At 42.2% G+C, this 57671-nt stretch carries 48 protein-coding genes and 2 tRNA genes (2 of these 50 cut by a window edge); 21 read left to right on the forward strand and 29 right to left on the reverse strand.

From position 1 onward, the window contains the following. A protein-coding gene (locus AC59IL_RS09300) for a hypothetical protein (RefSeq protein ID WP_496551839.1) crosses the window boundary here: on the forward strand, positions 1-787 show its 3' portion. The gene continues 341 nt to the left of window position 1, outside the view; only the last 787 of its 1128 coding nucleotides appear in the window; its start codon lies off the left edge, out of view; its stop codon occupies positions 785-787. A gap of 204 nt (positions 788-991) precedes the next feature. Here AC59IL_RS09300 and AC59IL_RS09305 read toward each other — a convergent pair whose 3' ends face one another. Beyond that, the gene (locus AC59IL_RS09305; protein WP_496551840.1) at positions 992-1915 is read right to left on the reverse strand and encodes a PfkB family carbohydrate kinase; all 924 of its coding nucleotides are present in this window, start codon (positions 1913-1915) and stop codon (positions 992-994) included. A 480-nt stretch (positions 1916-2395) separates the two neighbouring features. On the opposite strand from AC59IL_RS09305, the gene AC59IL_RS09310 reads away from it, so the two are divergent. The 3 genes from AC59IL_RS09310 to AC59IL_RS09320 all read left to right on the forward strand — a co-directional run bounded on the left by AC59IL_RS09310 (position 2396) and on the right by AC59IL_RS09320 (position 5284). Next, entirely contained in the window at positions 2396-2995 is a 600-nt protein-coding gene (locus AC59IL_RS09310) for a TetR/AcrR family transcriptional regulator (protein WP_496551841.1), read from the forward strand. Positions 2996-3021: 26 nt separating this feature from the next. Beyond that, on the forward strand, positions 3022-4122 hold the full coding sequence (gene paaE, locus AC59IL_RS09315; RefSeq protein ID WP_496551842.1) for a 1,2-phenylacetyl-CoA epoxidase subunit PaaE: 1101 nt from the start codon (positions 3022-3024) through the stop codon (positions 4120-4122). 115 nt (positions 4123-4237) lie between these two features. After that, positions 4238-5284, forward strand: coding sequence for a nucleoid-associated protein (locus tag AC59IL_RS09320; RefSeq protein ID WP_496551843.1), 1047 nt, complete (start codon positions 4238-4240; stop codon positions 5282-5284). A 44-nt stretch (positions 5285-5328) separates the two neighbouring features. Here AC59IL_RS09320 and AC59IL_RS09325 read toward each other — a convergent pair whose 3' ends face one another. Further along, positions 5329-5754: a hypothetical protein gene (locus AC59IL_RS09325; protein WP_496551844.1), complete on the reverse strand. Its 426-nt coding sequence runs from the start codon at positions 5752-5754 to the stop codon at positions 5329-5331. Between the two features lie 170 nt (positions 5755-5924). On the opposite strand from AC59IL_RS09325, the gene AC59IL_RS09330 reads away from it, so the two are divergent. Together AC59IL_RS09330 and AC59IL_RS09335 are read left to right on the forward strand one after the other, a co-directional pair. Next, the gene (locus tag AC59IL_RS09330; RefSeq protein ID WP_496551845.1) at positions 5925-8594 is read left to right on the forward strand and encodes a family 10 glycosylhydrolase; all 2670 of its coding nucleotides are present in this window, start codon (positions 5925-5927) and stop codon (positions 8592-8594) included. 209 nt (positions 8595-8803) lie between these two features. Beyond that, complete coding sequence (locus tag AC59IL_RS09335) at positions 8804-10141, forward strand: hypothetical protein (protein WP_496551846.1); 1338 nt, start codon at positions 8804-8806, stop codon at positions 10139-10141. 85 nt (positions 10142-10226) lie between these two features. On the opposite strand, the gene AC59IL_RS09340 is transcribed toward AC59IL_RS09335, so the two are convergent. The 4 genes from AC59IL_RS09340 to AC59IL_RS09355 all read right to left on the reverse strand — a co-directional run bounded on the left by AC59IL_RS09340 (position 10227) and on the right by AC59IL_RS09355 (position 16614). Then, positions 10227-10730, reverse strand: a complete 504-nt coding sequence (locus AC59IL_RS09340; RefSeq protein WP_496551847.1) for a hypothetical protein — start codon at positions 10728-10730, stop codon at positions 10227-10229. 251 nt (positions 10731-10981) lie between these two features. Next, a complete protein-coding gene (locus tag AC59IL_RS09345) occupies positions 10982-14392 on the reverse strand; it encodes an ATP-binding protein (RefSeq protein ID WP_496551848.1) in 3411 nt (1136 codons plus the stop codon). Positions 14393-14545: 153 nt separating this feature from the next. Further along, positions 14546-15145, reverse strand: coding sequence for a DUF4194 domain-containing protein (locus tag AC59IL_RS09350; RefSeq protein WP_496551849.1), 600 nt, complete (start codon positions 15143-15145; stop codon positions 14546-14548). Positions 15146-15150: 5 nt separating this feature from the next. Beyond that, on the reverse strand, positions 15151-16614 hold the full coding sequence (locus tag AC59IL_RS09355) for a DUF3375 domain-containing protein (protein ID WP_496551850.1): 1464 nt from the start codon (positions 16612-16614) through the stop codon (positions 15151-15153). Between the two features lie 213 nt (positions 16615-16827). Between AC59IL_RS09355 and AC59IL_RS09360 the strand changes: the two genes are divergently transcribed. The 3 genes from AC59IL_RS09360 to AC59IL_RS09370 all read left to right on the forward strand — a co-directional run bounded on the left by AC59IL_RS09360 (position 16828) and on the right by AC59IL_RS09370 (position 23790). Next, complete coding sequence (locus AC59IL_RS09360; RefSeq protein ID WP_496551851.1) at positions 16828-20145, forward strand: hypothetical protein; 3318 nt, start codon at positions 16828-16830, stop codon at positions 20143-20145. Positions 20146-20252: 107 nt separating this feature from the next. Beyond that, positions 20253-21923, forward strand: a complete 1671-nt coding sequence (locus AC59IL_RS09365) for an SWIM zinc finger family protein (protein ID WP_496551852.1) — start codon at positions 20253-20255, stop codon at positions 21921-21923. Positions 21924-22278: 355 nt separating this feature from the next. Then, positions 22279-23790 (forward strand): reverse transcriptase family protein, encoded by a 1512-nt coding sequence (locus AC59IL_RS09370; RefSeq protein WP_496551853.1) that lies wholly within the window; start codon positions 22279-22281, stop codon positions 23788-23790. Between the two features lie 41 nt (positions 23791-23831). On the opposite strand, the gene AC59IL_RS09375 is transcribed toward AC59IL_RS09370, so the two are convergent. The 4 genes from AC59IL_RS09375 to AC59IL_RS09390 all read right to left on the reverse strand — a co-directional run bounded on the left by AC59IL_RS09375 (position 23832) and on the right by AC59IL_RS09390 (position 26037). Then, on the reverse strand, positions 23832-24188 hold the full coding sequence (locus AC59IL_RS09375) for a DUF6717 family protein (RefSeq protein ID WP_496551854.1): 357 nt from the start codon (positions 24186-24188) through the stop codon (positions 23832-23834). A gap of 239 nt (positions 24189-24427) precedes the next feature. After that, a tRNA-Leu gene (locus AC59IL_RS09380) sits at positions 24428-24501 on the reverse strand. Between the two features lie 213 nt (positions 24502-24714). Beyond that, positions 24715-25350 (reverse strand): outer membrane beta-barrel protein, encoded by a 636-nt coding sequence (locus AC59IL_RS09385; protein WP_496551855.1) that lies wholly within the window; start codon positions 25348-25350, stop codon positions 24715-24717. A gap of 75 nt (positions 25351-25425) precedes the next feature. Then, positions 25426-26037, reverse strand: coding sequence for a DNA-3-methyladenine glycosylase family protein (locus AC59IL_RS09390; RefSeq protein WP_496551856.1), 612 nt, complete (start codon positions 26035-26037; stop codon positions 25426-25428). A gap of 26 nt (positions 26038-26063) precedes the next feature. Here AC59IL_RS09390 and mnmC2 point away from each other — a divergent pair, with 26 nt between their 5' ends. After that, the gene (mnmC2, locus tag AC59IL_RS09395) at positions 26064-26744 is read left to right on the forward strand and encodes a tRNA (5-methylaminomethyl-2-thiouridine)(34)-methyltransferase MnmC2 (protein ID WP_496551857.1); all 681 of its coding nucleotides are present in this window, start codon (positions 26064-26066) and stop codon (positions 26742-26744) included. A gap of 160 nt (positions 26745-26904) precedes the next feature. Here the strand turns inward: mnmC2 and cysS are convergent, their stop codons facing one another. The 6 genes from cysS to msrB all read right to left on the reverse strand — a co-directional run bounded on the left by cysS (position 26905) and on the right by msrB (position 34609). After that, positions 26905-28410: a cysteine--tRNA ligase gene (gene cysS / locus AC59IL_RS09400; RefSeq protein WP_496551858.1), complete on the reverse strand. Its 1506-nt coding sequence runs from the start codon at positions 28408-28410 to the stop codon at positions 26905-26907. Positions 28411-28637: 227 nt separating this feature from the next. After that, on the reverse strand, positions 28638-29768 hold the full coding sequence (locus AC59IL_RS09405) for an endonuclease/exonuclease/phosphatase family protein (RefSeq protein ID WP_496551859.1): 1131 nt from the start codon (positions 29766-29768) through the stop codon (positions 28638-28640). A 9-nt stretch (positions 29769-29777) separates the two neighbouring features. Beyond that, positions 29778-30704: a rhomboid family intramembrane serine protease gene (locus AC59IL_RS09410; protein WP_496551860.1), complete on the reverse strand. Its 927-nt coding sequence runs from the start codon at positions 30702-30704 to the stop codon at positions 29778-29780. A gap of 117 nt (positions 30705-30821) precedes the next feature. Beyond that, the gene (locus tag AC59IL_RS09415) at positions 30822-31520 is read right to left on the reverse strand and encodes a rhomboid family intramembrane serine protease (RefSeq protein WP_496551861.1); all 699 of its coding nucleotides are present in this window, start codon (positions 31518-31520) and stop codon (positions 30822-30824) included. Between the two features lie 82 nt (positions 31521-31602). Then, on the reverse strand, positions 31603-33012 hold the full coding sequence (gene rlmD, locus AC59IL_RS09420; protein WP_496551862.1) for a 23S rRNA (uracil(1939)-C(5))-methyltransferase RlmD: 1410 nt from the start codon (positions 33010-33012) through the stop codon (positions 31603-31605). Positions 33013-34024: 1012 nt separating this feature from the next. After that, on the reverse strand, positions 34025-34609 hold the full coding sequence (gene msrB, locus AC59IL_RS09425) for a peptide-methionine (R)-S-oxide reductase MsrB (protein WP_496551863.1): 585 nt from the start codon (positions 34607-34609) through the stop codon (positions 34025-34027). Positions 34610-34972: 363 nt separating this feature from the next. Between msrB and AC59IL_RS09430 the strand changes: the two genes are divergently transcribed. Beyond that, entirely contained in the window at positions 34973-35548 is a 576-nt protein-coding gene (locus AC59IL_RS09430; protein WP_496551864.1) for an adenylate kinase, read from the forward strand. A gap of 590 nt (positions 35549-36138) precedes the next feature. Here AC59IL_RS09430 and AC59IL_RS09435 read toward each other — a convergent pair. Next, entirely contained in the window at positions 36139-37134 is a 996-nt protein-coding gene (locus AC59IL_RS09435) for a S1C family serine protease (protein WP_496551865.1), read from the reverse strand. A 142-nt stretch (positions 37135-37276) separates the two neighbouring features. Next, a complete protein-coding gene (locus AC59IL_RS09440; RefSeq protein ID WP_496551866.1) occupies positions 37277-37753 on the reverse strand; it encodes a hypothetical protein in 477 nt (158 codons plus the stop codon). Between the two features lie 121 nt (positions 37754-37874). On the opposite strand from AC59IL_RS09440, the gene AC59IL_RS09445 reads away from it, so the two are divergent. From AC59IL_RS09445 to AC59IL_RS09465, 5 genes are all read left to right on the forward strand, one after another. Further along, entirely contained in the window at positions 37875-38396 is a 522-nt protein-coding gene (locus AC59IL_RS09445; RefSeq protein WP_496551867.1) for a hypothetical protein, read from the forward strand. 213 nt (positions 38397-38609) lie between these two features. Then, positions 38610-40655 (forward strand): phenylacetic acid degradation bifunctional protein PaaZ, encoded by a 2046-nt coding sequence (paaZ, locus tag AC59IL_RS09450; RefSeq protein ID WP_496551868.1) that lies wholly within the window; start codon positions 38610-38612, stop codon positions 40653-40655. 282 nt (positions 40656-40937) lie between these two features. Continuing rightward, positions 40938-41339 (forward strand): GxxExxY protein, encoded by a 402-nt coding sequence (locus AC59IL_RS09455; RefSeq protein ID WP_496551869.1) that lies wholly within the window; start codon positions 40938-40940, stop codon positions 41337-41339. A gap of 240 nt (positions 41340-41579) precedes the next feature. After that, positions 41580-42347: an enoyl-CoA hydratase/isomerase family protein gene (locus AC59IL_RS09460; RefSeq protein WP_496551870.1), complete on the forward strand. Its 768-nt coding sequence runs from the start codon at positions 41580-41582 to the stop codon at positions 42345-42347. Positions 42348-42400: 53 nt separating this feature from the next. Continuing rightward, a complete protein-coding gene (locus AC59IL_RS09465; protein ID WP_496551871.1) occupies positions 42401-43033 on the forward strand; it encodes a DNA-3-methyladenine glycosylase family protein in 633 nt (210 codons plus the stop codon). An 84-nt stretch (positions 43034-43117) separates the two neighbouring features. Here AC59IL_RS09465 and nhaD read toward each other — a convergent pair whose 3' ends face one another. The 6 genes from nhaD to lptB form a co-directional block, all read right to left on the reverse strand. Beyond that, positions 43118-44398 (reverse strand): sodium:proton antiporter NhaD, encoded by a 1281-nt coding sequence (gene nhaD / locus AC59IL_RS09470; protein WP_496551872.1) that lies wholly within the window; start codon positions 44396-44398, stop codon positions 43118-43120. 90 nt (positions 44399-44488) lie between these two features. Beyond that, positions 44489-45244: a 3-oxoacyl-[acyl-carrier-protein] reductase gene (gene fabG, locus AC59IL_RS09475; protein ID WP_496551873.1), complete on the reverse strand. Its 756-nt coding sequence runs from the start codon at positions 45242-45244 to the stop codon at positions 44489-44491. A 77-nt stretch (positions 45245-45321) separates the two neighbouring features. Continuing rightward, positions 45322-46824, reverse strand: a complete 1503-nt coding sequence (locus tag AC59IL_RS09480) for a GH3 auxin-responsive promoter family protein (RefSeq protein ID WP_496551874.1) — start codon at positions 46822-46824, stop codon at positions 45322-45324. A gap of 52 nt (positions 46825-46876) precedes the next feature. Beyond that, the gene (locus AC59IL_RS09485; RefSeq protein ID WP_496551875.1) at positions 46877-47152 is read right to left on the reverse strand and encodes a type II toxin-antitoxin system RelE/ParE family toxin; all 276 of its coding nucleotides are present in this window, start codon (positions 47150-47152) and stop codon (positions 46877-46879) included. Between the two features lie 31 nt (positions 47153-47183). After that, complete coding sequence (locus AC59IL_RS09490; protein WP_496551876.1) at positions 47184-47411, reverse strand: addiction module protein; 228 nt, start codon at positions 47409-47411, stop codon at positions 47184-47186. Between the two features lie 47 nt (positions 47412-47458). Next, on the reverse strand, positions 47459-48244 hold the full coding sequence (gene lptB / locus AC59IL_RS09495; RefSeq protein WP_496551877.1) for an LPS export ABC transporter ATP-binding protein: 786 nt from the start codon (positions 48242-48244) through the stop codon (positions 47459-47461). 280 nt (positions 48245-48524) lie between these two features. Between lptB and AC59IL_RS09500 the strand changes: the two genes are divergently transcribed. Continuing rightward, a complete protein-coding gene (locus AC59IL_RS09500; RefSeq protein WP_496551878.1) occupies positions 48525-49478 on the forward strand; it encodes a methylenetetrahydrofolate reductase in 954 nt (317 codons plus the stop codon). Between the two features lie 96 nt (positions 49479-49574). After that, the gene (locus tag AC59IL_RS09505; RefSeq protein WP_496551879.1) at positions 49575-51119 is read left to right on the forward strand and encodes a hypothetical protein; all 1545 of its coding nucleotides are present in this window, start codon (positions 49575-49577) and stop codon (positions 51117-51119) included. Positions 51120-51141: 22 nt separating this feature from the next. Here AC59IL_RS09505 and AC59IL_RS09510 read toward each other — a convergent pair whose 3' ends face one another. The 3 genes from AC59IL_RS09510 to AC59IL_RS09520 all read right to left on the reverse strand — a co-directional run bounded on the left by AC59IL_RS09510 (position 51142) and on the right by AC59IL_RS09520 (position 55301). Beyond that, entirely contained in the window at positions 51142-51840 is a 699-nt protein-coding gene (locus AC59IL_RS09510) for an outer membrane beta-barrel protein (protein WP_496551880.1), read from the reverse strand. 69 nt (positions 51841-51909) lie between these two features. Further along, positions 51910-53856, reverse strand: coding sequence for a peptidylprolyl isomerase (locus tag AC59IL_RS09515; RefSeq protein ID WP_496551881.1), 1947 nt, complete (start codon positions 53854-53856; stop codon positions 51910-51912). Positions 53857-53861: 5 nt separating this feature from the next. Then, positions 53862-55301 carry a DUF5106 domain-containing protein gene (locus AC59IL_RS09520; RefSeq protein WP_496551882.1) on the reverse strand — a complete coding sequence of 480 codons (1440 nt, stop codon included), beginning with the start codon at positions 55299-55301 and terminating at the stop codon, positions 53862-53864. Between the two features lie 255 nt (positions 55302-55556). Between AC59IL_RS09520 and AC59IL_RS09525 the strand changes: the two genes are divergently transcribed. Next, positions 55557-55630 (forward strand) — tRNA-Thr (locus AC59IL_RS09525). 90 nt (positions 55631-55720) lie between these two features. Next, on the forward strand, positions 55721-56977 hold the full coding sequence (locus AC59IL_RS09530) for a pyridoxal phosphate-dependent aminotransferase (RefSeq protein WP_496551883.1): 1257 nt from the start codon (positions 55721-55723) through the stop codon (positions 56975-56977). A 119-nt stretch (positions 56978-57096) separates the two neighbouring features. Here the strand turns inward: AC59IL_RS09530 and AC59IL_RS09535 are convergent, their stop codons facing one another. Both AC59IL_RS09535 and AC59IL_RS09540 read right to left on the reverse strand, forming a co-directional pair. Next, positions 57097-57345, reverse strand: a complete 249-nt coding sequence (locus AC59IL_RS09535; protein WP_496551884.1) for a hypothetical protein — start codon at positions 57343-57345, stop codon at positions 57097-57099. A gap of 12 nt (positions 57346-57357) precedes the next feature. Then, positions 57358-57504 (reverse strand): hypothetical protein, encoded by a 147-nt coding sequence (locus AC59IL_RS09540; RefSeq protein WP_496551885.1) that lies wholly within the window; start codon positions 57502-57504, stop codon positions 57358-57360. A gap of 53 nt (positions 57505-57557) precedes the next feature. On the opposite strand from AC59IL_RS09540, the gene AC59IL_RS09545 reads away from it, so the two are divergent. Continuing rightward, positions 57558-57671: the beginning of a glycosyltransferase gene (locus tag AC59IL_RS09545; RefSeq protein ID WP_496551886.1), read on the forward strand. Its footprint extends 1029 nt past the window's final position; 114 of the gene's 1143 nt are visible here — the first part of the coding sequence; its start codon is at positions 57558-57560; its stop codon lies off the right edge, out of view.

Below are 57671 nucleotides of genomic sequence, written 5' to 3' on the forward strand. Positions count from 1 at the left end.
TTTCCCTGAGGATCCCAAATTGCACAATACATTTCGCATGGATCCGGGTTCTCAGTACGACAACGCCTTTACAATATCATCCGCCTTACGCAATGCTGAGAATACTGTAGACAGTACAAAGTCGTCGCTTAACATATCGCCACAACATGCATATTTGCAGGTCAGCAATAATGAAACCAATCTTATAGCCGGCCCGGGAATAAATTCAATAGACTTCGGAGCTTACCGACCTGGAGAAGATTTTCCCCATAATTCTGAGTTATACATACGTCCCGAGGCCATTATATGGAAAAATTCATATAGCAATTTTATCATTGACCATTTGTCATATACCAACGACACAGAAAATTACAAGCCTGTTGCCTATGATCTATCTACCGGCAGATTAGCTTCACTGCATAACTGGCCGGCCCCTGCAAACGTTCTCGATATAACCTACCTGCCCGTGTACACCGGTCTTGTAAATGTACAAAGTGTAACGCCCAAAACTGTTTCAGCTATGCGCATAGGCAACACTGTACATGTATCAGGTTTGGTTACTATTGATCCTATAAGCGCGTCAGGCACCAATACTTTTTTAAACATATCCTTACCCTGGGAAAGTAGCTTTACACAATATTTCGATTGTACAGGTACCGGCTTCAATTTCGATTATCAGATGGGAGCCCAGATTGTGGGAAATGTTGCAGATGGTGTAGCCACATTTAAATTCGCGAGCCTCACCACCAACCCGGTCGACTTTTCTTTCACATTTCAATATAGAATTATTGAAAGATCAGGAGAATAAGCATATACCCCAGTCGTTTCTCTATGCAGTTGGTTTTGATTATGCCCTTCCATTACGGAGGGGCATTTTTTATACGTTTCGTTTTTCTTTTTTATACGGCTCGTTTTACCCTCCTTAAACAATATCGAATATTAAATGACGAATGACGAATATCGAAGTACAGATACTTCAACATTCGTCATTCATAATTCGACATTCAATATTTTATACGAGTTCTATATCAAAATTCACCAGGTCAACAAATTGCTGAATGCGGGTATCGATATCGGCGCGGGTAATTTCTTTCAGTCGCTGCGGACCAAACTTCTCAACGCAAAAAGATGCCATGGCCGATCCTACAATGATGGCCGTTTTCATATTATCGAACGATACATCTTTTGTTCGGGCAATATGACCAATAAAGCCGCCTGCAAAAGTATCGCCGGCGCCTGTTGGGTCAAATACATCTTCGAGCGGCAAGGCAGGTGCAAAAAACACCTGGTCGTTATGGAACAATAAAGCCCCGTGTTCGCCTTTTTTAATGATCAGGTATTTGGGACCCATTTTCATAATCTCTTTGGCGGCTTTTACCAGCGAAAACTGAGCGCTTAACTGGCGGGCTTCGCTATCATTCAGCATCAACACATCTACCATTTTCAATACCTGCTCCAGTTCGGGCATGCTGCTTTCCATCCAGAAGTTCATTGTATCCATTACTATCAGCCGGGGGCGTTGTTTCATCTGGTTGATAACACTGATCTGAATTTTCGGATCAAGATTACCCAACATCAGAAACTCGGCATTCTGATACGATGGCGGCACCACGGGATCAAAATCAAGCAATACGTTCAGATCGGTTATCAACGTATCGCGGGTATTCATATCAAGATGATACCGGCCGCTCCAGAAAAATGATTTCTTGTCAGGAACCACTTTAACCCCGTCAAACTGCACGCCTCTTTTGCCCAGCTCGTCTAATTCCTCCTTTGGAAAATCGAACCCAATAATAGATATCTGCTGAACCGGCTGAATAAAATTACTGGCAGCATAAGCAACATAAGTGGCTGATCCGCCTACAATACGGTCGATTTTGGCGAAAGGCGTTTCGATAGCATCAAAGGCCATAGTGCCCACAACGATCAAAGACATAAGCAAAATTTTATCCCTTTTTGCCCAACCACAAGTGGGAGAACATAGGGCGACTTAGAATTTATTGGTGAAAGAATCTGGTAATTGCCTCTTTTAAAGTCCTGTTCCTGAACCGAAACCGGAATAAAGCGGCGTGCAAACGTACGCGAAATTTTGGATGTGTTGAAACAACTATGCGGTTTTGACAGCTATTTATTAACTTGCCGGTTGCTGTTTTTTTCGATTGCTGGCTAAACAAAAACTACCTGGTTCGTTACTCTTAATGCACACCTGGGCAAATCAGGTGGCAGTTTGGCAATTCAACAGCCTGGCTATAACGGCCCAACTGCTCCCGGCAAAACCGGGATAAACTTTTCAAAATACTGCCCGCTTAGTGTTATTGCCACTTAATCGTTAGTAAACTAATTTTACTTTTTTAACCGTAATTAACAAATTCACGCTAACAAATGTTAGCATTTTATTATCTTTGATTCCCGGAATATGGCTAAAATTAAAAGGAACAGAAACGGAACCAGAAAAGACGTAATTATTGCGAAAGCCGCCAAGCTGTTTCGCGAAAAGGGCTTCAGTGCTACTTCTATGCGCGACCTGGCCGAACATGTAGGCGTAGAAGCAGCGAGTCTTTACAACCACATCAGCTCAAAGGCCGAAATACTGCAGGAAATTTGTTTTAAAGTAGCCAACAACTTTATGTCGCAAATCGAAGAAGTTGATGCTACCCCTAACAAAACGGCTATTGAAAAAATACAGGCAATTCTTCGTTTCCATATCAGGCAAATGGTAGATAATTATGAAGAGGTATATGTAAGCGACCGCGAATGGAAACACCTTACCGATCCCTATTTATCAAACATACAAAGCCAGCGCAGGGCCTATCGCCAGCGTATTGCCCTGGTTATTGAAGAAGGAATTCGCAAAGGAGAAATAAAACCCATCGATGCCCCCACAGCGGTATTAATTATGTTACATGCCGTTAGCGGTATTGAATCGTGGCATCGCAGTAAAAAGAAAATTCCCGGCGAATTACTCGAAGATAACATGGTGCAGATACTGGTAGACGGTTTGCGCAAACAGGCATAGTTTTTCACGAAAAAAAATTTGTTCATTTGGCTACGCATTTTCATCGTTTAACGATTGCAGACATAAGAAAAGAAACTCCCGAGTGTGTATCTATCGCCTTTAAGGTGCCTGATGATTTAAAAACCACTTATCTTTTTAAACAGGGACAAAACCTTACACTGCGAACCATCATGAATGGCGAAGAAGTTCGCCGATCTTACTCAATCTGCAGCAGTCCCGCCGAAAATGAATTGCGTGTTGCTATCAAAAAGGCTCCCTACGGAAAATTTTCGGTATGGGCCAATAACCTGTTAAAGCCGGGCGATACCATGGAAGTGATGCCGCCTACCGGCACGTTTTATACCGAGCTACACCCATCACATAAAAAAAAGTACCTCGCATTTGCAGCAGGCAGTGGCATTACACCGGTGATATCTATCATTAAAACAACGCTTGGCACAGAACCCGATAGTTCATTTACGCTGGTATACGGCAATCAAAACCGTAACAGTATTATTTTTAAAGAACAACTCGAAGCGCTTAAAAATAAATACATCAACCGGCTTGCCATTCACTTTGTTTTAAGCCGCGAACAAACCGAAGCAGCCATTTATTCGGGCCGTATCGATGACGATAAATTAAACGAGCTGAGCAAAAAGCTGATCAATGTGCATGCCATGGACCATACCTTTATTTGTGGTCCTGAGCAAATGATCTTTACTGTTATGAACTGGCTGCAGCAACAGGGTGTTGATAAAAAAAAGATCCATTTTGAGCTGTTTACTACACCGGGAGCGAAGTCGGAAGCAGTCCCGATAGGTATCGGGAAAAAGCCGGAAGTAAGAGAAGAGAAACTGGCCACTCAAAGCAGTAAGGTAACAGTAAAATTAGATGGCATTTCATTTGACTTTGATCTGCCATTTGATGGCGAAACGATACTCGAAACCGCATTAAAACAGGGCGCCGATTTACCTTTCTCCTGCAAAGGCGGTGTTTGCAGCACCTGCAAAGCGAAATTAGTACAGGGCAAGGTTGATATGGATACCAACTACGCCCTTGAACAGGAAGAGGTGGAAGCGGGTTATATTCTTACCTGCCAAAGCCATCCCCGCACTGAAAAAGTGGTTATTGATTTTGATGTGAAGTAGAATTTCCGGTAAAAACACTGTATTTGTTATATCGAAACAAATTTTAGGCGAAGAATTTGTTTGCACCTTTGCGCCTTTACGCGAAGTATTATCTTCGCAGGCTCAAAAACAGGTTATGACCGGAATAGACAGCGTACAGCTACAACAGGTTATTGTTCATAAAGTAGGCAATCCTTCACGCGGAGAAGATCTTAAGCTTTCAATAAACCCGCTTACCCTGAACGATGACATTGTAAAAGGATTACTTACCCGGTATTTTCTCAGTGCCTTTAATGAAAACGAATCATACCGTTTTACCCACCTCAGCGATGTACAAATGAATGAGGTATACGCCTTTGTAAGAAAAATTTTTGAAGATAGAGAAACCTTTGTGCAGCAGTCGGTTTTGCTGGCCCAATTCCTGTACAGCAAATCGACCCATGTAAAAGTAAAGGAAGGCGAATTATATGTGGTGCTTTTTGATGAAGTGCCTTTTGAAAATGATTTTATAAGGGCGGTAGGCATATTTAAGTCAGAATCAAAAGAAACATTCTTAAAGGTGTTTCAGCATGGCCAAAGCTGGGAAGTTATTCATGAAGAAGGCGTAAACATCAATAAACTCGATAAAGGTTGCCTGATATTTAACACCAATACGGCAGAAGGTTATAAAGTTTGCGTGGTAGATGCTACCAATAAACAAAACGACGCCCAATATTGGGTCACCGATTTTTTACAGGTAGAACCCTATGCCGATAGTTACCATCATACCGACAAATACCTGAGCCTTTGCAAAAATTTTATCACCAACGAATACGCCGAAAAATTTGAAGTATCAAAAAGCGATCAGATCGATATGCTGAACCGCTCCATGGAATACTTCAAAACCAAAGAGCAGTTTAACTTACAGGAATTTACCAATGAGGTTATCCATCACCAGGAAATAGTGGATACGTTTATGGATTATAAAAAGAATTTTGAATCGTCGAGGAACTTTGAAATTGAAGATGAGTTTGCCATTCACGTATCTGCCGTAAAAAAACAACAACGGGTTTTTAAAACGGTTTTAAAGCTTGATAAAAATTTTCATATCTACATTCACGGCCGCCGCGACCTGATCGAAAAAGGAGTTGATGAAATGAGCGGCAAAAAGTTTTACAAGCTCTACTTCGATGAAGAGAGTTAACTCGTGAATAGTGAATGGTCAATGGTGAATTATAAATTCCACTCCTATTTTAATAGTTTACTGAACCGCTCTAATTCCAGCACCTCGGCAGGGGATAATGTTTCGTTGTTGTCGAACTTCGATTTCAGAAACACCACCCTTTTATGTTGGGGATATTTTGCCAGAATAGCCTCCATCATTTGCCCCAGGCGTTCGTCTTTTTCATACAGTGGTTTGGGTGGGGGCGGGGCCGATTTATAACGGGTAGGCCTTTTCAATATTACTGCTTCCAGCGTAGCGAGTTTATTAACCGGAAAAGTTTTAATTTTCTGTGCTTTTTTATATAAACCCTCCAGTTGTTTTTTGCTTAATCCGCCGCGCTCCTGATATTGGAGATTCAAACTTTGCACAAAAGTCGATTGTGGCTGCGCTTCGAGCAGCAATTGCAGCACATCATTAATAACATCTACATCAACTTTTTTTCGAAACATAGTGTTGGGTTTACTCCGCCATCGGCGGGGCCGTTCTTAACAAAAATACGCAACAGTAAACTATTTAATATAAAAAGCCTGTTTGAATATGCAGGTTTTTGCGGCTACAAATGTTGCAGCCTTTAAAAACATTGTCTGTAAATTCGGCAGTACCAGCAAATTTAACTAACATGCTTAAACATTTACTTATCCTTTCTGTAACCTGTATTCTATTTATTTCAGCTATTGCACAAAATGCGCCCAAGCGTGAGTTCAGAGGAGCATGGATAGCAACTTATACTAATATCGACTGGCCTAACCGCACACAAACACCGGCCCAGCAACGTGCGGCATTTATTTCAATTGTTGACCACCACAAAACCACCGGATTAACCGCTTTGTTCATTCAGGTGCGCAGCCAGTGCGATGCCATGTATGCCAGCTCCATTGAACCCTGGTCGGCCGATTTAACCGGTACGCAGGGCAAAGCGCCTGATCCTTACTGGGACCCCATGCAATTCATGATCGATGAATGCCATAAACGAGGCATTGAGTTTCATGCCTGGCTCAATCCGTACCGTGCTGCAGGCAACTCAAACAGTTTGTCGTCCTTTGCCGAAAACCATGTTGCCAAACAACATCCTGAATGGTTGTTAAGCCAGGGAACGTTGCGCATTCTCGACCCCGGCATACCTGCTGTACGCGATTATGTTTCTTCTGTTATTGCAGATATTGTACACCGTTACGATGTAGATGGCATTCATTTCGACGATTATTTTTATCCTTCCCCGCCCGGTTCGGGTACAACGCCTTTTAACGACGATTCATCGTATGCCGCCGATCCGCGTGGCTTTACGGTTCGCGCCGACTGGCGTCGCGACAATGTGAATTTGCTTATCAAAAGAGTGTACGACAGTGTAAAAAGCATTAAGCCCTGGGTGAAATTTGGCGTATCGCCATCTGGTATTTATCGCAATAGCACCAACCCCGATATTGGTTCGGCTACCAGCGGACTTGAACATTATACTTCGCTGTATGCCGATACCCGTAAATGGCTGCAACAGGGATGGATCGATTATTTATGTCCGCAGGTATATTGGTATATCGGCCAGGCCGGCGCCAATTACGGCGTGGTAGTTCCCTGGTGGAATAATAATACCTACGGCCGGCACATGTATATCGGCCTTGCAGGTTATAAAGTAAATGATCCGGCGCAGGGCACCAACTGGGCCAACCCTTCCATGATACCTAATGAAGTTCGGTTGAACCGCTCACTCAGTCATATATCGGGTCAGGCGGTTTATAATACCAATAGTTTACGCAGCACTTCCAAATTAGGTTTTCGCGATTCGTTGCGCCTGTACTTTTACAACAAACCTGCGTTGTTGCCTAATATGCCCTGGCGCGATAGCTTAGCGCCTGCGTCGCCTTCGTCGTTAACCGCCGTTAAATACGGAAATGATTCAGTGGTATTAAACTGGACGAAACCATCCGCCACCGATGAGCTCAACAAAGCATGGCAATTCGTGATTTACCGTTCGCAAAACCCGCTGATAGATACCAGCGATGTAAACAATATATTGGCCATTACGGTCAACGACACAACTACGTTTTCCGATAAAACCATTGCAGCAGATAGTATATATTATTACGCCGTTACTACCACCGACCGTTTTCACAACGAAAGCGGCGCCTCTAACACAGTATCAAATCTGCCGCCCGATATCGAATGCCTGCCCGATACCATGCTGGTGTTGAATGCATCCTGCTCTGCAACCTTACCCAACTTTGCACAGCTGGTCACGGTTAAAGCATCATCTGCTGTAATCGTTACGCAGCTGCCTGCCGCAGGCACTATTATAAACGGGCAACACGATACAACCATCACCTTAATTGCAACCGATGCAGGCGGTAATGCCGATACCTGCAATTTTGTGGTAAGAACGGTTGACCACGAAACGCCGCTTATCACTGCGCTTGATTCCACCATAACCAACGGCAGCGTACTTACCTTCGCAGTTGATTCAGGCACCTGCTCGTTTAAGGCAGGCAATCAATTGGATATTATTGCCACCGATAATTGCGACGATAGTTTGTTATTCTCCTACACACTTATCTACAACGGAATTACAACCGGCCCCGTAGTAGCAAACTCATTACAAGGTGTTGTTTTCGCAAAGGGATCTACCGTGGTTACCTGGACAGTTGCAGACCATGCAGGTAATACAGCTAACTGGACCAATACAATAATTGTAGAAGACAAAGAAAGTCCTGTTATCACCAATGTATCGGCCGATCCTTCGCAATTATGGCCGCCCGATCACAAGTTGCACGATATAACGGTGAACTATACTGCTTTGGATAACTGCGGCGCAGTAAACAGTTCTTTATCGGTAACCAGCAACGAACCTGTTACAGGTAATGGCTCTGGTAACACCTCGCCCGACTGGATAATCATTGATGAACACCATGTGCAACTGAGGGCCGAACGTTCGGGGTTTGGCAATGGCAGAGTTTATACAATTGCTATTACAGCGCCCGATAGCAGCGGCAATACCGCCGGCAAACAAACTACCGTTACCGTACCCTGCTTTCCCGGTGATGAAGATGGTATTTTAACCGTAAAAGCGTTCCCGAACCCTGCTCCGCATCAGTTCATTATTATGACGCTTAGCACATCGCCCAAATCGCTAAGCATTACGGTAACCGATAATGCAGGAAAGATCATCGAATCCCGGAACGGCCTGCCGGCCACCGGTCTGTTCTTCCTGGGCAGCAATTACCTGCCGGGTGTTTATTATCTTGAAGTAAAACAGGGAAATAAGAAAGAAACAATTAAACTTATCAAGCAAGGGCATTGATCTTTTTTTCTTTAACAACTAAAAAAGGTAACCGGGCAACTGGTTACCTTTTTTAGTTGTAAGAGCGCTTACCAAAGCCTATTACGGCAATCGACAAATATTTTTAAGTATAACGAATTGATTATTAAAAGCCGGTTATTTTTTTATTAACCCTTTACTATCACAAACTGTTAACATTAGTATTATTTAGTTTTGTTGAAACTTTAGCTATGAGAAATAAATGGCCCCTCATTTTAATAATCACCCTTGCATATGCCTGTACCAAACCATCAGAGGCTCCGCAGCAGCAACACAACGCAATTATAATGCAGGTAAGTGATCCCTTGCTGTTTAAAGTGATTCCACTATCGCAAAACAAACTGAAAGTTTCATTTCGCTATAATCAAAACAGAGCCCTCACAAAATTATTTCTGAAAAAAGATACTGCTACTATAGGTACTTATGCTATCAACAATGACAACAATTCTTACTATTCAACCGAAATAAACTATAATTTCAGCAGCGGCGATAAGTACAATTTTATTGTTCAATCAGCCTCATTAAACGATACCATTTATCAATACTCCATTTCAGGCTATACACATAACTATGTAAGCGCTTATGATTATCAAAAAGTTTTAAGTATCAATCAATTTGTAGGCTACAACGCTTATGACATTTCTCCATCACACAAAACAATTTTTATAAACGATTATTCGAGTTCCAATTTTACTTTTACACTGAAAAGATTATCTCTTACCGATCTGAAAACAGATACCATTGCGGGCGATGTAAGCGGTATGATGGTCAGAGCCATATCGGATGATGAAATATTAATTGAAACCGGAAGATATAATAACCGCATTCTGGGCAGCGACTCAAATGCATTGGTGCGTTATAATATCAATACCAAACAATCGGTTTTTATTGATTGGGTATCCCAGAGTTATGGAAGAACTTCGCGAATAATCAACAATCACGTTCTGGTTACCAACCCGGAATTTACCGCCGGCACAACAACGCTGATCAATTTAAATGATAATTCAAAAAGGGTGTACCCTTTAAGTTCAATTAATTTTACAACTGTTCGCACAAACAATTTTGATAAAATTTACAGCTATAATACAGTTGTTGACGCCAATACCGGCAATCTGGTGAACGTTCTTGATGTGGCAGACACAGCAACCATCGAGTATATTGATGACGCTAATCAGTATATTATTGTTTCGCAGTATAAAATATTACCCTCTCCCTCACAATCATATGATAGCCGGTTTGCATTATATAAACAAAATAATAAGATTTACGAAAGCGAATACAGCACAGGAAGAAGTGTGCAATTTGGTAAAATAAATGCCATTAAAAATAACAGCATCCTGTTTCATCAGCATTTCGACTACGCAACATTCTTTAGGATCGACGGGTACTATGTATTGAATACCGATACAAAGGAAACCACCCTTGTTCAATGCGAAAGCTTCGATTATGTAACAAATGATTTTCCGTTAGACGACCACACCATTATATCGGTAAGACCAGATGGTATTTATAAGTTAACATCGAGGTAAAGTGAAGAGGCTGCATCATACTTTGAAGTGCCCCCAATAAGTCAGACACTTATGGGGGCCTTTTTTATGGATAAAAGAATCAGTGTCAATTTTTGTGTGCAAGGGCGCCATCCGCAGTCTTTTGTCTGATATCAGCGTTTTTATCAGCTATGCCGGAAGTTGATGGGTTAGCTGGTGAAATATCGCCAAATTCAATTGAATCGTGCTTTTTCGCCGAGGCATTCACAGCAATTTTTCTAACAGAATTCTTGTTTTTGATTTTTGAATTATCCGACTTCGGCTTTTGATCCGAGAGGGAGGGCAAAGATGAAGAAGATGAATCTGAAGACAACCCCTTGTCATTTTCGGCCACTTTGTTAACTGTATTTAATGTATCAACCTGCAATTTATTTCTTTCTATTGAATCATTTATGTGACTCGTTATATTCGAATCACTTTGAGCAATTAACGCTTGTGAAATTGGCTTGTTAGTTTCCGTTTGTTTGTTATAATCAACCGGTCGTTTATCAACAACAGAGAATTTTGTAATAGCAAATACAATGATCATTGCTGCCAGGCAAACTGGTAAAGTGATAAAAAAGGCTTTCATATGGACATTTTTTTAATAGGGTGACGTTAGATATTAAAAGTACATTTAAAATTATTTAAATGCTATAGCATGCCGGCCACCGGTATGCCGGCAAACAGCAAATAATGCGGGGAACCAATTTGGTACTTAATTTTTTAGAACAGGGAATTGAGTATGATCAAGAAAAGAAATTTAATAGTAAGCACTTATGTGATGTAATATGGTTTCATCACACATAAACATAGTTATTGTATATTGATAAGTATTGTTGATCATTGCACCAGTTCGCCATTTACTTCTTCAATGCGTTCTTTCAGTTCTTTAACGGTCATGTTATATAACACGCTGTGCCGGTTATTTACACGCTGCACCAGATGCACATGCGCGATAAAGTTTTGAACAATGGCAATTTTATCGCTTGGCGTTACTACTAATAGCTGTAGGTGCAACTGTTTACATAACTCCATCAAATAGGTTGCCTTTTCTTCGTCCTGATTGCTGAAGCTTTCATCCACCGCAATAAATCGCAGGCTCCGGCTGTTTTTGCCTTCGCGGGTAATACCAAACTGATAAGCGATGGCGCTACATAAAATGGTATAGGTTAACTGGGCTTTTTCGCCTCCCGATAATTGTCCCATCTGGCGATAGGTTTTCTTCAACTCATCGGTATTTCGAAATTTTTCATCGGCCCAAAATTCAAACCAGTTGCGCACATCCATTACCCGGTTGCGGAAACTTTCATTTTTATCAAGGTCGTCGATCAGCGGTTGTACCTTTTGGGTAAAGTGCCGCGATTTTTCTTCAAAGCTACTTTGCTGCCAGTTGGCTACCTGAGGCAGTGCATTAAGCAACCGGGCCCTGAATTCTTTGATATCTGATCCGGTAGGCACAGGCCTTTTGCCCAGCTGAATATACGTATCGGGCAGGCGGTTAAAATTAATACCGCTTAACGATTGGTTCAATCGCTGCACGCTGTTACTGATATCGCGCTCCCACTTTTCCATTTCCTCATTAAGCCCGCCGATTTTGTAAGTGATGGTATCGTTGATGTAATTTTCAAAATCGCGTTTGAAGCGGGGCAGGTTTTCATGCACCAATTTATTCAGCCATTCAATATATTCATTGGCATAAGTAGCTTCTTCGGGTAAATGCTGCACATCGCCTTCCCACTCGGGCGAAAACCTGCTTTTTAATTCAGACGAAGGATTTTTAATACGATTGATGCATCTGTCTAACTGTGTTTCTTCGCGGTGCAGTTCGTCTTTCTGTTTATCATGCAACCGCGTTTTTTCATTTTTTATATTTTCATATATTTCATCAATGTTCTGCAAACTGATCGATGATAATAAAGCGGCCTGTTGCTGTTGAAACTGTAACAGGGCATCTTTATCGTGTTCATTTATATGTTGCAGCAGCGGTTGCAATACTTCCTGCTGCGCCTGGTATTGCTGTATACGATCTTCGAGGCGCGTTTCATCCCGCACCAGCTGACCACGCTGGTTTTCGGCTTCATCTTTTTTCTGCTGAATATCCAATAACTGCGCTTTTAAATTATCCAGCTCCTTATTGGCCTTTCGCAGTCCTTTTATTTGTTCCTGTATTTTATGAATATTCCGTTGTATACCGGCGATGTCTAAGAGGGCAAACCCTTTATGTTCGTGTAACCGCGAAATGGCATAGAACTGCTTTTGCAGCCTGGCGGTTTTGCTTTTACATTTTTCAAGGGTTTCACTGGCTTTTACAATGTCATCTGCCAGCTGATTCCTTTTCTTTATCAGGAATTCTTTTTTCTTATCGTTGTTCCAGCCCATTACATAATTACCGGCATCATTTTTTTCGGGGCGGTCGTCTTTTTCATGGCGCGACCTGTTTTTGGTCAGTCCGTTTAATGTAATGGCTTTATCGTACCGGTCGAGCGTTTTTTCATCGTCGATACATACATAATCAAACTGCCTGATGATCTGTTGCTGTACCCAATTGCTCAATTTGTTATCGGGATGAAATTCCAGCTTTTCATATACCGTATCGTCTTCGGGATTTTGCACCAGCGGATTATCGGTAATGTGTTCATACACCAGCCTTGCACGCAGATTATTATTATTTACAAACCGGTTTACTTTTTTATAGTGTTTGTCGGGCACCAGCAACCGTAACGAAAATGCCCGCAACAGTTTTTCCAAAGCCGGTTGCCATTCCATAGAGTCTGACCGTACCTGCATCAGCTCACCACAATAGGGCAGGTCATTCTGATCAATATTCAGTGAATCGCATACTTGTTTGCGAAGATTTATCAAATGGGCCGGAATATTATTTTTGCTTTGCAGCAGGTTGTTCAGTTCATCTTCAATCAGCTTTTTCGCGCCATCCGATTTTTCTTTTGTTCGCTTGGCCTCGTATTCATCTTCTTCATTATTCCTTTGCTTTGTATCGAGCTCCAGCTTTTTACGATTGGCGTCTTTTACGATGCGGTTATAGGCGGCTTCATCGGCCGGCTGCTTTTCTTCAAGGTGCAAATCGTCGCACCAGCTGGTAAATAAGGTAAGGTGCTCGTTGGCCTCCAACTTTTTTAATTCAAGGTCCTGCACATCTTTTTCAAGCTGTTGCATTCGCTGACCCGCCTTATTCTGGTCGATATTGTTTTTAATAACCCTTTCTTCTTCCTGCAACTGGTCGTAAGTAATTTTTACTACCTGAATTTTTTGCTGAATATCTTTTATAGCGGCATTGCTTTCTTCAATAGCCTGATGCAACAATTCATTTTTGGTGTAGCTGTTCCAGATTCTGGCGGTTTGCAATACCTGCTCCGTTACCTGAATTTCTTCTTTTAATGTATTCCAGGCGGTAAAGTGTTGCTCAATCGGCTGCAGTAATTTTATCTGTTCTTCGGCTTTGTCAATATTGCGCTGTGCATCCAGTAAAGTAGCCAAATGTTTTTTAAGCTCCTGAAACGATTCTTCCATATTGCGCGGTTCAAGCATATGGGTCCTGATAAATTCATCAAGGTTACCCAACACTTTTATACCCACGGTTTGATTAAACAGTTGCAATGCCTGCACGCTTTGCATACCCAATACATGCACCAGTTGCTGTGCATATTTGCTGGCAGCATCAAACCATTCAACCTGTTTGCGACTGCCTTTATTATAGCGCTGATCGATGCTGCGCTTCCAGTTACCGCTTAAATCAAACGGTTTAAAATCTTCTTCAACATGCAATGCTTTATGGGCAATACCAAAGATCCTTTTCATATCGCCGCCCGAAAAATACCGTACCTGAAAAAGGGTTACTGTTTGTTCGGCTTCATTGGCAAAATTGGCGAGTATAATACTATAGGCCTCGTCTCTGTTTTCGCGCAGGTACAGCGTTTTAACGGAACCTGTGCTTTCACTATTCAAAAAACCATAACCACCCAATACATAGGTTTCTTCGGTACGATCGCCTTTTTTGTCACTGCCGCTGCTCTGGTTATAAAAACGGTATTTTTTTTCAGGAACAATCAGGGTCAGTAATGCATCTACCAATGTTGATTTGCCGCTTGCATTGGCTCCGGTTAATAAACTGGTTTCGCCCAACGGTTTAATGCTGTGCACTACATCGTCGAATGTTCCCCAGTTAAATATCTCCATGTATTGCAACCGGAAACCGCTTTTCTGACTGTCGGTACTAAAAACACTTAACTGCATATGAATAGGTAATCAAATTATTTATTCGTGAAGCGTAAACTTTATAATTGTTAGATGGTTTGATTGCTAAATTGTTGGAAACCCAAAAATTAAAATCTCCGACAAATAATTAGTGACTAAAAATCGGAAACCAACAATCAAACCATATAACCATTAAACCATCTGGTTATCCTTCTCCTCTTTAAACTTTTGTAATTGCATATAAAAAGCATCCAGCTCTTCGCTGCTTACTTTCGCTTTTATGATTTTTTTAATGCGAAACTTTTGTTCATCGGCCAGATCGTGATGCTCCGTTTTATCTAAAAAACCATTTTCTTCTGCCTTATCAATTAACCGGTCAATTTCTTTCAGGAATTTAACGCGACTGGCATTTTCCTTAAAAAACAGTTCGGCATATTCCTTTATTTCCCTTCGCTTTTTTATCAGTTCCCTGTTGGTTGCCTCACCCACTTCAAATTCAGCCATCATTTCGCGTAGCAATACCAGCATTACACTTTCTTCATATGTGAGAGATCTTCTTTGAATCCAGGTTACCGAAGTATCTTCCTCGTCGTTCAGGGTATGCTTTACATAAGCGTACCCATCCTGTTCATCGAGCACCAGGGTTAAACCCAGTTGCAGCAAAAAGCCTGTGAGCTCGGTTTTATATTGTATCAGTTTTTCCCAGGTGCTTTTTTCAATATATTCAACCGGTCCCTTGAGCAGTTTTATAAATACTGATGTATATGGTAATATTTTTTGTTGCGGGTTCATGTTCATTATTTACTAAATAACAAATAAGGCACTTCTACAAATTTTGTAGCCGTTTCATTTAACGGAATATGTTCACTGGTATTATGAATTACCTGTACGCGGCTTGCTTTATCGCGCAAAAAACCAAAATAGCTAACCACTTCGGCCAAACCGTTTTCAAGCGGCTGCAGTTCCAACACTTCTTTCAATGTAGCTGTTTGTTTTTCTTTCAATGCCTGTTCTACTTTTTGCCAAAGTCGTTTTTTATCGATATGCGTAGTATTTATTATACGGCTGAATCTTTCAGGATCGGCAATTTTTTCACTGGCAGCAACAGGTTGTTTAACCGAAACGATTGCTTTCTTTTGTTCAAATTGCAGCTTTCGTTCCATCACCATTTTTATTTCAACGCCTTCATCAAGAGTAATACCGCAATTCACTTCTTCTTCCATCAAATCAAAGATCAGCTCCTTGATGTTGCCTATTTGCTGGCGTAACCGTTTATGGCGGGCAATTTCTTTTTCGGTTATAATGCGACTTAGCTTCTCGGCCATTTTATCATTGGCATCGTATACATTCTTACCCTGCTCTAATAACAACGATTTGATGTTTTGCAAAAAATCGTCATCCGCCTGCAGACCGCGATCTTTCAGCAGCTCCAATAATTGCTCGGTAAGGTCTTTCCAGTCCTGCTGACCGGCGCGGGAAATTAAAAAGTCCCAGAAGGCATAAAAACTTTTACCCTGGTTGCTGTTTCGTAAAGCATCGTAGGCTTCAAAGGCAAACCCCACAATGGCGCCTTTGTTTTGCTCGGCTTTGGTGTGCTGTTCAACAATGGCGCGATGGATGCCTTTAAAATTATCTTCCACCTCTCTGAAATCGCTGATCAGTTCGTAACAAAGCCTGGTAAACAGTTCAAGCCGCTCCTGCACCTGCGCGTTGCTGTAGTTGTCGGGCGCCAGTCCGTGTTCAATAGCCCTGATCTCCTTATCAATTTCAGCGCGGCGATCTTTCAACATCTGCAAGCGCCGGGTTCGGTCGTCTTCGGTTTTTTCAACAATATCGCGCAGGGAATTAAACAATAATTTAAACCGGCTTTCGGTGCCTACGTGATTGCGCGCCTGCAGGGTAAGCAGCCATTGAAACACTTTTTCGGTATGGGCGCTTAACTGGTACTGAACATTTCCTTCGGCATTCTGTAAATCCTGCAGAATTCTTTTTTGCACCCAGCTTAAAATGTATTTACGGCTACGGGTTTCTTCATCTTCACCAAAAATAATTTTGGCTTCCTCAAAGTCTTCGGTGCCGTCGGCCTGTGCCGACAATGTTTCGGTAAGCAATTGTATCAGCAGCTCTTCACCAATAATAAACCGGTTCTCTTCTTTATACACCCGATATAAAAAAGGCAAAAGCCAGCGGGCGCTCCGTTGCCGGAGCATTTGTATAGCGGGACTCGTAGTCAATAAAAATGATAAGTCTTCCTGTTTCATGGTCACAAATAAACGGCCTAAAATAGGCGAATTACGAATGCAATGCTGAATATGTTTCCCCCATTTTAGCTCGTTTTAGCATAGCTACTTGTTAATAAAATTTCTGGTACCCAAACACCTTTTTAATTTTTTCTCATATTTTAAATATGATTGAAGCGTTGGTTTTGTCAAAAGTTTTTTTATATCTTCCTGCTCCTAATTTGTAGCTTATCCATGCGCCTTGTAAAACAAAGCTTTCTCTATTTTAAAGAGGGGAATTCTGATAAAGTATATGAAATTGACCTGTGTGATGTAGGAAATGACAGATATGTGGTGAACTTTCGTTATGGTCGTAAAGGTTCCAACTTAAAGGAGGGCAGTAAAACCCCGGTTCCCGTTTCTTTAGCCGAAGCAGAAAAGATATACAATGCCGTTGAAGAAGAAAAATTAATAAAAGGATATACCACCTCCGAAAGCGGCGTTTCTCCCATTCCAAAAGCTTCTTTTAAACTGAATGCCGACGCTTCCATTGTTAACGATTGGATGTCGATGCCCGTTGGCCGCACCAAAGGTATTTTATTGCGCCTGCATCATGCAGTACAGGGCACCAATACAACGCCCCGCACTCAATGGAAACTTTCGCGCATTATATGGAAGGCCGGTGAATATAAAATAAAAGAGGCTGCTCCTTATATTATTAAGTTGTACAATAATGGCGATACCCTGGATCAATATTGTTGCACCTGGTCATTGGCGCGTTGCGGAAACGAAACGGCTGCCGGCGCCTTGCGGCAAATTCACAACGAACATACTTCACCGGTAATTGCCAAAATAGCAGGAGCCGGTTTAATATCGGCATTACAGTCACCCGAAAAAGAAGCACATCTTACTTATTATATCAATTCGCTGCCCGAACCTGTAAAGGAGGCTGTTGAAACCAATAAATCAAGAGAGCTGGAAGCGTTGTTGCAGGAAAGAATTGCACAACAGCAGCCACAGCATAATTGGCTGGAAAGCATTTATCTTGTATCTGTTGAAAAAAAATGGATACGCCCCATTGTAAAAAAATTACTGGGTCAGGTTCCGTTCAAACCGGGATATTTTAAACATATCAGGGGCATTTTTAAACTGGCCGAATTATTAGATGATTTTGAAATCTCAGGATTACTGGCCTGCAGGTTCGAACGCGAACAACAGACCTTCGTGCACTATCATTTTTCAACCGATACCGGTGAAGTATACATACCGCAAATAAAAGCGCGTGTTAATCCGACTATTGAACTGCGAAAGCCCAACAGCCGGTTGGCTTATTCGCAAAAAACCCGCCGGTATTTGCGCGCCCGTGTTAACCGGCGATTGCAACTATTAGGCAAAACAAATAACCTCGATTATGTGAAACTGGCTACCGGCATACTGATCTCCTATAATAAACAGACAGATTTCAAAGAAGCGTTTTCAACTTTTGACTATAAATGGAATGGTCGCAATTATGCAAGGGTTGAAACAAGGTTTCCGCAAAACGCCCGGGCTGTATTTATGCATAGTATATTAAGCGGCAATCATCCCGAAATTAAACTGGTTGGCGGCTCCATATGGCGTCTTAAATCTGAGCAGGAATTATTAGCAAAGCAGCAATCGGCTACACCGCCCGCCGATAACAACAAACCGCAAAACGACGGCATATTAAAAAAAATCGCCGGCATATTTGGTAAAAAGAAAGGAGCCATTCAGCCCGGGCCCAACAATACGCCCGAACCCGAAACATCGTCTGTAAATGAAAATGGCACTCCGTTTTTGCATTTATGGAACAAGCTGCCACAGTCGTATGTGCAATTGCTGATGGAAGCACAGATGGAGGAGATACACGAATTTGCCAAAGGTGAGCTTATCAGGCATCCTTCGTATAATGAACTCCGGGAAAGACTCGATAAGCAGGCCTGTAAAAAACTGTTACTATCGCCATACAAAATTCCGGCTGAATTTGGCTATTTAGTTACCACACAAAAATACACTGCCGACACAGCAGATGCCGATCTTGTAATGGCTATGCTGAATTCACACCATACCGATGCACGTATTAAAGGCAAACAATGGACCGAAGCAGGGCAGCAAAAGTATCTTCAGCAAAGCGATTTTGTAAAAGATCTGATCTTCGCATTGCACGATTCTATTGCAACATGGGCGAAAGAGCTGATAAAAAACAGCACACTGAGCGCCGATCTGAAAAATGCGGTAACGGGTAAAGCCATTGCCGAAATGATGCGTTTTTCAGAAATGAATGCCGCCAATGAGGCCATCATAAAAAATGCATCGAATACTTTATTCGAATTGTTTGGCGATGAGCTGCAGCAGGTGCCTTTACCGGTTATTGCCGATCTGTTGCAACATCCTGTACCACCGGTGTTATTGTTCGGTTTGCAGGTATTGAAAGCGAAGAAACAACAGATCAACCCGCAGGAATTAAATAAATCACTACTGTTCGCCCTGTTACAACATAGTTATGCGCCGGTGCGCGATATGGGTGTACAATTACTTACCGACATCAGCGAAGATGCATTATTAAAATACCAGGAAGATATTATTCTCAGCTGTACATCCGCATTTCAAAATGTACGCCAGGGGCTGGCGCCGGTTATTGCCCGCATGGCCAAAAAAGAAAAAGCTTTTGGTGATAAAGCCGCTGATGCGCTGATGCCTTATTTATTAAGAAAAGAAACCAGCGAAGGATTGCACGATGATATCAGCAGACTTTTATGCAACGAACTAAGCGATTACTTACAAAACGCCAATAAAGAAACAGCACTGAATTTATTGTATGGTAATTATGCTGCAGCGCAAAACGTGGGCATAATTATTCTTGAAAAATATACCGATCCTGCTCAGCTAACCATTGCACAGGTAATTGCCTTAGGCGGTCATGAAAACCTGAATGTACGTAACTGGTGCTGGAAATTTTACCAGCAGCAAACAGCCCGTATTAAATATGAAAAAGAAGCAGCGGTAAAATTGCTCGAAAGCAAATGGCAGGATACCCGGCAGTTTGCCATGCAATATTTTCGCGATGCATTTACAGAAAGCGATTGGTCGATCGATGCATTGATCACCTTAGCCGATTCCATCAAACCCGACGTAGAAGCCTATGGCCGCGAACTGATCACGAAATTCTTCAAGGGCGAAAACGGAACTGAGTATCTGTTGAAGTTAAGTCAACACCCCAGCGAAAAAATGCAATTGTATGCCACCAATTACCTGGAACGTTTTGCGGCCGATGATGTACAAAAAATTCAGTCGCTTGAGTTTTATTTCCGGTCGGTTTTAACAAGGGTAAATAAAAGCCGCATTGCCAAAAATCGCATCTATCATTTTCTGTTAACCGAGGGTCGCAAATCAGAAGCAGCAGCAAAGGTGGCTGGTACTATTTTATCCGATGTTTCGGCAACGGCAGCCATCGGCGATAAAGCAAAATGTATTGATGTGTTGCTGCAGTTGAAATCGCTGTACGAAGTGCAAACGCCGCTGAAGGTGAAGGAAATCGAAATACGGCAATCGTGAATCGGTCCCGCTATTGCGGGATAAAACGGCAAACGGCAGCCGCGAAACAGCATTGCCTGGTGCCTATTGGTTTTATATCAACCTGATCTTATTATAAAAAGCAATTCATGTTATTTAATTATCGCTTTGCGGGGAATTCTACGGTTACGAGCACATCGCATATGACCGGATTATCTTTTGCTCCCGATACCCTGCGCGAAAGTGCCTGGTTTGTAGGCAAGCTGCATAAAAAGCTGTCGTTCCGTGAAGCCATTTCGGCTTTGCACGATGTGGTGATAAGCGATCTGCGGTTCAAACCAAAAGATAAAACAGCTTATAAAGAGTGGGTAGCACAAAACGAAGCCTTGTTTTTGGCCGAATATATGAGCGGTTATGATGTGAACGCCGCCAACAATCGTATTGAGCAAATAAAGGCCGAGTTGGTTGAAATAAACAACCGGAAAGAAAAATTAATGTCGTCGTTTTATACTGCGCGAAAGAAATACTTTAGCTATCTGTACGAAAAAAACCGCGAGGCATGGATAGTGCTCGATCCGGTAATTACCATTCACCCCGACGAACTGTTTTTTGAGTGTTTCAGCCAGGACGAATCAACGTATGGCAAACTGGGTTGTAATTACAATGTTTTTAAAGAGATCGATGATTATAAATGCGGTACTACCAATGTTGATTATTCAGCCGCCCTGTATGAAGAATTTCAGAAAATCCGCGATTACAAGGAAACAGAACTGAAAGTTGATCCCAGCGGTTTTACCGTTCAAACCACCAACGAAGAGCAATACAAAGAAGTAAAAATCGATTTGCCCGATAGCTGGGTACGTGGCTTTTTACAGGTGAGCAGCGCCATGACACTGCCTACCATTCAGTTCGATCTGCATCCCATGGATATTTACAGTATCTGTTTGCTGCTTCGCCGTTTTAAAGAAAAAAGAGGTCCGCGCTCGCTGCGTTACGTACTGGAACCGGGCCATCCCGTAAAAATAGTTTTTGAACCCTGGGGCAAAGAAATTATCTGCGCCCGCAGTATTTATACCGGTAATTCAAAACACGAAATAAGAACCTGGGGAAGAAGAAGGTTGCTGATACTTGAAAGGCTGATCCCCGTTTGTAAAAAATTCACCGTTCATTTGCTGGGCACCGGGTTACCGGCCTTTTACATTGCCGACCTGGGAGATATGAATTTTACATTAGGCCTCAGCGGCTGGACCACCAACGACTGGAGCCACGCCGGTAATTTTGATCTGCTGGCGCCCCGCCTTGCAGTTGACGACGCCACCAAACAAAAAGTATTTGCCACCATGCAAAAAGAATGGCTCGGCACTTCTGATCAAATAGCCCGTCAGCTGAATGTAGATAAAGCCAAGGTAGCAGGTGCATTAAGCGCTTATACACAGGCCGGCCGGGTTATATACGATTTAAACCGAAATGTTTACCGGTTGCGTGAATTAAGCCGTGAGCCATTGCCGTTCGAAAAACTGCGCTTCGATAATCCGCGCGAAGAAATGGCGGCCCAGCTGTTGCAATCGCAGGAAATCAAGTACACTACTGAATTTTTGATGGCAGATAATTCCATGAAGTTATCCGGTACTGTAAAGGGCAGCCGAAAAACCTATAATGCGCAAATGGTCATTGATGCCGATGAAAAAATCAAATCTGCCAATTGCGATTGCAGTTTTTATATCGAAAATAAATTATACAAGGGGCCTTGTGAACATATGCTGGCCATCAGGCAGGCGTTTAATAAAACAAGGATCCTGAGCGGCGCAGAAGGAGCATAGTTGAAAGAAGTATTAAAAAAAGATTCGCGAATTATTTAGAAATTAAAAAATAGGAATCTATATTTGTTAACCGCATTTCGTGTTCTTTGACAGAGAGAAAAAATTACATGCACCTTGCTTCCGTAAGGAAAGAGCGATGTTTCGTCGCTCATGCAACATGAATATTTCATGCATCACCAAATGTAATCTTTACTATGGCACCACGGTACTATGCTGCTATTTTCAGTATAGGCCCTGCGTGCCATAATAGCAGCATAGTACCGTGGTGCCTTGCGTTGATTAATCTGGTCACCGGTACGCACGAAGGCAGCATGCTTTCTCTCTGTCAAAACATGATTTCTTTTCTTCACCCAACATGGCAGATAACCGAACAACCCGGCAGGAGTTATACGACCGTATCCGCGAAAGTTCAAAAGACGCAGTAGTACTGGAAGAAATGAAGCGCATGGGCTTTTGGTCTAAGAATGATAATGCTCCGTCTGTTCCCGAACTGTTAATCACAAAAGAAAGCGAGCTCAATAAAGAGTTACAAAGATTATATCAGGAAAAGTGGAAGTATCAGAATAAGGAAGCTGCTTTAAAGGAAATGCGGTTGAAGCGCATGGCTGAAACCAAACTGAAGCGTGAAGAAAATAAAAAGAAAAAAGAACTACAGCGGTTAGAAAAAGCCGAAGCCTGGAAAAAGCAAAAAGAAACGGAAATCATTTACCTGGGCGAAGCTGTTTCTATCGGTTTAAATAATATTGAAAACAATGTAGCCGCATTACAAAAGAACAATCTCCCTGCATTTAATAACGAAAACGAACTGGCCAATGCCATAGGTATTCCGCTGAAAGAACTTCGCTTTTTGTCGTTTTCGCGAAAAGTATCTGCCGTATCGCACTACCGCAAGTTTTATTTACCTAAAAAATCAGGAGGCAAAAGATTGATCTCAGCACCCATGCCCCGTTTAAAAAAGGTGCAATACTGGGTGCTGCAAAACATATTTAACAAGGTAGCGATTCATCCGGCTGTTCATGGATTTGCCTTACAGCGATCGATCATCAGCAATGCGCAACAACATATTGGCAAATCGGTGGTGGTGAATGTTGATGTAAAAGACTTTTTCCCTTCCATTCATTATAAAAGAGTAAAAGGATTATTGCAGCAACTGGGCTATTCAGAAAAAATAGCGGTTATACTGGCGCTTCTTTGTACCGAAGCTGTAACAGAAGAAGTAACCATAGATGGAAAGAATTATTTTGTACAAAAGGGCGAGCGGGTGTTGCCACAGGGGGCACCAACAAGTCCGGCCATAACCAATATTCTTTGTCATAAATTAGATAAGCGGTTACAGGGGCTTGCCACTAAATGTCAATGCAGTTATACGCGCTATGCCGATGATATCACCTTTTCATTCAACAATACCGAAGTAAATGCACAGCAGTTAGTGTGGCGCATTAAAAAGGTGTTGACCGATGAAGGTTTTACGGTGCATCCTGAAAAGATCCGCATAATGCGTAAAGGCGCGAGCCAGGAAGTAACAGGCATTGTGGTTAATGAAAAATTAGGTATTAACCGTAAAAAGCTGCGTCAGTTCAGAGCTGTTTTACATCAGCTGAAAACAAAAGATGCTGCTGAATTAAAATGGGGAAATGGGAATCTGGCAAGTGCAGTAACCGGGTATGCCAATTTTGTAAAAATGGTTAAGCCATTGCAGGGCACTACATTCCAAAAGCAGATCGATACGTTGTTGCAAACGCAACGTTTACAATATCCCGCAACAGAAATAAAAGCACCAAAGAGCAACAATCAAACTACACCGCCTGCGCCAAACAATCCATCTGACAATAAGGAGGATGATAAGCCGTGGTGGAATGTGACATAGCTATATCAAAGGTGAGCCACTCCGGAAAGAGTGATCCACCTTCATACTTCACGTTTAACAAAAATCTTTTCGGGCATGTAGCCAAATACAAACTGGGTTACGGCGCATAACCACATTTGCTGCATTACCTTTTTACCTTCGAACGATTCCATCAGGTAAATGCCGCCACCAATAAGAGGGTCGCAAAGCTCCATCAGCAGTAACACATCAGCTTTTTCAAATGGCTCGTCGGCCATTGTAACGGCAACATGGCTGGCGCCATTGGCCATTACATCGAGCATGGTATCGGCCCCTTCAACCATTTGCAGATCACCTTTTGCTCCTCCGTTTGCCAGGTATTCGGGTAAGTCGATAAACCACTGACCGGTTTCTTCTTTTATGAAAGTGTGGGTTTGCATGTGATAAAATTTTTCAATTGATAAAATTAAAATTCATTTTTTACCGGGATATATAAGCGGCAGTGATATTGATTGAAATCAATCGAAAAAACGCCAAACAATCTCATATAACCTGAATCAATGCAGCACAACATGCCTATGAACGCGGAACGCAGAACGCTCAATGCTGAACGCTATATGCCCATCAACCTTCTGTATTTTGCGTTAAGCGTTAGGCGTTAGGCATTAAGCCTTCTTTGTAACCCCTGTGAGATTCGAACTCACACTATACTGTTTCTAAGACAGACGCCTCTCCCGATTGGGCTAAGGGGCTAAAAACAAAAAACCCTTCAAGTGCTTTACCTGAAGGGCTTTAATGCGTTTATTAAGTTTTATTTATGTGCTAACTTTTATTCGCATACATATAACCGCCCTTCAGCCAGTTGCTATAACAACTGAGCGATAAAGACAGTGAATATGAATTATTGCGAATCATGATGCAAAAATAGTAAAAGATTACAAACTGCAAAACTTCAACAGTAATTATTTAAAACTTCATGGTTAACCCTGCCGACAATATATACTTCCCATATCCCGCCTCTATAAAAAATCCGCCGTGCTGCGTTATATTAAATTTAGCACCTAATCCTACCTGATAGGCCAGCGAAGTGCCGTCGTCGCCGCCGTTTACTTTTGAACCATCATTTGAAATATATTTTGCCTGCCCTGTGTTGATCCCAATTGCCGTTCGGGTATAAGGTTGTATTTTTTGCGACATGCCCAGGTACCTTGTAAAATTCAACAACACGGCGGTATTGGTTAAGCTGCCGGTAAACGATTGCTCTCCTGTATTGTAGTTGTAATAACTGCGGCTCACTTTGGCATAATTAACCATTATGCCAATAGCCATACGTGGATTAAAGTGATAATCAACAGTGGCTGTAATTGGCCCGGTTTGCGAAGTGCTTCCGTTGTAATAGTTATAAAAATCACTGAGAAGATATTTGTCAAGATTGGGAAACCCATATCCAACGGAAATATCCAAAGAAGGGGTGAAGTTTTGCATCTCCTCACGATCGCGGCGATAATAACCGCCTCTGCCGCCAAATCGGCCGCCGTACTGTGAATAGCCCTCACAAAAGCAAGCCATCAGTACTATTCCCAAAAGTATTCCTTTACGCATAGCTTTTTTTGCATGGGAATCAATTTCATGGCAAAGGTTTAATAAGCGGTGTTCCTATAACATTCCGATAACAATTCACTTCACCGGCACATTGTCTTTCCACCGCCACAGGTACATACAGGCGTAGGTGCGGTAGGGGCTCCATTTTTTTGAAATGCGAAGCATATCTTCTCTGAACTGTTTTTTATCGGAACGGTCGAGCTTGTACAAAGCGATCATGGCATTTTGAATGCCCAGGTCGTCGATGGCAAACACATCTTCGCGACTCAATGCAAACATCAATAACATTTCAACCGTCCACCGGCCAACCCCTTTAATGCGGGTCAGGTATTCAATTACTTCTTCATTTTCCATTTTATGCAGCGTGCGGTGGTCCATGCCAAATTCAAGGGTAAACCGCGCTACGTTTTGCACATAACTGGTTTTGGCATTGGATAATCCTATCGATCGCAGCACTTCGGGCGAAGTAGCGATAATTTGTTCGGGTGTTGGATCGTTACCTTCGTACAAATTTATAAACCGCTGGTGAATTACGGTTGCAACTTTTGTTGAAAGCTGCTGGCTCATGATAGAAGCGATGAGGTAAGTACAAACATTTTTTCGTTTAACAAGCGTAAAAGGACCGTGCGTTTCGATCAGCTTTTTTAATTTTTTATCTTTCGAAAGGTGTAAGGTATAATCTGACATCCGGACTTCTATTTAAATTTGTTTGTATGCAACGAAATGTGATTGTTACCAAAGATGGCTCTCACTCGGTTGAAATTCCTGAATTGCGTGTATCGTATCATTCGGTATATGGCGCCATCCAGGAATCGCTGCATGTTTTTATTTCGGCAGGTTTACAACACTGGCTTTCGCAACATACCGGCTCCACCGAATGCACAATTTTTGAAATGGGTTTTGGCACCGGCCTTAATGCACTGCTTACACTAATGGCAACCGAAAAATTACCTCAAAATATTATTTATGAATCAGTGGAAGCATATCCACTGGAACCCTCCATCACTGGTCAGTTAAATTATTGCGATGGTTTGCAACGCCCCGACCTGAAATCTTTATTTCAATTACTGCATCAGTGCGAATGGAATAAAGCTATTGCAATTACCAACAACTTCACGCTAAAAAAAACCAACACCCCGCTCATTAACTTCTCAACCGATCACCTTTTCAACATCATTTTCTACGATGCATTTGCACCCAATGCGCAGCCTGAACTATGGACTGAATCAGTGTTTCAGCAATTATTTACCCTGCTTGCTCCCGGTGGCATACTGGTAACCTATTGCAGCAAAGGCTCGGCACGAAGAGCCATGCAGGCCGCTGGTTTTAACGTAGAAAAGCTGGCAGGGCCATTAGGAAAACGGGAAATGATCCGCGCAATGCGGAACGCCTAACGACTAACGCGTAACGCTCAACGCAAAAACCGTAACCCAAAAATATATTCCATTTTCACGCAGAAATAATGTTCGGTATTCGGCAAGCGTTTAGCATTGCGTGTTCGGCATTCAGCATTAAGCGTTGAGCATTCAGCGTTCAGCGTTTTGCGTTCAGCTTTTATGCAAAAGTATAACTCACTCCACCATCTTTTTCATCTTTCAATAAAACACCCAGCTGCTGTAATTGCTGACGTATTTTATCGGATGTAGCGTAGTCTTTTCTTGCCTTGGCGTCTTTACGTATTTCAATCAGTAAACCAATTACGCCTTCCAGCTTGCCATCTTCTTTTTCTACTTCGCTTTTCAGGCCCAGTATATCTTCGATGTACAGTTTGAAATACTGTTGCAGCAACTGCATGGTAGATGCGCTGAGCGCATCGGGCAAAATATGTTTGTCTTTTATTGAATTGATCACCGGCACCAGCTCAAACATATTGGCCAGCACTTTAGCGGTGTTGAAGTCATCATTCATAAAATCATCCAGCTCTAACAAAAGCTTTTTTATTTTTTCGTCGAGTTCCGGATTACCGGCATTTTCCGATTGCCGACTTCCGACTTCCGATTTCAGTTTCTGCAGCACTTCATATGCTTCCCACAACCGCTTTAACCCCTTTTCAGATGCCTGTAACGCTTCGTTGCTAAAATCGAGCGTGCTGCGGTAATGCGTTTGCAAAATAAAAAAGCGGATAGTCATGCCCGAATAGGACTTCTCGAGCAGGGGATGTTCACCGCTGAACAACTCGGTTAATTTGATCACATTATTGTAGCTCTTGCCCATTTTACGGCCGTTAATGGTGATCATATTATTATGCAGCCAGTAGCGGGCAGGCACGTGTTTATTGCAGATGGTGCTTTGGGCAATTTCACTTTCGTGATGGGGGAACTGAAGGTCCATACCACCGCCATGAATATCGAACTCGGCGCCGAGGTATTTGGCGCTCATAGCCGAGCACTCGATGTGCCATCCGGGAAAGCCTTCGCCCCAGGGGCTCACCCAACGCATAATATGTTCGGTTGGCGCTGCCTTCCACAAGGCAAAATCCTGCTTATTTCTTTTTTCATCCTGTCCTTCCAGTTCGCGGGTAGTTTCGAGCAAATCATCCATTACGCGCCCGCTCAGCTTGCCATACGGATATTTTTCAGCATATTTTTTTACATCAAAATAAACCGAGCCGTTTACCTCGTAGGCATATCCTTCTTCCATGATCTTTTTTATCATTTCTATCTGCTCAACAATATGGCCGGTAGCAGTAGGTTCAATGCTGGGATCGAGGTTATTCAGTTGCTTCATACCCCAGTGGTACAGGTTAGTATATTTTTGAACCAGTTCCATGGGCTCCAGCTTTTCGAGCACGGCTTTTTTGGCAATTTTATCTTCGGCTTCTCTTCCTTCTTCTTCAAAATGGCCGGCATCGGTAATGTTGCGTACGTAGCGTACTTTATATCCCAGGTGCATCAGGTACCTGTAAATTACATCGAAGGTTACATACGGCCGCGCATGTCCGAGGTGACTTTCGCCGCTTACGGTAGGGCCGCACACATACAAACCCACATGGCCGGGGGTTATGGGTGTAAACAGTTCTTTTTGCCTTGTATACGAATTCAGGACTTTCAGTTCACTCATAAAAAATCATTAATCAATCTGATGATAGTTAAAATTAAGCCGGTAAGTGCAAAAGTAAATTTATCCCGCCAGAACGGCGCAATTGATACAACAGGAATGGAAAATGAAGGATGACATGGTACAAATATAATAAAATATCGAATATTGAATATCCAATGTTAAATGATGAAGTTTAAGCCACTTTGAAATTCAAAATTCGATATTCAGCATTCGATATTTCCCGGGCATCATTCTTCCATCAACTTCATATCGGCCACAACGGGGTAATGATCTGAGTAGGGTATCAAAAACCGGTTAAACTGCAATACGTCGAACCTTTTATCGGCCAGAATATAATCAATGCGAAGGGTAGGCGAAACCGCCGAAAAACTGCGCCCGATGCCAAAACCTTTTCTAACAAAAGCATCCTGGCGGTTTCCTTTAATATGATAATAAGTATAGGAATTGGGCACGTCGTTAAAATCGCCGCATATGATTTCGGGGTAAGGGCAGCTGTCTAATTTATCGCGCACCAGGTCGGCCTGAAAACTGCGAAAAGCATAGCCCTGCCGAAGTTTTTTTATGATCGATTTGGAGGCGGTAACCATGCTGTCGTCGGCCGATTTAATGATTTCGAGATTGCGGTAATCGTTTTTTTGAAACAATACCGATTGCAGGTGGGTAGTATAAATCCTGATTCTTTTTCCCGATGTCAGAACATCTACACTAATCAAACTTTCTGCAGCGCGCATATTTGGGGGTCCGGGATAAAGTATGCGCTGGGTATCAACGATCGGGAATCGTGAAAAAATAGCCACTCCGGCCTGATACCGGCCACCCCCGCCATAATCGTGTACACGATAGTAGTACGGGTAATTCAGCTGCATGATGGCGTTTGTATTGCTGTTGCTGAACGATTTACCTATTTCCAAAAACTCCTGAAAACATAATATATCGGCATTTTGCTCTTTGATAAAAGCGATCATTTTCTGGCGGTAATCCTTATGGTCTTTCAGCTTTTTATTATGTTCGTCGAACCAGTGCAAATTCCAGGTTAAGATGCGAATGGAACCGTCTTTTTTTTCCTGTTTGAAGGGAGAGGCAAAATGAAGTCCGAAAAATACACGGATGTTGCTAAAGCCCAGTAACAGGGCAAATGCAGATAATACGGCCCATTTTGAACGTAAAATGAGCCAGAAGGTCAAAAAAACAAGTTGCAGTATCAATAAAACAGGGAAACCAAGGCCAAGCAATGAAAAAAACCACCATTTCGATGGATGCAGCCAGCCATTAGCGCAGGCCACGATAAAAAGACCTGCGATAACGATATTCAAAAAAATGCACAACCGCTTGGTGAATGTTCTTACAAACCGGGCCATAATTAAAAATTACAATTCTTCATCTTCTGCGGCCCGTTTCAGAATGTCTTTTTCTTCATCGGTGAGAAAACGATAGCCTTGCTGATTGATTTTGTCTAATATTTCATCAATCCTTTTTTGGGTAATGTTTGGGATCTTTTTATACGGTTGGGTGCCTTTTGATTTATAATGCAATTCGGTTTTCGCTGTTTTTTTCCAGTTTTGATTATTGGGATTGAACAGGTTCCCGAGCCAATTATAAAAGTTATTCATCCAGGTACTCCAGTCGCGCCCCCGGCGCATCTGGTAAATAAATAAAAAGCCAACCCCGGCTCCTGCAATGTGCGAAAATTGGCCCGGGGGAGGGTTTTGTGCTGCCATGCGCGCCAGATCTATAATCACATATACCACGGTTAATATCCATAACGGAATGCCTCCGTTAATCATAGGAAAAATGCGGTAATCGGGCGCCAGGGTTGTAGCTGCAATAGCAATGGCCATAATACCTGCACCGGCCCCTACGAGGGTAACTGCAGAAGCGGCGGGAATCAGTTTGGGAAAAAGGTTGTAAGCCAATACGAACAGCAAACCGGCGCCAAAACTGCCATACAAAAAAACCGGAACCAGTTTGTTATTACCTGTTAAATCCTGAAATATGTATCCGAAAGCCCATAACCACAACAAATTACCCAGCATATCCCAAATATCTTTATGCATGAACATAAAGCTAACCAGGGTCCACGGGCGCGTCATCATTTTTTCAAAATCGCCCGGTAAAACCAGCCAGTTGAAAATATTCTGGTCATAGGCGTTTACATTTCTCTCAGCTATCTGATAAACAAGCCATATAAATTTAAAAATACAGAATATGATGGCTAAAATAGCGATTAACAATACCAGGGAATTTCCATCCTGGCCCAATCCCAGTCTTTTCCTATACCTATCTTCTCTTAGCACGGAATAATTTTTAGTGAATTTACAAAATCCTTCGACTTCGCTCAGGACTTACATCGCTTTAGTTCCAGTGTTCCGCTAATTTAACAGATAAAGGGCTTGTAAAGTTGCACGATGGGGTTAATAAAAGGTGCGTCTGTTTGTTTTATTCATTGTCAAAACCAGAATAAAACCAATAAGGGCGCCTCCTATATGTGCAAAATGGGCTACCGTATCGCCATTACTGGGGTTGATGCCACCAAAAAGATCAAGCAAAACGTATCCGATAACAACATATTTTGCTTTTACGGGTATGGGAATTGGAATAATAAGCAACGGTGTATTGGGAAATGTATAGCCAAAGCCAACCATTACACCCATTACAGCGCCCGAAGCGCCGAGGGCAATGCCATTATAGATTTCGCGGCCTTGTTGAATAAATTCGGCCTGGGTTATTTTACTCTGGGCAAATTTGTCCATCAACATGTTCATTTCGATGGCCGAAGCGCCCATTTGCATTAATCCGGCCCCGATTCCACATATAAAATAAAAAAGTAAAAAGCGTTTACTGCCCCACAGGTTTTCGAGGGTTGATCCAAACATCCAAAGCATGAACATGTTTACCAGAATATGAAAGAACATTTCGGGCGAGTGCAAAAACATGTAGCTAATCAACTGCCATATTCCAAATTCGGGCGATTTATAATAATGAAGTGATAAAGCGCTTACAAACTGATCACCAAACGTTAACTCTGCCAGCCAAAACAGCACATTTACAATCACCAGATTTTTTATAACCGGCGGGATTGACTGAAAACCCCGCATTCGAATATCTGCCATTCTCTATAATATTTAAACCGTGAATTTCGGTATGTTTAATGTAATAACAGGGATCTTAACAATATTATTAGAAATTTCGCACTTATCCCTGCTTCAGCTTCAGCTGTACCACATTTTCAATATGATGCGTATGAGGGAACATATCAACCGGCTGCACCCTTGTTACCTCGTACTTTTCATTGAGCAGGTTCAGGTCCCTGGCCTGTGTTGCGGGGTTACAGCTAACATATACCACCAGCGGTGCGGCGGTTTCAAGAATTTTTTGCACCAGCTTTTCATGCATGCCTGCCCGTGGCGGATCGGTAATTACCACATCGGGTTTGCCATGATGCTGAAAAAATTCACTGGTACAAACATCTATTACATCGCCTGAAAAAAACTGCGCATGTTCAATATGGTTAAGTGCTGCATTTTCGCGGGCATCTTCCACCGCCTCCTTCACCGTTTCGACCCCGATTATTTTTTTCGCCTGTTTGCTTACAAAAAGACCAATGCTTCCTGTTCCGCAATATAAGTCATATAAAACCTCATTACCGGTAAGGCAGGCCATTTCGCGTGTAACCTGGTATAACCGTTCGCCCTGCCGGGAATTGGTTTGAAAAAATGATTTGGGACCTATTTTAAACTGCAGGTTTTCGAGCTTTTCGATTATGTATCCCTTACCAAAATACGCCTGTGGTTGCAGGTCGTAAATGGTATCATTTTTTTTAGGGTTGATGGTATATAATAAAGTGGTAATGGCCGGCACCTGTTTCAACAAATGATCAAACAACCGGGTTCTTTCCTGTTCATCGTCGTACCCAAAGCAAACATTCACCATTACTTCACCGGTAGTGGCAATGCGAATGATCAATGTGCGCAGCCATCCCTGGTGTAATCGTATGTCGTAAAAAGTATAACTATGTTTCTGCGCAAAATCGCGAATGGTATTTTTGATGGCATTTACCGGTTCCTGCATCAAATGGCAGGTGGTAATATCAATTATTTTATCAAACAGGCGGGGCACATGAAAGCCAAGAGCATTTTCCTGGTCAATAACCGCGTCTTTGGCCGCAATTTCTTCGGGCAGCAGGTACCGTTTGTTACTGAAAGTAAACTCGAGCTTGTTGCGGTAACGGGCTGTTTCGGTACAGCCGATTATCGGCTGAATGGGCGGCAGGGTTACTTTACCAATACGGCGCAGGTTTTGTTCTACTTCGTTTTGTTTGTATTGCAATTGTTTTTCATAAGGCAGCATTTGCCATTTGCAACCGCCGCAAACACCAAAATGCCCGCAAAAGGGCGTTACCCGGTCAGAGCTCCAGGTATGAAAATGAATGGCCTTTCCTTCGGCCCATTCTTTTTTGTTTTTCGATAGCTGAACGTCCACTACATCACCCGGCACCGCTCCTTCGATAAATATCACCTTACCGGCAATTTTGCTCAGGGCCTTTCCTTCTGCTGCATAATCCTGTACGGGCACCTGTTGCAATACCGTTTTCTTATTTTTCATGGCGCAAAGATAACGAAGTCGGAGGTCGGAAGTCGGAAGACCGAAGTCGGAAGTTTGAAGTCAGAAGTCCGATGATTTTTGCTGGTAAATAAATAGAATATTGGGGAAATATAGATCGCTGATATTATGGGTTCTTCTGACGTCTGACTTCCGAATTATGACATCAGGAATAAAAAAGGCAGCCCTGTAAAACAGGACTGCCACCTTCACGCTATTATTACAAGCAAAAATTGACCGGTGGTTAAACAACCACAGTCGCTATATTAATAACAATAAGCTTTAGCAGAAGGTTGCTATAATTTTCATTTTTGCTTTTTATTAGTTTTTCCGAAAACAGATGCAGGTGATCCTGTTTTTACCTGGCTGCCTGGCAGGCCGGCATGCGTATAAGGATTTTTTTGGCTACCCCTTTGCTACCTCACGTCTACCCCTTCGCTACCTCCTGGCTACCTCTTTGCTACCTCAAAGCTACTTTTGCCCTACCTCCTGGCTACCCCTTCTCTACCTCTGGTCTACCTCAAAGACTACCTAAAGGGTAGAGCAGGTATAGACTAAGTATAGGCTAAGTATAGCTTAAAACACGGCAAAGTATAGCAAAGAGGTAAAGAAAATTAAAAGTTCAGGTTCCTAAATGGGATTTAGATTAATATAAGATAAACCCGGCTGTCAGATACTGAAAAAACTCAATTCATTGATTTGTAATACAATAAACACTAAGACATTTCATCCCAAAATAATAAGGGGCCAAAGAATCGCTAAACGACTACACTTTGCGTCAGATTTACTTCGAATAGAAGAGACTGAATCACCTTTTTGATCCAGCCTCTTTTTAATATTTAAACCTGTTGTGGTAAAAACTGCTTTTCCTGTAGCGCTCTTGCCTTTGAATGCTAATGACAAGGGTGAGTCACCCGCTGAATAACGGATGACTCACCCTTGTCGATTGGCTGGTGCAGGGAGCCTACTGCCCATTGCCCTGAGCGAAGTTGAAGGGTTGCCTACTGCTTTTTAGCTACTGCTCTTCTTTCTTCTTTTCGCCACCCACCTCATTGTACTTCTTTTCTGCGGCTTTGGCTTTTTCAAAATCAAGCACCACACCATTTATGCAATACCGCAAACCGGTCGGGGGCGGACCGTCTTCGAAAACATGCCCCAGGTGCGCTTTACAACGGCCGCACTGTACTTCAGTTCGGGTCATTCCATGGGAATTATCCGGCGTATAAATAATGCTGCCTTTGCTAATGGGCTGGTAAAAACTTGGCCATCCGCAACCGCTTTCAAATTTGGTGTCGCTTTTAAACAACGGATTGCCACAGGCGGCACAGTAATAGGTACCCACTTCCTTAGAATCTTCAAACTTGCTTGTCCAGGGGCGTTCGGTACCTTTTTCACGGGCGATGGCGTACACATCGGCCGGCAATACCTTGCGCCATTCTTCATCGCTTATGTTCACTTTCGATGAGTCGGTACGCGAGTAAACCGGGTTCTTTTTTGTATCCATAGTTTCTTTTTTCGTTGTATTAGATTGAGAATAACTGCAATGCTGCATAATTACGGCCAGCATAACCAGCAACAGGCCCTGTAATAGCTGCTTCATGATCATTGTGTTTATACAAATTTACGATGTGCGCAGGCCATTGGATGTCTGGTAAACGACAGTACCATGAGCTTAACATTTTGTTGGGGAATAAGTTGGGTGGCGCCGGCGGCGCCACAATGGCCACGAAATTCGGGTTTCCTGATAATCCGTGCAATCTGTGGCAAAATAAAGCGTCATCGGAGTGGACCCGCCTTTCCCGGGCCATCATTGATAAAAAGCAACCTATTTGCTGATACTCGTCATACAACACAACAAAATGACCTTACTGTTAAATATTTTTTAAGCAGAAGGCGGTCTGTAATCAGATTATTTCAGTTGATACTTTATATTTGTCCACTCACAAAGCGACATAACTAAAACATGTTTAATCTCATATTATTCGGACCTCCGGGCAGCGGAAAGGGAACACAATCAGAAAAACTGATCGAAAAATACGGATGGATCCACCTGTCGACCGGAGACCTGTTGCGTAAAGAAATCGCCAACCAAACTCAACTGGGACTCGAAGCTAAATCATTGATGGATAAGGGCCAGTTGGTGCCTGATGAAGTAGTAGTAGGTATGATCGGTTCGGCCCTTGATGCCAATCCAAACGCCAAAGGCTTTTTATTCGATGGTTTTCCAAGAACCGTAGACCAGGCCGCGGCACTGGATGCCCTGCTGGCTGGTAAGAAGTCAGAAATATCGCTGGTACTGGCGCTTGAAGTTGGCCAGGAAGAGCTGGTTAAAAGGCTGTTGAACAGGGGCTTAACCTCTTCGCGCAGCGACGACCGCGACGAAAATGTTATTCGCAAACGCCTGGTTGAATATGAAACTAAAACAGCTATCGTTGCCGATTACTATGCAAAGTTCAACAAAGTGGCGAAAGTTAAAGGCGAAGGCAGCATCGACCAGATTTTTGACTCGCTCAGCAATGAGATCGACAACAGGCAATAGCAACCCTTCGACTTCGCTCAGGGCAATTGGCGGCCTAAAATTTATATAAGTGCCACTATCTTAAGGCTTTGCCTCAAGATAGTGGCATTACTTTTTTACAGGCTTTTTCACTTCGGAAGGCAAAAAGGATAAGTAGTTTCGGATTTTAATAATGAAACAACTTACGGCCTGCTTTAATCACAAATTCCCCAAAACCAAACTTCCCGGAGCCATGTTTAGTTTCAGATTACAAAAACTAAATTACCGGCGACCATGAGGAAGAACAATATCGTCATCTGTAATTAACTTTTACTATTTCCTGATCAGGAATTTATAAAACGAAACATTGTATCGCCACGCTTAATTTCAAATTTTGCAAACGAAATTACCGGCGGCCCTGAGTTTCTTCATTTTCGTTATAAGTTGATCAGGATTTTAAAATTGAAACAACTTACGGCCTGCTTCAATCACAAATTCATCAAAATCAAACTTCCCGGAACCATTTTTAGTTTCAGATTACAAAAACCAAACAACAGATGCAGACAATGTATTTCATTGCTGCCACAACGAAACAATTCACCGCATTCTACTTACTACTTACCACTTACTTTTTACAACCTCATTTCTCCCGGTATAACCGTAATGCTTGTTTTATGTCCGCCTCTTAATACATGCACTGCAATTCGCTGCCCGATGGTTTGCTCGTTCAGCTGCTTATGGAGGTCGTCGATAGATGCAATGGGGTGATTATTAAATCCAACAATAATATCTCCTGTACGCAGCTCTGAGTTATAAACCGGTATGTCGGCATCTATTTCTGAAATATAAACGCCTGTATTTCTTTCAAGCCGGTTGGCGGCAATCATTCTTTCGGTAAGATTTACCAGCTGACCTGCCAAACCAAGATAGGCCCGTTTTACCTTGCCCTGCATTATCAGCCTGCCGCTAACATACGCGGCCAGGTTAGATGATACTGCAAAACAAATTCCATGTGCCGTTGGTATCATGGCTGTATTTACGCCAATTACCTGACCCAGCGAGTTCACCAATGGTCCGCCGGAGTTTCCGGGATTCAGTGAGGCATCTGTTTGTATTACATCATCGATCAGCCGGCCGTCAGAAGCACGCAGGGTTCTGCCAAGTGCGCTTACCACGCCTGCGGTAACCGTGTGCTGCAATCCCAGCGGATTACCAATGGCAATGGCAATTTGCCCTACCTGCAACTGGTCGCTGTTGGCAAATGTGAGCGCCTTTAAGCTGTTCTCATATATTTTAAGAACCGCTATATCTGTACTTGGGTCGCTGCCCTTTAATTCCGCATTCACTTTTCGACCATCGGCCAGTGACACTTTTATTGCAGCTGCATTTTCTATAACATGGTGATTGGTAACAATAAACCCATCAGAAGAAATTATAAAGCCTGAACCACTGCCTTCTGTCATGCGCTCCTGCCGCGAACGGCGATCTACTATTTTTTTGCTTACTTCAATATGAACAACTGCTTCGGCAATTGAACCCACTACGCCGGTAATGGTTTTTGAATAAGCATCCAGCAAATCCAGATCGGTATGCTGGATAAATTGAACTGGTGTATTAATCGTTTGCATAGCTATAAGCAGGCAAATTATTTACCAGAACCAATTTGTGACAGGATGTCCTAACCAATTGGCAATTGTCAATCGGCAAAAAGCAAATCTAAAAGCTTGCCTATTGCATATTGTCTATTGCCAATTGCCTATTGTCTATTGCCTATTGATTTTTATTCAGCAGTGAATCGGCGGCTTGCAAACCGGTCAATATTTGTTGTTTAACAAGAGTTACTTTATCTTTTTCCTGCTGCAGGTATTTAGTTCTGAGATCGGGGTTATTGGCAGCAGAATCTACCTTAAACTCATCCATCCAGGTATTCATTGCATTATTAGCATCGTTCAATTGTTTCTGCAACTGAACCAATGATTGCTTATACGAAGCATCGACTTTTGCAGCAGGTAATTTGTTAAGGCTGTCGAGCCGGTTTTTAACGTCATCGATGTTTTTACGCAGCTTGCCCACTTTAGCCATTCCTGCATCGTGCCCCTGCATAACATCGTGGTATAATGAATCTTCCTTTGTTTTCAACACAGTTTCATATCCGTTCTTACGTTCTGATGCTTCGCTGGCTGATTGATTGTTACAGGCAATCGTAAGCAATCCTGCACTAATGATCAACATAAAAAACCGGGACATATAAGGCATTGTTTTATTTAAAAAATCGGCTCAAAGTTACTTTCTTTTATACGCTAAGGCGTTTAAAATCCGTTTTATAATTGTGTTTAAAGTATTTTCGCACCATTAATCCTGCAATAGAATGGCAAATTGTTACCGGCTTACCTTTTTTGCGCTAATTCTGTTTGTAACAACTGCTGCTGCTCAAACTAATCCGGGCCCTGTATTCAGACTGGGCGCCACTGTTTCATTTGGATTATCGCATTTTATGGCCAATAACGTTGGCATCGGGGGCATGGCTGGCGCCGAAAAACTACTCTCGAAACGTTTTGCCGCCGAAATCGAAGGTTCGTACAATTATTTCACAGGCGATAAAGCCATTTACAACGATAGTAAAAACAAATCCTACGCAATTCCCCTGCTGGCCGGTATAAAAGCATATCCTTTATCAAATGTATATGCCTCCCTTCGCACAGGGGCTGTATATTTTCTCCTCAATAATATGTCATCTCCACGCGCAAGTCTTGGTTATGGAGTTGCCGGTGGAATTAACCTGCCTCAAAAAACAAATCGCCTGAATGTTCAGATGGGCTGGACGGGTTTCAGGTATGATGGTATTAGCCGGGGATATGCTACATTAGCAGCTGCGATCATTATTAAATAAGCGTGAAACGATAGTCGGCATTTATTTATTTCTCGCAAAGGCGCTCCCGCCATGGCGGGACAAAATTGATCGCTTCGCGATCTTTAAGTACGCAAAGAAAAAGCTTTGCGCCTCCGCGCCTTTGCGAGAAGCATTGCCGTTTGCCGTTCACGTTTAACGATTCTTTCCCGCTAAAGCGGGAACCATTTTGAAAAACAAAAACTACATTTTTACATGAAAAAACTGGGCAATTATGTAACCGGCCGGTGGATCACCGGCGACGGAGATGGACAGGCATTGTACAACGCAGTGAACGGCGATATCGTAGCATACGCTTCTACCCGCGGACTGGATTTTAATGCTGTTCTTGAATACGGAAGAAAAACCGGCAATCCTGCCCTTCGTAAACTCACCTTTCATGAACGTGGCCAGATGCTCAAGGCCCTTGCGCTGCACCTGCGCAATTACCTCGATAAATTTTACACCATTAGTTATAAAACCGGCGCCACTAAAGCCGATAGCTGGATCGATATTGAAGGCGGTATCGGTAATTTATTTTCTTATGCATCGCTACGTCGCAAATTTCCCAATGAACCTTTTTGTGTTGATGGCGAAGCCGTAGCGCTGGGAAAAGGTGGTTCGTTCATTGGTCATCATATACTGGTTCCCAAAGAAGGCGTTGCCGTTCATATCAATGCTTTTAATTTTCCGGTGTGGGGCATGCTCGAAAAAATTGCCGTGAATTTACTGGCCGGTATGCCGGCGATTGTAAAACCCGCCAGCATCACTTCTTACCTTACCGAAGCAGTAGTGCAGGAAATAATCGCCTCGGGCATTTTACCCGAAGGTTCATTGCAACTGCTATGCGGTTCGGCCGGCGACCTGCTCGATCATGTAACCTCGCAGGATGTGATCACATTCACAGGATCGGCATCAACAGGTTTACAGCTTAAATCGCATCCCCGGGTGCTGGCCGAAAATGTTCCTTTTACCATGGAAGCCGATTCGCTGAACTGTATTGTGCTGGGTGAAGATGTTACCCCTGCTATGCCTGAATGGGATATTTTTATAAAAGAAGTACGTAAAGAAATGACGGCCAAAGCCGGACAAAAATGTACCGCCATCCGCCGCATATTTGTACCGCAAAATAAAATGGAAGATATATGGCTGGCCCTGGGTAAAGCCCTTAGCCAAACCACCATCGGCAACCCCGAAAATGATAAAGTGCGCATGGGTGCACTGGCCGGTCAAAGTCAGCGCGAAGAAGTAAAGGCACAGGTGCAAAAGCTACTGGCATCATCACAAATAGTTTATGGTTCGCTCGATAGTGTGCAGGTAATAGACGCCGATGCGCAAAAAGGGGCTTTTATGAGTCCGTTGTTATTGATGAATGATCAGCCTTTTACCAGCGAAGCGGTACATAGCGTAGAAGCATTCGGTCCCGTAAGCACTATAATGCCTTATAATAATATTGATGAATCAATTGCACTGGCCAAAAAAGGCAAGGGATCACTGGTTTGTTCAATTGTTACTGCCAGCAATACCATTGCCAAACAATTTGTTACAGGCGCTGCCACCCATCACGGACGCATTCTGATACTCAACAATGAGTGTGCGAAAGAAAGTACCGGTCATGGTTCACCGTTACCGTTGCTGGTGCATGGCGGCCCCGGCCGGGCAGGCGGCGGTGAAGAAATGGGAGGCATGCGCGGCGTTCATCACTATATGCAACGCGTAGCGCTGCAGGGTTCGCCAACCACCATTACTGCTGTTACCAATGTGTATCAAACAGGAGCGCAAACCCGTGAAGAAGAAAAACATCCTTTCAGAAAATATTTCGAAGAGTTACAGGTGGGCGATACCATCATCACGCATAAACGAACAGTTACCGAAGCCGATATTGTAAACTTTGCCAATGTAAGCTGGGACCATTTTTATGCGCATACCGATCATACTTCGCTCGAAGGCACGGTGTTTGAAAAACCGGTGGCGCATGGCTATTTTATTTTAAGCGCTGCTGCGGGGTTATTTGTTGATGCAAAGAAAGGACCCGTATTGCTCAATTACGGCCTTGAAGAATGCCGGTTTATGAAACCTGTTTATGCAGGCGCTACTATTGGCGTTCAGCTTACCTGCAAAGAAAAGATCGAACAGGAAAAGAAAGACGAGAACGACATTGCCAAAGGCATTGTAAAATGGCTGGTGCAGGTAACCGATGAAACCGGTGAAGCGGTTGCAGTGGCTACGATTTTGACGATGGTTAAGAAGAAAAATCAATAGATGGTTCGCGCGCTCGCAGGCTCGCGCGTTTTTAGGCTAAGAGGGTATAGGAGTAGAAAGAGAAAAAAAGAGATCTTTTTTCTCAAAATTTCAAAGTTTATAACGGCAGTCGGAAACTTTAAATATAAAAAATCCTTTTTCTCTTTTAACTCTTAAATCTCTTAGCGTCCTGAGCGAAGCCGAAGGACTGCACGTCTACCCAATGGCGCGTTTTAGTATCCTGGTACATTTCGTAATTCAGGTTAAGTGCTCAAAGAAGTAGTGTAAACGAAACTTTGAAAAATGGATATTGACAGCCTTACACGAATTGTAATTGAAATTTGTATAAAAATTCATTCAACCATCGGCCCTGGTTGTTTTGAAAAAGTTTATGAAGAGATATTATATTATGAACTTGTAAATAGAAATATTCCGGTACAAAGGCAATTATTAATGCCAATAAAATATGAGACACTCCATGTACCCGATGCCTATAAACTTGATTTATTTATCGACAATCAGTTGATTGCAGAACTTAAATCAATTGAAATTGTATTGCCTGTACACTTTAAACAATTAACAACGCATCTTAAGCTGATGAGTCTTAAGCATGGGATGCTTATAAATTTTAAAGTAAATATGATGAAAGAAGGCATACATCGTGTATTCAATAACCACGGGAAATTGAAAAGGGAGTCAATTTAAATTCTCTTTTCGCTCTTTTAGTCCCGCCTTGCGGGACTTCTCTTTTTCTCAAAATTTCAATGTTTATAAAGACAGTTGGAAATTTTAAATATTAAGAAATCTCCTTTTCCTCTTTTAACTCTTTAATCTCTTAGCGCTAACTGCATCATTAAGTGCGAAGCACGCTAAAAAATTAAGGAGTTATTTAATAACTTTGATAAGAGAATACGCTTCTTTTACACGCTTGCTAAAACTTTTATTATGTCATCAGGTTATGTAACATCACATATAGATCATAACGGTATAAACACCATAGATTTTTTTCACCCGCAAAGCAATTCACTGCCCGGCAAACTGCTTGAAAGTCTTGCTCAAACCATACATGGCGCCGGAAATGACGAAGACACCAAAGTAATCGTTCTTCGCTCGCCCGGCGAAAAAGTGTTTTGTGCAGGCGCTTCGTTCGATGAACTGGTTGCCATAAAAAATCATGAAGAAGGATTGCAATTTTTCAGCGGCTTTGCCCATGTTATCAATGCCATGCGAAAATGCCCCCAGTTTATTATTGCACGCATTCAGGGTAAATGCGTTGGCGGCGGTGTAGGACTTGCGGCAGCGGCCGATTATGCTATTGCATGCGAAGGGGCAGATATTAAATTAAGCGAACTGGCGGTTGGTATAGGTCCGTTTGTGGTTGGCCCCGCAGTGGAGCGTAAAATAGGATTATCATCGTTTAATAACCTGGCCATCGATGCCACCATGTGGCGCAATGCCGACTGGGCCAAGCGTAAAGGTTTGTATGCCGAATTGCATACCAATGTCGATGACATGGATGAATCTATTCAACGGTTGTCTTATAACCTCGCACATTCCAATCCGCAGGCTATGGAAGAAATGAAAAAAATGTTCTGGAAGGGAACCGAACACTGGGAAGAGCTGTTACTGCAAAGAGCCGCCATCAGCGGGCGCCTGGTATTGAGCACCTTTACCCGGCAGGCTATTGAAAAGTTTAAGGCTAAAATCAAATAACGCTGCAAATATTGCCCGTACCATACAAGGGGTAATGCACCTGCACCTGTAAAATGATGCTACAATTTACCAGCGACAACTTTCAGCTTTTGTGTAACGAGCTGGCTGAAAAGGATGTTATCTTTAAAAATATACTGAAGCAACACAGCTATCCACCTATGTGGACCAGGCCCGCCAGCTTTGCCACGCTGATTCATATTGTGCTGGAACAACAGGTTTCACTGGCCTCGGCAAAAGCAGCCTTCAATAAACTAAAAGAAAGAACAGGCACCATTACACCGGCTAAAGTGCTTCAGTTAACCGACGAAGAATTGAAAGCCTGTTATTTCAGCCGGCAAAAAACAGTGTATGCACGCCACCTGGCCGAAGCATTTATTTCGAAAAAAATACAATTGCATAAACTCACCTCGCAGCACGATGATCATGTTCGTACAGTATTAAAGCAGGTAAAAGGTATCGGCGACTGGACGGCAGATGTATACCTGTTATTTGCGCTGCAACGCACCGATGTGTTTCCGGTTGGCGACCTGGCTATGGTGAATGCATTAAAAGAAGTAAAACAATTACCGGCCCAAACATCAAAAGATCATTTATTATCTATTGCAGAAAGCTGGCGGCCATACCGGTCAATAGCAGCTATGCTCCTTTGGCACCACTACATTAGAACCCGCAACATCAAGCTCTAATTACGATTACGATTTCTTGATTTTGTGATTTTGAGATTTTGTGATTAAAATCCAGAAATCTAAAAATCCCTAAATCTCAAAATATTAGGATAACTGCTGCTGAATTAAAAATACAATGATGCCTGCCAGGTAACCTACAAGCGCTAACCATGCTATCTTTCGGAGGTACCAGAAGAAGTCAATTTTTTCAATGCCCATGGCCGCTACACCGGCTGCTGATCCAATGATGAGCATGCTACCTCCGGTACCGGCGCAATAGGCCAGAAACTGCCAAAAGAAATGATCAACCGGATACTGATCCAGACTATACATGCCCATAGAAGCCGCTACCAGCGGCACATTATCTACAATTGATGATAATACGCCAATGATAGCTACAATAATCACCGGATTACCTATCTGATGATCAAGGTAATGGGCCAGGTTTAACAGGGCGCCTATCGATTGCAGGGCCGCCACACTAATTAAAATGCCAAGAAAGAATAATATGCTGGGTGTATCTACCTTTCGCAAAGCGTATAACACACTTAAAAAATGTTTGTCCTGTGTATCTTTTTCATGATGAATGATCTCGGTAATAACCCACATAATACCCAGCCCCATTAACATACCCATATAGGGTGGCAAATGCGTAATGGTTTTAAATACCGGCACAAGCAATAATATCAATATACCCGTAACAAATACGATGTTCCTGTCCTTAACAGGTGTTTCGGGTTTATTGGTCTTTGCTTCTTCGGTTCCACCCAATTCAACCTCGCCGCGCATACGAAAAGTAAGTAATAACAAAGGCGCTATAACACAGGCCAGGGCCGGCAACAGTACTTTTATAATAGTTTGAGAAGTAGTGATGCGGCCTCCGATCCATAACATAGTGGTGGTAACATCGCCTATGGGCGACCAGGCGCCGCCTGCATTGGCGGCAATAATCACCATGCCGCAAAATAAAAGCCGGGCCTGCTTATTACGTATCAGCTTACGTATCAGCGACACCATTACAATGGCTGTTGTGAGATTATCTAATACGGCCGATAAAAAGAACGACAGCAATCCTATAAGCCATAGCAGCTTTGATTTCTTAGTGGTTTTTATACGGCTGGTTATAACTTCAAACCCATCGTGGGCATCGATCAGCTCAACAATGGTCATGGCGCCTAACAGAAAAAAAAGAATGCCTGCAATATCACCCAAATGACCGGTAAGCTGTTCGTTGACAATTTCTTTATTTGTGGCATTCAGCATATAGATGGTCCAGCACAACACGCCTGTAATAAGGGCCGAAGCCGCCTTATTCAGCCTGATGATATGCTCCATGGCAATGGCCAAATAGCCAAGAATAAAAACCACCAATATAACTGCTGTCATCAATTACTATATTGAATCATAAATTAAAAATGTCGAATAATGAGGTTGTTAAATTCATCATTCGACATTTGATATTCAATATTCTAAAGTTTAAATATTTAAACCACCGCAGGCGCTTAATACCTGGCCGGTGATGTACGAGCTCATGTCAGAAGCGAGGAACAAAGTTGTATTGGCTATTTCCTCGGCACTCCCAAAACGGCCTAACGGAATTTTTTCCAGAAATGCCTTTGCTCCTTCACCATCTTTCAGGTAATGGGTCATATCGGTTTCAACAAATCCCGGTGCAATGGCATTGCAACGGATATTGCGGCTTCCCAGCTCAAGGGCAACCGATTTGGTAAAGCCTATAATGCCTGCTTTACTGGCCGCATAACTGCTTTGACCTGCATTACCGCGAACTCCTACAATAGAGCTCATGTTTATAATTGAACCTTTTTTGGCTTTCATCATGGGGCGAATAACCTGTTTGGTCATGTTGAAAATGCTTTTCAGATTTACATTCATCACCTCGTCCCATTGTTCGGGCGAAAGCCGCAGTAATAAATTATCTTTCGATATGCCGGCGTTGTTAACGCAAACATCTACTGTACCAAATTCTTTCATTACATCATTCACAAAGGCTTCGCATTCGGCAAAATTACCGGCGTTGCTTTTATAGGCTTTGGATTTAACGCCCAATGCTTTTATTTTTTGTTCGAGCTGGGCTGCTTTTTCAGCGCTGCTGTCGCTAACATAAGTAAAGGCAACATGCGCCCCATGCTCGGCCAGTTTGTAAGCAATGGCTTCACCAATTCCCCGGGCAGCCCCGGTTACAATGGCAATTTTTCCTTCTAATAATTTCATAGTATCTTATTTGGGTGAGCAAAAGTACAGATAATGCTAATTGAAGTATCAACCGCAAAGTGAATTAAGCAATGAGATTAAAGAGAAAGTATCTCCTCAATATATTTCCTATCGTTGCTTAACCGGGGCACCTTATGCTGCCCGCCCAATTTTCCTTTGCTTTTTAGCCAGTTTGTAAATAAGCCCTTGGGCAGCGATTTTACAAGGGGTTTGCGCAGGGCGATATCTTTATACCGTTTGGCTTCATAATCGCTGTTTACGCTTTTGAGGGCGGAATCCAGTTCGGTTGTAAAAAGGTTCAGGTCGGCCGGTTCATTTTCAAACTCTATCAGCCATTCATGACCGCCGTTGCCGCTATCGCTGAAGTAAACCGGCCCGGCTGTATAATCGTTCACCACGGCCCCTGTTTTTTCACTGGCAAGAGCAATGGCTTTATCGGTATTGTCAACAATCACTTCTTCGCCAAAGGCATTGATAAAGTGTTTAACCCGGCCGCTCACTTTTATTTTAAACGGCCACAGCGAAGTAAACTGAACGGTATCGCCCAGCAAATACCGCCACAATCCGCCATTGGTGCTTATTACCATAGCGTAATTTTTTCCCAGCTCTACCTCCTGCAAACCGATCGTTTCGGGTTGTGGCTTACCATATTCTTCAATAGGCATAAACTCCATAAAAATGCCATGATCGGTAAACAGCAACATCCCTTCCTCGCCCGGTATATCCTGTGCGGCAAAAAAGCCTTCACTGGCATTGTACATTTCAAGATAGTTTATGGGCTTGCCAATAAGCTTTTGAAATTGTTCTTTGTAGGGTGTAAAAGATACGCCGCCATGCATGTATAACTCCAGGTTAGGCCACACTTCGGCCATAGTGCTTTTGCCGGTGAGTTCAAGTATGCGCCTGAATAAAACCAGCGTCCAGGTAGGTACGCCTGAAATAGAAGTAACATTTTCTTTTATGGTGCTGAAAGCCAGTTTTTCGATCTTATTTTCCCATTCATCCATCAGGGCAATGCTTAAATCGGGTACGCGTAGCCAATGCCCCCAGAAAGGTGAGTTTTGCAATAATACCGCGCTTAAATCGCCATACTGCGCATCGGCATTAAGCGGGTTAATGGTGTGGCTGCCGCCGATCACCAGCCCTTTGCCGGTTAACAGGTCTGAATCGGGATTAAACTGATAGTATAAGGTTAGAACGTCTTTGGCAGCTTTATAATGGCAGTCTTCGAGATTTTCGTCGGTTACGGGTATGAATTTACTTTTATCGCTGGTGGTGCCGCTGCTTTTGGCAAACCAGTAAACCGGTGTGTTCCAAAGCAGGTTTTGCTCGCCATGCATAATACGCTGAATATAGGGCCGCAGGTCTTCATATTCGTGAATAGGCACCGTTTGCTTGTACGATTTGATATTAAACAGCCCCGAAAAATTGTATTTTCTACCAAATTCAGTGTATTGGGCAGAAGTTACAAGGTCCTGTAATACCTCTCTCTGAGCATCTACCGGATTGCTTTTCCACCCTTCAATACGCCATAAGCGCATGCGGGCCAACGATGATATGGCAGGCGATAATAGTTTCACTATCGGCAAAATAAAGAATTATAATGATAAACCAGATAAAGGGAAATTAAGTTCAACCAAGTCGCCTTCTGAGGTATCTGCCTGAACGTTTAAAATGTATAACGGCAAGTATTTCTATTGTGCCGTTTTTAATTGTAAAGCAGATTTTATATGGAAATTTTTTTAATGAGAGTTTGCGTAAGGGTCTGTTTTTAAATATGAATGAACATGCTGAAGGGTTAATTGATAGCTTTTGAAGAGAATTATCAAATTCAATTATAAATTTTTCCGCAAGACCAGCTTGTTCCTTTTCGTACCATTCAGAAATTTTTTTTAAGTCACATCCCATGCCTCATTTGAGACAACTAAAAGATGTTTTTTCATTTTCCCTTAAACCTTTGAAGGAGTTTATCTTTTACTTCCTGCCAGGGATAAAATTTCATTTCGCCAGATTCATATTTTTGAAGCCGGCTGCGTAAAACCAACTCTTCCTCAAAGCCAATCTCATTGTCTAAAACAGCTCCGTCATCAATAGTATTCCACAACTCCTCAATTATTTTGAGCCGTTCGGCAACAGGAAGCTTTTTTATAGCAGAGATATCATACATGTTCTACAAATTACAAAAAATTCTCTTGTCCCGGTAATATTTTAAAATCACTTACTTTCCCGCATTTCCATGCCTTTAAGGGCTTCTTCGTGCAGGTAATCTTTACGTTTTAATTCAAAATTGCGGCCGAGATATAAACGGCGCACCTGTTCATTTTCGGCCAGCTCTTCGGCTGTACCGTGCTGAAATATTTTTCCATCTATGAGCAGGTAAGCGCGGTCGCAAATTGAAAGGGTTTCATTTACGTTATGGTCGGTGATCAAAATACCGATATTCTTATATTTCAGGCGGGCTACTACGGCCTGAATATCTTCCACCGCAATGGGGTCAACACCGGCAAATGGTTCATCCAGTAAAATAAATTTGGGATCTACAGCGAGCGCCCTGGCAATTTCGGTCCTTCGACGTTCGCCACCGCTGAGCGAGTCGCCATTATTTTTTCGAACATGGTGCAAACGAAACTCATCAAGCAGGGCCTCGAGCTTTTCGCGCTGTTTGGCCTTTGGCAAATTGGTCATTTCGAGCACCGACTTAATATTGTCTTCAACACTGAGTTTGCGAAATACCGAAGCTTCCTGCGGCAGGTAACCAATACCCATCTGGGCACGCTTATACATGGGCAGTTTGGTGATCTCTTGCTGATCAAGAAAAACCTTGCCTTCATCGGGTTTTATTAAACCAACCACCATGTAGAATGTAGTGGTTTTACCGGCTCCGTTCGGACCCAGCAACCCTACTATTTCGCCCTGTTTTACATTTACCGAAACATGATTTACAACGGTACGGTTACGGTAAATTTTTACAAGTTCCTGTGTATTAATCTCGCTGATCAATTCTTATTAAGGTTTCCGGCAAAAATACCGGAACTAATCCAAATAGCCGGCTTCCATTACGGTAATTTAACAGGTATTTGCCATACGGAATTCCTGCGTTATGTTTGCAGGCCGGTTTATATGGCATAAAACACGCATTTTTGCCTAATGGCCTGACTTTTCAAAAATCAGGCGCCGAATTATTTCATAAAAAATAAAAGAATATGCAAGGCAGCACCAGGGAATTGTTTCCCGGTAATGAATAAAAGGGTGCCGCTTTAGAAAAACAGCCATAATTCACATGAAAGTTATCGACCACATTCGTCAGGCAAACAATACGCTTATATCGTTTGAAATATTACCCCCGCTGAAAGGTAAAACCATCAATTCGATCTATGAACATCTTGATCCCCTGATGGAATTTAAGCCGGCTTTTATTAATGTTACCTACCACCGCAGTGAGCATGTATTTAAAAAGAAAGCCGATGGCACTTTCGATAAAGTGGAGGTTCGCAAACGTCCGGGTACGGTTGGTATTTGCGCTGCCTTAATGAACCATTACCGGGTAGATGCCGTTCCGCACCTGATCTGTGGTGGTTTTAACAAGCGCGAAACCGAAGACGCCCTTATTGACCTGCATTTTATTGGAGTAGATAATGTTCTGGTATTACGGGGCGATGCAGCCAAAAATGAAACGATTTTTGAACCTGAACAAGGAGGCAACTCCTACGCAATTGATTTATTGAAACAGGTAGTAAACCTGAATACCGGCATTTATCTTGAAGAAGATATACGCGATGGATTTCGCACCAACTTTTGTATTGGCGTGGCCGGCTATCCCGAAAAACATTTCGAATCACCCAATCTGCAAACCGATATTGCCTTTTTGAAAGCTAAGGTTGCTGCGGGCGCCGATTATATTGTAACCCAAATGTTTTTCGATAACCAGAAGTATTTTGAATTTGTAAAGCGCTGTCGCGAAAACGGTATTACCATACCCATCATCCCCGGTTTAAAACCTATAACCAGTAAAAAACAGTTATCGGTTATTCCGCGCACTTTTCATGTTGATATTCCCGACGACCTCAGTAACGAGGTTATGCAATGCAAAAGCGATGCAGATGTTGAAAAGGTAGGAACAGAGTGGCTGCTGCTGCAATCGAAAGAACTGAAAAAAGCTGGTGTGCCGGTATTGCATTACTACACCCTTGGAAAACCCAAAGTGATCTGGAATGCAGTAAAGGAAATTGTTTAAGCTTATCAGGTTAAAAAAATTTAGGGTTCAGCCTTGCTCCGATGCAAGGCTGAACCCTTTAGTTTAAACCATATTTTAAAAGAACAAACAAACTTCATGATCAGAAAAGCAGGTTTTAATGAACTGTTGGCAGCTCTTTTTCTGATCGGTTCAGCAATTGGTTTATACTTTCAGTTCAGCTACCACAAATTCCTGAATAATGATACGCTGGCGTATATAAATATTGCAGAATTATATGCAGATGGTGACTGGTCGCATGCAATTAATGCATTTTGGTCGCCTTTGTATTCCTGGATATTGTGTTTTTGTAAACTCGCCGGCCTGCCGCTTTTGCAATGTTGCTATGTAATAAATTTTGTTGTGGCAGGTGTTGGCTTATATTTTATATGCCAAATAGCGCAACGTTATATAAAGCACCCTTTGTTTTATATAGCGTTTACCATTAATGCACTATTGCTGTTGCTGTTTTATGCTATGTCGTGCCTGACACCCGATCTGATGGGAACCGTTTTTTGTTTATGGTTCCTTAAGCTGGTGACAGATGAACAATTTTCTTTCAGCAATAAATTGCCGTTGATAGCAGGGATAGTGGCTGCCTGCATGTATTTTTCCAAATTATACAACTTTATAGCTATACACTTTTTTTTGGGAGGAGCAATACTTTGTGGATTGATCAAAAAGAACCCTTCCAAATCAAAACAAATAATTCAATTAATAAAAACATACGCTGCTTTTATATTCCTTTCTTCAATATGGATCGGGATTCAAAGTATTCATGGAAAGAAACTGATTTTTAACACTGTGGGCCGGTTCAATTATAATTATGTAGGCCCATTATACGGAAAACAATATCCGACTAATGTTCAATTATATCCACCACCCTTTGAAAAAGCCTATTGTGCTCATACAAACCCCGAACACCTTTTAGATGCTTACGATTGGTCTCCATTTAAAAGTTCCCTCTTTTTCAGATATCAGCTACAACTGGTAAAAAATAATATAAAACAGGTCTTTAATTATCTTGATAGCACCGGAGCTAAATGGTTGCTATTAGCTGCTTCCTTACTTATAGTTATAGTAAACCGAAAAAAAATTAAACCGCTTCCTGAAGACATTTTCAAAATTGCGTGGCTCTTTTTCTGTTATCCTCTTTTATATTTACCCGTGTTTGTTCTCGACAGGCACATAATAGTATGTATAATTCTTTTTCATTTTATTCTCTTTTTTGCTTTACAACTATCCTGGGGATTTGTAAATAAAAAAATTCTTTTGCCGATAATTATCGTTTTATTAGTCATTGGCGCAGTTCCGTTTGCGCAAAGAGCACAACAAAAATTAGTATATAGTTCAGGAGAATACAGATATCATAAAAGTTTTTATAAGCAACTTTCTAAAATTTCATTTTTACAAAATCAAAAGATTGCTTCTGATATATATACCGAGGTAGAAGCAATGCAATTTTGTTATTATTTCAAATGCAGTTATTACAGCACCTGGGCAGATCATCAATTCAATTCTCTTAAACAATATAATATCCGGTATGTAATAGCAAAAAAAGACCAGGCATCCTTTCCTTTTCTTCATTTAAAGGAAAAAATGCCTGGTGAAAAAGAAACGATTTACATATACGAGGTACAGTAAATCTATCGTGATAGCGTTGTTTTTATAATTTAAACCCTACCGAAATACTCAGCACCCGGTGCTTGTTCTTATTGTCATCGCTGCTGTTTGAACCTGATTGCAATTTGGCAAGTCCGTAGCCATAGTTCAACGCAATCATGCCACTTCCTAATTGAAAGCCTGCCGTACCGTTCAAACCATAATCAAATCTTCTCATAACACCCAGTCCGGAACCTTCTTCATTATTGAACGTTGAAGGATCATCATTGCTGAACTCAATATTTTCTTTGCTGCTGTAGGCTACACCCAGCGTTTTGCCTTCGATTTTACGTTTTCCGGCAACGCCAATGGCAATGTACGGACCAGCACCCACAAAGAAGTTTGATCCTTTTACAGCTAACGGTATTTTAAATACGCCGTTTACCGGTAATTCGATGTACAAAGGATTGGTAGTGGCTTTGTAATAAGTAAGGTCGGTTGAGTTGCCGCTTTGAAGTTTACTGCCCTTACCGGTGAACAACAAGCCAGACTGAATAGCAAAGACCTTTGCTATGGTAAAGTCGCCCATTAAACCAACATGAAATGAAGTTAACATATTGGCATCGTTTACCTCGCCGTTACTGTTGTAGGAAACATTGGCAAAGTTTACACCACCTTTAAGCCATGCTGAGCTTTCCTGTGCAAATGAAGTTAAACTGATACAACTGATAGCTAATAAATAACCAAATCGCTTTGCTAACATAAGTAGTTGTTTTAAATGGGGTTAAGATTAAGTTTTTTTTAGACTACGACAAAAGTCCAAAGTTTAAAACTACTTAGGCAAAGTTTTTACAACTACTTCATTTATAACTATGGGGTATTTCTTTTTTAATTCAGCCACCCATTTTTCTTCAAGATAAACCTGGTAATCATTAATCACAAAACCACGTGCATCGGCAAAGCTCCGCGGCTGGCGGTTAGGGTACAACTTTACGATGTATGCAAAAGCAACCGATTGATCGGTTTCATTTTTTACATTGGCAGTAATTAAACCTTCGGTGAAATTAGTTCTGTCAACAACAGGTATTTGTCCCAGCTCAAAACGGCCCGAATCGCCCTGCAACTGACCGTTGCTGTTATCGATGTATTTCTGCCAGCTTTTATAATTCTCTTTTAATTTATTTCTGGTTTCTTCGGCAAATTTTTCGTTGCTGGCAGTTAAAATAATGGCATCGGCGCTGCTTTCCCACCAATATTTATCTTTATGTGCTGCATAATATTTTTGCAGACCAACGCTATCGGTGGCAGCCACATCCCATATTTTACGCTGCATGATCTCAAACAACAAATTACCTTCTTTAAACTCGTTTAACTGGTAAGCAAACTCTTTATTATATTCTTCAAGATGGGCGCGGTAATAATCAAAAGCGCTGGTTTCAACAAATTCGTCGAACAATTGCTGTTTGGTTTTACCTGCTTTTATGTTTTCGTAATTGCGAATCGTTTCGAGGTAGTTTTGCCACTCTTTCAGCGTAATTGTTTTTTTGGTAAATGAAAACAACGCTGTTTTAGGGTTCAGATCAGAAAATGCAGGATGGGTTTTGTTCAGCAACACACTATCGGTGACTGTAAACAAATGGCTTTCGTTCACTACATTTTTTTTGTACCCGGTAACCTTCATGATGCTTTTAAGCAACATCTTTTTCGATACCTGCATGCGGTCGCTTTGCATTACCCGCTGTTTTACTTCTTCTTTTGCGGCGGCGTTAGCGGTATCGGCAACGGCCGGTTTATGCTGTAAGCGTTTTATGATATGATAGCCGTAGCCTGTTAAAACCGGTTGGCTGATTTCGCCATCTTTTTTTAATGCAAAAGCCGCATTTTCAAAAGCAGGATCATACTGTCCTACACCAAACTCCATCATTTCGCCGGCGTTCTGCCAGGTAAGATTATCATTACTAAACTGCTTTGTGAGTATATTAAAATCACCTCCCTTTGTCAATACATTGTAAATAGAATCTGCTTTTTGCTTTGTTTGCTGCTTTTGTTCTTCTGTAGCATTGGGAGGGAATGACAATAATATCTGGGCTGCTTTCATTTTTCCAAACGCTTCTCTTTCGCCCAGCACTTTAAAAATATGAAACCCGGCTTTGCTGCGTACCGGTGCTGAAAATTTACCAACCGTTGTTGAATACACTACATTTTCCAGCTCATACGGCAATACCAGGGATGTAATATATCCTATATCGCCTTTATTTTCTGCTGCCGACGGGTCTTCAGATATTTCAGTAGCGAGCTTTGTAAAATCAAAACCCTTTTGCAGCTGGTTGTATGCCGCATTTATTTTATCCTGCGCTGCCCGCACTTCGTTATCGGTAGCATCTTTTTTAACAGCCACAAAAATGTGGGCCAGATGAATATCTTTTTTACTGCGAATGATGGCTTCAGCGATCAATTCGTTTAAGCTGGCATCGTCTTTTATATAAGAATCTACTACCTGGTTGCGAAAGCTTTGTAATTCGGCTTGCTGATTGGCCATTGTATCGAGCCTCATATCAAGCGCTGCTTTAACTTTCAGCTTAAAGCGAACGTACAGCTCCAGATAATCTTTGTACGATTTATCAGAAGCCTGGCTTTCTGTATTGTTTTTTCGGTAGGCTTTTAAAAATTCATCTTTGGTAACCGGTTTGCCGCCATAGGTAAACAACGTTTGTGTATATCCGGTGGCTGCTGTGCAAATCAGTGATATAGCCACCACAGCTTTACTGATAACAGTCATAAGCTTTAGTTAGGTTTTTTATTTTTTAGTTTAAGATCTATCACTTCATTCAGTTGCAGGTAGGTCAATTTTTTAGCTATGATGTTTTTATTCTTATCTAACAAATACAAAATGGGTGTTTGATACACATCATACAACTGGCGAAAGCTGGGCTTACCTGCCGCTTCATCGGCCGATTGCTGCGAAGGTAGCTGATAAACATGTATCCAGCCATTGAGGTTATGATCGCTGATGAACTTTTTCCAAAGATCCTTGCCACCATCTACCATTACGCCGTATACCGACACGCCTTCTTTTTTCCATTTTGCCTGGTAAATTGAGTCAACCTTAGGTACCGTTTCCTTACAATGGCTACAGGTGGGGTCCCAAAAACAAACTACTGTAAAATCGCTTTGAATATTGTATAAGGGTGTTGGCTTGTCTAAGCTATCTACCATTTCAAGGTTCGCAGCCGGTTGTCCAATGAGGTTAGCCATTAAACTATAGGCCCGTTTAAACATAAAATCTTTATACTGCTGCGTAAAAAAATCGGCCTGACCGGTATTGATGTATTTTTCAAACAGGTGAACAAATACGGCATCCTGCCCCATGTACTCGGGATTGATGTACTTCTGTACAAAATGAACCAGTAAAAATTTAAACATTTCGCTATTTATCCTTGCGTACAATAGCATATGATCAACTTCCTCGTTAATTGAATCGGGTTGCGGCACAACCAGCTCTTTATAATATTTTTCGAGTTTGGCTTCAAAAAAAGGTGTTCGTACCAGGCGGCCATCGCTGAATGAAACGCCATCCCAGTAATGCGATTTATAATACCGGTATGCAAACAGGGTATCGTATTTGCCGCCGGGTTGCTGTGCAGCAGGAGGAATAACCGGTTCTTTCATGGCCTGGAACAACGCCGTTAAAAAAGAAGCGGGGTTCTTTGCGACCATGCTATCGCGATAGGTTTGCATTCTATCGGTAAGTATTTTAAGCCGGCTTCTCAGCTTTGCCGAATCTTTGGCAGTTTTGGCCTGGCTAAAATCACCGTTTGTTTTATTGATGTCGCGGCCAATGTCGTTCGTAAACCGGGTATAGGTTTGAAACAAGGTGTTTTCGGGAGTTCCTGTAAAAACTACATTACTGGGCAATGAGGCCGAATCGGCCGAAATAGAAAATTGCTGTTGTTTGTCGATCAGTAATTCGAACAGGATTTCTTTACGGGGCGAAACAATGAAATATATACCGCCTGAAAGAGGCTCTTTTCCCTTAAATACGCCCTTACTGTTGCCATCGAGCAGGGTCGAATCGGCCAGGGCTTTTACTTTACCATAGTAGTACCCGAGGTAAATCCAGGTATTCTTATAAGGTTTTAAAGTAATGGGAATGTTATAACCGGTTTGTGCTACAGCTAACGTACAGCTTATCAACAGAATAGCCAGCGATAAAATTCTTTTCATAAGTGTTGCAATAACAGAAAAAATGCCTGATATATTGTTCTATAGAACGCTTTAGTTGTTAAGTTCTTGTGAAGTTGACAAGTTAAACAGTTTACCGGTTTACAAGTAAGTAAAACCGGGTAACCTTTTTATCCTGTGAACTTATCAATTCGTCAACTTTTCAACTATTTAATTTGCCGCCTTCTTAACTTGTCAACTAATCAACCTGTCAACCTATCAACTTATCAGCTAATTTTACAGCGCGTACAAATATAAGCCATCCTAGCTCAGCTGGCCAGAGCGGTTGATTCGTAATCAACAGGTCGGGGGTTCGACTCCCCTGGATGGCTCTGGAACCAAAGGTGAGCCATCCGCCAATAGTCGGATGACCCACCTTTTTGGTGTGGTCTCTTTTTAATATCATAATTTTTAATTGATCAATGAAACTTAGCCATCTTTCAGAAACATTAATCGGGTCAGAAATTGTAAAACTGGGCGGAGAAATACGCGATAAAATCCGGCAGGGCGAAAAGATTTATAATTTTACGGTAGGCGATTTTGATCCTGCCATTTTTCCCATTCCCAAAGAGCTTGAAGAAGAGATCATCACTGCATACCGCCAACATTTCACCAATTATCCGGCAGCAGAGGGCAATATCGATTTACGCGAGGCAATCGCTCATTTTTTGAAAGAACGCGAGCAATTAAATTATTCCATACCCGAAATACTGGTGGCTTCGGGCGGCCGTCCGCTGATTTATTCGTTGTACCGGGCCATTTGCGATAAAGAAGATAAGGTTATTTATGCAGTGCCCTCATGGAACAATAACCATTATACGCATTTCGTGGGCGCCGAACACGTGGTAGTGGAAGCAAGAGCCGAAAACAATTTTATGCCGGTAGCTGATGATATTCGTCCTCATTTGAAAGGCGCTACTTTACTGGCTTTGTGCTCGCCTCAAAATCCCACCGGCACCACGTTTACCAAAGAACATCTCGAAGCGATTTGTGATATGGTTCTTGAAGAAAACAACCGCCGCGGCGATCACGAAAAAAAGCTATATGTGATGTACGACCAAATGTACTGGCAGCTTACGTTTGGCGATATCGAACATTATAATCCGGTTTCGCTGAACCCGGCCATGCAACCATATACCATTTTTATTGATGCCATCAGTAAGGTGTTTGCAGCTACCGGTGTACGGGTTGGCTGGGCCTTTGGACCGAAAATTATTCTCGACAAAATGAAGGCCATCCTTAGCCATGTGGGCGCCTGGGCGCCGATGGCCGAACAAAAAGCCTGTGCGCGCTTTTTGTACAATACACAGGCGATTGATACTTACCTCAAACATTTTAAGTCGGAAGTTGAGGTGCGGTTACGGAATATTTATGATGGATTACAACAATTAAAATCTGAAGGTTTGCCGGTAGATGCCATTGCACCGCAGGCAGCCATATATCTTACCATAAAGATCGACCTGGCGGGTAAAAAAACTGCGGGAGGAAAGCTGTTGCAACAGCAAAGCGATGTTACCGCCTACCTGCTGAACGAAGCCAAACTGGCCGTTGTTCCGTTTTATGCATTCGGGGCCGATAAAAGCTCGCCCTGGTATCGCCTAAGCGTTGGTACCTGTAAAAAAGAAGAGATCAGTGAAATGATTGAGCAGTTGAGAGCGGCGTTGAAAAAACTTGCCTAAAGTAATATCGAATAATGAATATCCAATTTTGAATGCAGAAGGAAATACAACTGCAAAATAAAAAAGAGATAAAGTGAACACGGATTCTCTTTATCTCTTTTCTATTATAATTTATAACTCTAATTCTTATTGCATATAAATACGAAAGGCTTTATTTCATCCTTTTCGAATATCTTTTGTAACTGCGATTTACTGGTAAGCACGCGATATTTTTGCAAATCAAATACTTCATGGGCAATGCAAAAATTATCTGCCGTTTCAAACCTAAGCAGCAGCCTGTTGAGCTGATTGAGCTCATGTTGCATAGCTTCTTTGTTTGAAAAGGCTTCCTTAACAAGTACAAGCAAATCGCGGTTAGAGTTTTTCATTTTGGTCAGGCTTTAATAACCTACAAAACCCCTGTTTAAACCACAGCCGCATTTTTTCGAAGAACCGCCGCCACTGATGCGATTACCCGAACTGCAACTGGTAATAACCAGGCTGATAATTAATAATACAAAAATCACAGAATAGCTTACTTTCTTCATATACTTGGTTCTTACTAAATTAAACTATTTTACCAACAAATTAGTATCTGAAATTGAGCGAAACCACCAATTTTAACACCGCGGGCGCGCGTGGTCGAAAAAAACCCGTCGTTTTACTATCGCCGTTGGATTGGGGATTAGGCCATACTACCCGTTGCATTCCCATC

The organism is Niastella sp. sgz303648 (assembly GCF_059587045.1).

Bases quoted from the DNA above. Each gene is read 5' to 3' on its own strand.
- AC59IL_RS09305 (WP_496551840.1), bottom strand. From the start codon at position 1,915: ATGTCTTTGATCGTTGTGGGCACTATGGCCTTTGATGCTATCGAAACG.
- AC59IL_RS09310 (WP_496551841.1), top strand. From the start codon at position 2,396: ATGGCTAAAATTAAAAGGAACAGAAACGGAACCAGAAAAGACGTAATT.
- AC59IL_RS09320 (WP_496551843.1), top strand. From the start codon at position 4,238: ATGACCGGAATAGACAGCGTACAGCTACAACAGGTTATTGTTCATAAA.
- AC59IL_RS09325 (WP_496551844.1), bottom strand. From the start codon at position 5,754: ATGTTTCGAAAAAAAGTTGATGTAGATGTTATTAATGATGTGCTGCAA.
- AC59IL_RS09330 (WP_496551845.1), top strand. From the start codon at position 5,925: ATGCTTAAACATTTACTTATCCTTTCTGTAACCTGTATTCTATTTATT.
- AC59IL_RS09335 (WP_496551846.1), top strand. From the start codon at position 8,804: ATGAGAAATAAATGGCCCCTCATTTTAATAATCACCCTTGCATATGCC.
- AC59IL_RS09340 (WP_496551847.1), bottom strand. From the start codon at position 10,730: ATGAAAGCCTTTTTTATCACTTTACCAGTTTGCCTGGCAGCAATGATC.
- AC59IL_RS09345 (WP_496551848.1), bottom strand. From the start codon at position 14,392: ATGCAGTTAAGTGTTTTTAGTACCGACAGTCAGAAAAGCGGTTTCCGG.
- AC59IL_RS09350 (WP_496551849.1), bottom strand. From the start codon at position 15,145: ATGAACCCGCAACAAAAAATATTACCATATACATCAGTATTTATAAAA.
- AC59IL_RS09355 (WP_496551850.1), bottom strand. From the start codon at position 16,614: ATGAAACAGGAAGACTTATCATTTTTATTGACTACGAGTCCCGCTATA.
- AC59IL_RS09360 (WP_496551851.1), top strand. From the start codon at position 16,828: ATGCGCCTTGTAAAACAAAGCTTTCTCTATTTTAAAGAGGGGAATTCT.
- AC59IL_RS09365 (WP_496551852.1), top strand. From the start codon at position 20,253: ATGTTATTTAATTATCGCTTTGCGGGGAATTCTACGGTTACGAGCACA.
- AC59IL_RS09370 (WP_496551853.1), top strand. From the start codon at position 22,279: ATGGCAGATAACCGAACAACCCGGCAGGAGTTATACGACCGTATCCGC.
- AC59IL_RS09375 (WP_496551854.1), bottom strand. From the start codon at position 24,188: ATGCAAACCCACACTTTCATAAAAGAAGAAACCGGTCAGTGGTTTATC.
- AC59IL_RS09385 (WP_496551855.1), bottom strand. From the start codon at position 25,350: ATGCGTAAAGGAATACTTTTGGGAATAGTACTGATGGCTTGCTTTTGT.
- AC59IL_RS09390 (WP_496551856.1), bottom strand. From the start codon at position 26,037: ATGTCAGATTATACCTTACACCTTTCGAAAGATAAAAAATTAAAAAAG.
- mnmC2 (WP_496551857.1), top strand. From the start codon at position 26,064: ATGCAACGAAATGTGATTGTTACCAAAGATGGCTCTCACTCGGTTGAA.
- cysS (WP_496551858.1), bottom strand. From the start codon at position 28,410: ATGAGTGAACTGAAAGTCCTGAATTCGTATACAAGGCAAAAAGAACTG.
- AC59IL_RS09405 (WP_496551859.1), bottom strand. From the start codon at position 29,768: ATGGCCCGGTTTGTAAGAACATTCACCAAGCGGTTGTGCATTTTTTTG.
- AC59IL_RS09415 (WP_496551861.1), bottom strand. From the start codon at position 31,520: ATGGCAGATATTCGAATGCGGGGTTTTCAGTCAATCCCGCCGGTTATA.
- rlmD (WP_496551862.1), bottom strand. From the start codon at position 33,012: ATGAAAAATAAGAAAACGGTATTGCAACAGGTGCCCGTACAGGATTAT.
- msrB (WP_496551863.1), bottom strand. From the start codon at position 34,609: ATGAAGCAGCTATTACAGGGCCTGTTGCTGGTTATGCTGGCCGTAATT.
- AC59IL_RS09430 (WP_496551864.1), top strand. From the start codon at position 34,973: ATGTTTAATCTCATATTATTCGGACCTCCGGGCAGCGGAAAGGGAACA.
- AC59IL_RS09435 (WP_496551865.1), bottom strand. From the start codon at position 37,134: ATGCAAACGATTAATACACCAGTTCAATTTATCCAGCATACCGATCTG.
- AC59IL_RS09440 (WP_496551866.1), bottom strand. From the start codon at position 37,753: ATGTCCCGGTTTTTTATGTTGATCATTAGTGCAGGATTGCTTACGATT.
- AC59IL_RS09445 (WP_496551867.1), top strand. From the start codon at position 37,875: ATGGCAAATTGTTACCGGCTTACCTTTTTTGCGCTAATTCTGTTTGTA.
- paaZ (WP_496551868.1), top strand. From the start codon at position 38,610: ATGAAAAAACTGGGCAATTATGTAACCGGCCGGTGGATCACCGGCGAC.
- AC59IL_RS09455 (WP_496551869.1), top strand. From the start codon at position 40,938: ATGGATATTGACAGCCTTACACGAATTGTAATTGAAATTTGTATAAAA.
- AC59IL_RS09460 (WP_496551870.1), top strand. From the start codon at position 41,580: ATGTCATCAGGTTATGTAACATCACATATAGATCATAACGGTATAAAC.
- AC59IL_RS09465 (WP_496551871.1), top strand. From the start codon at position 42,401: ATGATGCTACAATTTACCAGCGACAACTTTCAGCTTTTGTGTAACGAG.
- nhaD (WP_496551872.1), bottom strand. From the start codon at position 44,398: ATGACAGCAGTTATATTGGTGGTTTTTATTCTTGGCTATTTGGCCATT.
- fabG (WP_496551873.1), bottom strand. From the start codon at position 45,244: ATGAAATTATTAGAAGGAAAAATTGCCATTGTAACCGGGGCTGCCCGG.
- AC59IL_RS09485 (WP_496551875.1), bottom strand. From the start codon at position 47,152: ATGGGATGTGACTTAAAAAAAATTTCTGAATGGTACGAAAAGGAACAA.
- AC59IL_RS09490 (WP_496551876.1), bottom strand. From the start codon at position 47,411: ATGTATGATATCTCTGCTATAAAAAAGCTTCCTGTTGCCGAACGGCTC.
- AC59IL_RS09500 (WP_496551878.1), top strand. From the start codon at position 48,525: ATGAAAGTTATCGACCACATTCGTCAGGCAAACAATACGCTTATATCG.
- AC59IL_RS09505 (WP_496551879.1), top strand. From the start codon at position 49,575: ATGATCAGAAAAGCAGGTTTTAATGAACTGTTGGCAGCTCTTTTTCTG.
- AC59IL_RS09510 (WP_496551880.1), bottom strand. From the start codon at position 51,840: ATGTTAGCAAAGCGATTTGGTTATTTATTAGCTATCAGTTGTATCAGT.
- AC59IL_RS09515 (WP_496551881.1), bottom strand. From the start codon at position 53,856: ATGACTGTTATCAGTAAAGCTGTGGTGGCTATATCACTGATTTGCACA.
- AC59IL_RS09520 (WP_496551882.1), bottom strand. From the start codon at position 55,301: ATGAAAAGAATTTTATCGCTGGCTATTCTGTTGATAAGCTGTACGTTA.
- AC59IL_RS09530 (WP_496551883.1), top strand. From the start codon at position 55,721: ATGAAACTTAGCCATCTTTCAGAAACATTAATCGGGTCAGAAATTGTA.
- AC59IL_RS09535 (WP_496551884.1), bottom strand. From the start codon at position 57,345: ATGAAAAACTCTAACCGCGATTTGCTTGTACTTGTTAAGGAAGCCTTT.
- AC59IL_RS09540 (WP_496551885.1), bottom strand. From the start codon at position 57,504: ATGAAGAAAGTAAGCTATTCTGTGATTTTTGTATTATTAATTATCAGC.